48 protein-coding genes (2 of these 48 cut by a window edge) are annotated in these 57,671 nt (G+C 65.5%); 24 read left to right on the forward strand and 24 right to left on the reverse strand.

The features are described 5' to 3' along the window. Window positions 1-503: the 3' portion of a cobalt-precorrin-6A reductase gene (locus tag DSM43276_RS09580; protein ID WP_136629158.1), read on the forward strand. It extends 226 nt beyond the left edge of the window; the window shows 503 of its 729 coding nt (coding positions 227-729); the start codon falls outside the window, past its left edge; it ends in the stop codon at window positions 501-503. Here the strand turns inward: DSM43276_RS09580 and DSM43276_RS09585 are convergent. Genes DSM43276_RS09585 through cobG form a run of 3 tightly spaced genes read right to left on the reverse strand, consistent with a single transcriptional unit; the run spans window position 475 to window position 3,755 of the window. Beyond that, window positions 475-1,962 carry a precorrin-2 C(20)-methyltransferase gene (locus DSM43276_RS09585; protein WP_078329097.1) on the reverse strand — a complete coding sequence of 496 codons (1,488 nt, stop codon included), beginning with the start codon at window positions 1,960-1,962 and terminating at the stop codon, window positions 475-477. The genes DSM43276_RS09580 and DSM43276_RS09585 overlap by 29 nt on opposite strands. After that, on the reverse strand, window positions 1,959-2,585 hold the full coding sequence (locus DSM43276_RS09590) for a precorrin-8X methylmutase (RefSeq protein WP_078329096.1): 627 nt from the start codon (window positions 2,583-2,585) through the stop codon (window positions 1,959-1,961). The genes DSM43276_RS09585 and DSM43276_RS09590 overlap by 4 nt, the downstream gene beginning before the upstream one ends. Window positions 2,586-2,594: 9 nt before the next feature. Beyond that, on the reverse strand, window positions 2,595-3,755 hold the full coding sequence (cobG, locus tag DSM43276_RS09595) for a precorrin-3B synthase (RefSeq protein ID WP_078329095.1): 1,161 nt from the start codon (window positions 3,753-3,755) through the stop codon (window positions 2,595-2,597). A 33-nt stretch (window positions 3,756-3,788) separates the two neighbouring features. Between cobG and cobN the strand changes: the two genes are divergently transcribed. From cobN to DSM43276_RS09630, 7 genes are all read left to right on the forward strand, one after another. Next, window positions 3,789-7,406 (forward strand): cobaltochelatase subunit CobN, encoded by a 3,618-nt coding sequence (cobN, locus tag DSM43276_RS09600; protein ID WP_136629024.1) that lies wholly within the window; start codon window positions 3,789-3,791, stop codon window positions 7,404-7,406. 9 nt (window positions 7,407-7,415) lie between these two features. Continuing rightward, window positions 7,416-7,820: a PPOX class F420-dependent oxidoreductase gene (locus tag DSM43276_RS09605; protein ID WP_078329091.1), complete on the forward strand. Its 405-nt coding sequence runs from the start codon at window positions 7,416-7,418 to the stop codon at window positions 7,818-7,820. Window positions 7,821-7,830: 10 nt separating this feature from the next. Next, the gene (locus tag DSM43276_RS09610; RefSeq protein ID WP_078329090.1) at window positions 7,831-8,232 is read left to right on the forward strand and encodes a PPOX class F420-dependent oxidoreductase; all 402 of its coding nucleotides are present in this window, start codon (window positions 7,831-7,833) and stop codon (window positions 8,230-8,232) included. A 51-nt stretch (window positions 8,233-8,283) separates the two neighbouring features. Further along, window positions 8,284-8,796: an FxsA family protein gene (locus tag DSM43276_RS09615; RefSeq protein ID WP_078329089.1), complete on the forward strand. Its 513-nt coding sequence runs from the start codon at window positions 8,284-8,286 to the stop codon at window positions 8,794-8,796. A gap of 92 nt (window positions 8,797-8,888) precedes the next feature. Beyond that, the gene (locus DSM43276_RS09620) at window positions 8,889-10,424 is read left to right on the forward strand and encodes an amidohydrolase (RefSeq protein ID WP_078329094.1); all 1,536 of its coding nucleotides are present in this window, start codon (window positions 8,889-8,891) and stop codon (window positions 10,422-10,424) included. Next, a complete protein-coding gene (gene lnt, locus DSM43276_RS09625; RefSeq protein WP_078329088.1) occupies window positions 10,417-12,222 on the forward strand; it encodes an apolipoprotein N-acyltransferase in 1,806 nt (601 codons plus the stop codon). Before DSM43276_RS09620 ends, lnt begins: the two co-directional genes overlap by 8 nt. A 5-nt stretch (window positions 12,223-12,227) precedes the next feature. Beyond that, window positions 12,228-12,989, forward strand: coding sequence for a polyprenol monophosphomannose synthase (locus DSM43276_RS09630; RefSeq protein ID WP_078329087.1), 762 nt, complete (start codon window positions 12,228-12,230; stop codon window positions 12,987-12,989). A gap of 12 nt (window positions 12,990-13,001) precedes the next feature. Here DSM43276_RS09630 and DSM43276_RS09635 read toward each other — a convergent pair whose 3' ends face one another. The 5 genes from DSM43276_RS09635 to DSM43276_RS09655 all read right to left on the reverse strand — a co-directional run bounded on the left by DSM43276_RS09635 (window position 13,002) and on the right by DSM43276_RS09655 (window position 18,698). Then, window positions 13,002-13,763 (reverse strand): SDR family NAD(P)-dependent oxidoreductase, encoded by a 762-nt coding sequence (locus tag DSM43276_RS09635; RefSeq protein ID WP_078329086.1) that lies wholly within the window; start codon window positions 13,761-13,763, stop codon window positions 13,002-13,004. A 24-nt stretch (window positions 13,764-13,787) separates the two neighbouring features. Next, on the reverse strand, window positions 13,788-14,123 hold the full coding sequence (locus DSM43276_RS09640; RefSeq protein WP_043079148.1) for an RNA polymerase-binding protein RbpA: 336 nt from the start codon (window positions 14,121-14,123) through the stop codon (window positions 13,788-13,790). A 202-nt stretch (window positions 14,124-14,325) separates the two neighbouring features. Further along, the gene (locus DSM43276_RS09645) at window positions 14,326-15,222 is read right to left on the reverse strand and encodes a class I SAM-dependent methyltransferase (protein WP_078329085.1); all 897 of its coding nucleotides are present in this window, start codon (window positions 15,220-15,222) and stop codon (window positions 14,326-14,328) included. Between the two features lie 45 nt (window positions 15,223-15,267). Further along, window positions 15,268-18,303 (reverse strand): MMPL/RND family transporter, encoded by a 3,036-nt coding sequence (locus DSM43276_RS09650; protein WP_078329084.1) that lies wholly within the window; start codon window positions 18,301-18,303, stop codon window positions 15,268-15,270. Next, window positions 18,300-18,698 carry an MmpS family transport accessory protein gene (locus DSM43276_RS09655; protein WP_078329083.1) on the reverse strand — a complete coding sequence of 133 codons (399 nt, stop codon included), beginning with the start codon at window positions 18,696-18,698 and terminating at the stop codon, window positions 18,300-18,302. Before DSM43276_RS09655 ends, DSM43276_RS09650 begins: the two co-directional genes overlap by 4 nt. Window positions 18,699-18,923: 225 nt before the next feature. On the opposite strand from DSM43276_RS09655, the gene DSM43276_RS09660 reads away from it, so the two are divergent. Both DSM43276_RS09660 and DSM43276_RS09665 read left to right on the forward strand, forming a co-directional pair. Continuing rightward, a complete protein-coding gene (locus DSM43276_RS09660; protein WP_078329082.1) occupies window positions 18,924-25,325 on the forward strand; it encodes a type I polyketide synthase in 6,402 nt (2,133 codons plus the stop codon). Window positions 25,326-25,400: 75 nt separating this feature from the next. Further along, a complete protein-coding gene (locus tag DSM43276_RS09665) occupies window positions 25,401-26,120 on the forward strand; it encodes a thioesterase II family protein (protein ID WP_078329081.1) in 720 nt (239 codons plus the stop codon). A 20-nt stretch (window positions 26,121-26,140) separates the two neighbouring features. Here the strand turns inward: DSM43276_RS09665 and DSM43276_RS09670 are convergent, their stop codons facing one another. After that, entirely contained in the window at window positions 26,141-26,506 is a 366-nt protein-coding gene (locus DSM43276_RS09670) for a hypothetical protein (RefSeq protein ID WP_078292113.1), read from the reverse strand. 275 nt (window positions 26,507-26,781) lie between these two features. On the opposite strand from DSM43276_RS09670, the gene DSM43276_RS09675 reads away from it, so the two are divergent. The 5 genes from DSM43276_RS09675 (at window position 26,782) to DSM43276_RS09695 (ending at window position 30,993) form a co-directional block, all read left to right on the forward strand. After that, the gene (locus DSM43276_RS09675) at window positions 26,782-27,111 is read left to right on the forward strand and encodes a hypothetical protein (protein ID WP_078326307.1); all 330 of its coding nucleotides are present in this window, start codon (window positions 26,782-26,784) and stop codon (window positions 27,109-27,111) included. 147 nt (window positions 27,112-27,258) lie between these two features. Next, window positions 27,259-28,092: an ABC transporter permease gene (locus DSM43276_RS09680; protein WP_078329093.1), complete on the forward strand. Its 834-nt coding sequence runs from the start codon at window positions 27,259-27,261 to the stop codon at window positions 28,090-28,092. 10 nt (window positions 28,093-28,102) lie between these two features. Beyond that, on the forward strand, window positions 28,103-28,852 hold the full coding sequence (locus DSM43276_RS09685) for an ABC transporter ATP-binding protein (RefSeq protein WP_078329080.1): 750 nt from the start codon (window positions 28,103-28,105) through the stop codon (window positions 28,850-28,852). Further along, window positions 28,833-29,858 (forward strand): ABC transporter substrate-binding protein, encoded by a 1,026-nt coding sequence (locus tag DSM43276_RS09690; RefSeq protein ID WP_078329079.1) that lies wholly within the window; start codon window positions 28,833-28,835, stop codon window positions 29,856-29,858. The genes DSM43276_RS09685 and DSM43276_RS09690 overlap by 20 nt, the downstream gene beginning before the upstream one ends. 37 nt (window positions 29,859-29,895) lie before the next feature. Next, entirely contained in the window at window positions 29,896-30,993 is a 1,098-nt protein-coding gene (locus DSM43276_RS09695; protein WP_078326304.1) for an LLM class flavin-dependent oxidoreductase, read from the forward strand. Here DSM43276_RS09695 and DSM43276_RS09700 read toward each other — a convergent pair. After that, a complete protein-coding gene (locus DSM43276_RS09700) occupies window positions 30,990-31,877 on the reverse strand; it encodes an SCO6745 family protein (RefSeq protein WP_078329078.1) in 888 nt (295 codons plus the stop codon). The genes DSM43276_RS09695 and DSM43276_RS09700 overlap by 4 nt on opposite strands. A gap of 78 nt (window positions 31,878-31,955) precedes the next feature. Between DSM43276_RS09700 and DSM43276_RS09705 the strand changes: the two genes are divergently transcribed. Further along, window positions 31,956-32,390 (forward strand): pyridoxamine 5'-phosphate oxidase family protein, encoded by a 435-nt coding sequence (locus tag DSM43276_RS09705; RefSeq protein WP_078329077.1) that lies wholly within the window; start codon window positions 31,956-31,958, stop codon window positions 32,388-32,390. Between the two features lie 13 nt (window positions 32,391-32,403). Here DSM43276_RS09705 and DSM43276_RS09710 read toward each other — a convergent pair whose 3' ends face one another. From DSM43276_RS09710 to eccA, 12 genes are all read right to left on the reverse strand, one after another. Continuing rightward, window positions 32,404-34,290, reverse strand: a complete 1,887-nt coding sequence (locus DSM43276_RS09710; RefSeq protein WP_078329076.1) for a CocE/NonD family hydrolase — start codon at window positions 34,288-34,290, stop codon at window positions 32,404-32,406. A 70-nt stretch (window positions 34,291-34,360) separates the two neighbouring features. Further along, the gene (eccE, locus tag DSM43276_RS09715; RefSeq protein WP_078329092.1) at window positions 34,361-35,314 is read right to left on the reverse strand and encodes a type VII secretion protein EccE; all 954 of its coding nucleotides are present in this window, start codon (window positions 35,312-35,314) and stop codon (window positions 34,361-34,363) included. A gap of 25 nt (window positions 35,315-35,339) precedes the next feature. Then, window positions 35,340-36,698: a type VII secretion-associated serine protease mycosin gene (mycP, locus tag DSM43276_RS09720; RefSeq protein ID WP_136629025.1), complete on the reverse strand. Its 1,359-nt coding sequence runs from the start codon at window positions 36,696-36,698 to the stop codon at window positions 35,340-35,342. Then, on the reverse strand, window positions 36,695-38,080 hold the full coding sequence (gene eccD / locus DSM43276_RS09725; protein WP_078331621.1) for a type VII secretion integral membrane protein EccD: 1,386 nt from the start codon (window positions 38,078-38,080) through the stop codon (window positions 36,695-36,697). Before eccD ends, mycP begins: the two co-directional genes overlap by 4 nt. 65 nt (window positions 38,081-38,145) lie before the next feature. Continuing rightward, on the reverse strand, window positions 38,146-39,009 hold the full coding sequence (locus tag DSM43276_RS09730) for an ESX secretion-associated protein EspG (protein ID WP_078331622.1): 864 nt from the start codon (window positions 39,007-39,009) through the stop codon (window positions 38,146-38,148). 32 nt (window positions 39,010-39,041) lie between these two features. Further along, complete coding sequence (locus DSM43276_RS09735; protein ID WP_078291808.1) at window positions 39,042-39,332, reverse strand: WXG100 family type VII secretion target; 291 nt, start codon at window positions 39,330-39,332, stop codon at window positions 39,042-39,044. A 21-nt stretch (window positions 39,333-39,353) separates the two neighbouring features. After that, the gene (locus DSM43276_RS09740) at window positions 39,354-39,647 is read right to left on the reverse strand and encodes a type VII secretion protein EsxS (protein WP_078324150.1); all 294 of its coding nucleotides are present in this window, start codon (window positions 39,645-39,647) and stop codon (window positions 39,354-39,356) included. Window positions 39,648-39,693: 46 nt separating this feature from the next. Next, entirely contained in the window at window positions 39,694-41,241 is a 1,548-nt protein-coding gene (locus DSM43276_RS09745; protein WP_136629027.1) for a PPE domain-containing protein, read from the reverse strand. A 4-nt stretch (window positions 41,242-41,245) separates the two neighbouring features. After that, window positions 41,246-41,554, reverse strand: coding sequence for a PE family protein (locus tag DSM43276_RS09750; protein ID WP_078330576.1), 309 nt, complete (start codon window positions 41,552-41,554; stop codon window positions 41,246-41,248). Further along, window positions 41,551-45,582, reverse strand: a complete 4,032-nt coding sequence (eccCa, locus tag DSM43276_RS09755) for a type VII secretion protein EccCa (protein WP_078330577.1) — start codon at window positions 45,580-45,582, stop codon at window positions 41,551-41,553. Before eccCa ends, DSM43276_RS09750 begins: the two co-directional genes overlap by 4 nt. After that, complete coding sequence (gene eccB, locus DSM43276_RS09760) at window positions 45,579-47,123, reverse strand: type VII secretion protein EccB (RefSeq protein ID WP_078330578.1); 1,545 nt, start codon at window positions 47,121-47,123, stop codon at window positions 45,579-45,581. Before eccB ends, eccCa begins: the two co-directional genes overlap by 4 nt. Next, complete coding sequence (gene eccA / locus DSM43276_RS09765; protein ID WP_078330579.1) at window positions 47,120-48,982, reverse strand: type VII secretion AAA-ATPase EccA; 1,863 nt, start codon at window positions 48,980-48,982, stop codon at window positions 47,120-47,122. Before eccA ends, eccB begins: the two co-directional genes overlap by 4 nt. Window positions 48,983-49,384: 402 nt before the next feature. Here eccA and DSM43276_RS09770 point away from each other — a divergent pair, with 402 nt between their 5' ends. Continuing rightward, entirely contained in the window at window positions 49,385-50,098 is a 714-nt protein-coding gene (locus DSM43276_RS09770) for a siderophore-interacting protein (protein ID WP_078330580.1), read from the forward strand. Window positions 50,099-50,144: 46 nt separating this feature from the next. Here the strand turns inward: DSM43276_RS09770 and DSM43276_RS09775 are convergent, their stop codons facing one another. Together DSM43276_RS09775 and DSM43276_RS09780 are read right to left on the reverse strand one after the other, a co-directional pair. After that, a complete protein-coding gene (locus DSM43276_RS09775) occupies window positions 50,145-50,471 on the reverse strand; it encodes an SDR family NAD(P)-dependent oxidoreductase (protein WP_078330581.1) in 327 nt (108 codons plus the stop codon). A gap of 100 nt (window positions 50,472-50,571) precedes the next feature. After that, window positions 50,572-51,729, reverse strand: coding sequence for an FAD-dependent monooxygenase (locus tag DSM43276_RS09780; protein WP_078330582.1), 1,158 nt, complete (start codon window positions 51,727-51,729; stop codon window positions 50,572-50,574). A 59-nt stretch (window positions 51,730-51,788) separates the two neighbouring features. Between DSM43276_RS09780 and DSM43276_RS09785 the strand changes: the two genes are divergently transcribed. From DSM43276_RS09785 to DSM43276_RS09815, 7 genes are all read left to right on the forward strand, one after another. Beyond that, window positions 51,789-52,658, forward strand: coding sequence for a LysR substrate-binding domain-containing protein (locus tag DSM43276_RS09785; protein ID WP_078330583.1), 870 nt, complete (start codon window positions 51,789-51,791; stop codon window positions 52,656-52,658). Between the two features lie 204 nt (window positions 52,659-52,862). Continuing rightward, a complete protein-coding gene (locus DSM43276_RS09790; protein ID WP_078330584.1) occupies window positions 52,863-53,606 on the forward strand; it encodes a GntR family transcriptional regulator in 744 nt (247 codons plus the stop codon). 8 nt (window positions 53,607-53,614) lie between these two features. Then, on the forward strand, window positions 53,615-53,842 hold the full coding sequence (locus DSM43276_RS09795; protein ID WP_005058882.1) for a 4Fe-4S dicluster domain-containing protein: 228 nt from the start codon (window positions 53,615-53,617) through the stop codon (window positions 53,840-53,842). Window positions 53,843-53,855: 13 nt separating this feature from the next. Beyond that, window positions 53,856-55,253, forward strand: coding sequence for an ABC transporter substrate-binding protein (locus tag DSM43276_RS09800; RefSeq protein ID WP_078330585.1), 1,398 nt, complete (start codon window positions 53,856-53,858; stop codon window positions 55,251-55,253). A gap of 14 nt (window positions 55,254-55,267) precedes the next feature. Further along, window positions 55,268-56,128, forward strand: coding sequence for an ABC transporter permease (locus DSM43276_RS09805; RefSeq protein ID WP_412458687.1), 861 nt, complete (start codon window positions 55,268-55,270; stop codon window positions 56,126-56,128). After that, window positions 56,125-56,868 carry an ABC transporter ATP-binding protein gene (locus DSM43276_RS09810; RefSeq protein WP_078330586.1) on the forward strand — a complete coding sequence of 248 codons (744 nt, stop codon included), beginning with the start codon at window positions 56,125-56,127 and terminating at the stop codon, window positions 56,866-56,868. Before DSM43276_RS09805 ends, DSM43276_RS09810 begins: the two co-directional genes overlap by 4 nt. Beyond that, a protein-coding gene (locus DSM43276_RS09815) for a fumarate reductase/succinate dehydrogenase flavoprotein subunit (RefSeq protein WP_078330587.1) crosses the window boundary here: on the forward strand, window positions 56,868-57,671 show its start. 1,908 nt of this gene lie beyond the right edge of the window; the window shows 804 of its 2,712 coding nt (coding positions 1-804); its start codon is at window positions 56,868-56,870; its stop codon lies off the right edge, out of view. Before DSM43276_RS09810 ends, DSM43276_RS09815 begins: the two co-directional genes overlap by 1 nt.

Raw genomic sequence — 57,671 nt, forward strand, 5'->3', positions numbered from 1 at the left:
AGAACGCCGCCGCGGCCTGCGGGCGGCTGGGCATCCCACACCTCATCCTGCGCCGCCCGCCCTGGCCGGCAGGCGATGCGGCGGTGGTTTCTTCGGCGGCCGAGGCCAAGGATGCGGTAGTGGCGCAGGGTTTTTCGCGGGTGTTCCTTACCTCGGGGCGTTCGAGTATCGGGGCGTTCCTGTTCTCGGACGCCTGGTTCCTGATTCGTGTGGTGGAGCCGGTGCCCGCCGACGAGCTACCCGAGCGGCACCATGTGTTGTTGTCGCGCGGACCGTACTCGCTCGAGGAGGAAACCGAGCTCATGCGCCAGTATGAGATCGAGGTTCTGGTCACCAAGAACAGCGGGGGAACGATGACCTCGGCCAAGTTGGAAGCCGCTGCGGCGCTGGGCATTCCCGTCGTGATGATCGACAGACCGGCGTTACCGGATAACGTGCGCACGGTGACCACCGTGGACGCGGCGCAGCAATGGGTTACTGAGCGGGATACCGCCGAGGCGTGAACACCTGAGGCCCGGAATCGGTGTCCTGCCACTGCGTCTGCGAGGACCCGACGATCAGCAGGGTGCGCATGTCGACCTCTGACGGGTCGAGCTCACCCAGCGTCGTCACCCGCACGGATTCCCCCGCGCCGCCGACATCGCGTCCCAACACGACCGGCGTCACCGGGTCGCGGTGTTCCAGCAGCACATCACGCATGGATGCCACTTGCCATGTCCGCGACTTCGAGGCCGGGTTGTACACGGCGAGCACGAGATCGGCCGCCGCCGCCGCACGGAGGCGGGATTCGATGATCTCCCATGGTTTGAGACGATCGGACAGCGAGATCACCGCATAGTCATGGCCCAGGGGAGCCCCCACCCGGCTGGCCACGGCCTGCGCCGCCGTCATCGCCGGGAGCACCCGCACCGTGACATCGGGCCATGCGCGAGCCTCTTCCATCACCGCCGCGGCCATCGCGAACACGCCAGGGTCCCCGGAGGACACGACGGCGACCCGGCGGCCGCCTGCCGCGAGCTTGAAGGCCAGTTCGGCGCGTGCGGGTTCGTCGCGGTTATCGCTGGCATGACGAACCTGGCCGTCTCGCGCGGCGATGCGATCCAGGTAGGGGCCGTAGCCGATGATGTCGGTGGCGCGCGCCAGTTCCTGACGCACCTCGGTGGTGGTCCAGTCGTGGTGGCCCGGGCCCAAACCCACCACCGTCACCAATCCGTCGAGCCTGGTGTCGGCGGTGGGTTGCGCTCCGGGAATCAGGACCAGTGAGAAGTACGGCACTGAGGACGGATCGACATCGGCGGCGGGCAGTACCCGTTGTGCCGCGGTGCTGGCCCGTTCCACGTAGTACGCGCGGTCCAACATCCCGGAGGTGTCCAAAGCCTGCCGGACGGCGCCGTATGAGCGGCCCAGCTTCATGATGACCGCGGCGCCTCGATATTTGAGATCGGCGAGCCTGCTTGCGATCTCGTCGGCAGGCAAAGTGCCGGGAATGACGGTGAGTATCTCGTCGCCCTCTACCAGGGGCGTCCCCGTCGCCGCGGAGGCGGCGCTGACCGACGTCACACCGGGGATGATGACCGCATCGAACCTATCGGTCAGGCGACGGTGCATGTGCATGTACGAGCTGTAGAACAGCGGATCGCCCTCGGCCAGCAACGCTACGTTGCGGCCGGAATCTAAATGGGCGGCAATCCGATTCGCGGACTCTTCGTAGAAATCATCGATGGCGCCGCGGTATCCGCCCGGATGCTCCGTCGTCTCGGTGGTCACCGGGTAGACAAGATGCTCCTCGATCTGGCCCGGCCGTAGATACGGCTGCGCGATCGAGCGGGCGATGCTGCGGCCATGCCGGGCGCTGTGGAACGCCACCACATCGGCCTCACCGATGAGTCGGGCCGCCTTGACGGTCACCAGCTCCGGATCACCGGGGCCCAGGCCCACACCCCACAGGGTTCCTCTACTCATTCTTGATCGCTCGCCATCGCGTTGACCGCGGCGGCCGCCATCGCGCTGCCGCCCCGTCGTCCCCGCACCACGAGGTAGTCCATGCCACGCGGACGGTCGATCAGCTCTTGTTTGGACTGTGCCGAGCCGACGAAACCGACCGGGCCGCCGAGGACGGCCACCGGGGGAGCAACCCCTTCGTCGACGAGTTCGAGGATGCGGAACAGGGCAGTGGGGGCATTCCCGATCGCGGCGACCGATCCCGGCAGCCGATCGGCCCAGAGGTCCACGGCGGCAGCCGATCTTGTGGTTCCGGTGCGCTGCGCCAAATCCGCGGCGCGCGGATCGGCCACCAGGGACACCACCTCGTTGTCGGCGGGTAGGCGCAAGCGGGTGATCCCGGCCGCGACCATCGACGAATCACACAGGATGGGGGCACCGGCGTCCAGGGCCGCCCGGGTGCGCGTCACCACGTCGGGGGAGAAGGCGATTTCGTCGGGCAGATCCACTTGCCCGCAGGTGTGAATGAGCCGGACCACCACGCGCGCGACATCGTCGGGGAATGCCGAAAGATCGGCCTCGGCCCTGATGGTCGCGAACGATTGCCGATAGATCTCGGCTCCGTCTCGCACGTAGTCCAGCACGCGCTAACCCTACGGGTGCCGCTGCAGCGGTCGATAACCCAGCTCCGTCGCCACTAGCACCTGGCCCGTGGCGGGGGAGCCGCAGGCCCGGGGACAGCCAACCCAGTGCCGATGCACCGGGGAATGGATACCGCTGGCGATTTCCTCGGCCACTTCGAGCCGTACGTCCGCATGCACATCGGCCCGCGAACGCCCACATCCCGGTAGCCCGGTGCACGAACTTGCGTTGAGCCACGGGGAGCGCTCATCGAACACCAGGCCCAGAGGCGCGAGCACCCGCAGCACCACGTCGGCGTCTTCGTGGGGCAGATCGCACAGCAGCACAGATCGCCACGGGGTGATCACGACAGGTTTCTCGGCGGCCGCCAACAGTGCGGCCACTCTCGCCGAGAGCTGACCCAACGGAACCGCGGCGCCCAGCGTCACCAAGGCGTTGGAGGAGTCGCCCGAGGAAGGCTGTTCGATCCATCCCACGGGTGCACGCACTGCGGCCGTGGGACGGTGTGGTTCTTCGATCAGTGTTGCCGCGATCGCCTCGGCAAGGGTCGCGGCGGCGTCCGGAAGTTCCGCCACCCGCCATGCGTTGCCCCGGATCTGCACGAAGGTCCGCGCGACCGCGAGCACGCGTGCCACGGCGGCATCCGGATCCTCGACGCATACCGACGTGGCGCGACCGTCGAGGATCAGTCGCCACCCATCCGGGTCGTGCCGCAGTCCGATATCGGCACCCATGGCCGCCATATCGCCGCGCCCGTCGTCGAGACTGAACAAAAAACGACCCGGCAGGTCAGCGAGAACGGGAGAAGAGATCAGCCCGCGGTCCAGCGCGAGGACCAGCGCACGCACATCGGGGAAGCTGCCGGCCCGCCCCGACAGCGGGGATGCCACGATGTTGCGCACCCGTTCATGGCTCGGCGACGGCAGCAGCCCGGCCTCGGATAAGAGGCTGCCCACCGCGTCCGCATCACGGATCGATCGAAGCTGAATGTTGCCACGGGAGGTCAGCTCCAACACCGGCGCGCCGTAGTCGCCTGCGGCCTGCGCCAACGCGGCCAACTGCGCGGACGTGACCATTCCGCCGGGCAGCCGGACGCGTGCCAGCGCTCCATCGGCAGCCTCGTGCAGGCGCAGCGCACCGGGGCACGCGTCGTCGGGGCTGGAGCGGGTCACCTACTCACCGTAGGACTACGGTACGAATGTCCTGTGAGCAATGCCCCGATTCTGATTCTGTCGACATCCGACACTGACCTGCTGAGTGCGCGTGCCAGTGGTGTGAACTATCGATGGGCCAACCCTTCTCGTATCCACGTCGACGACCTGCCGGACCTGCTCGACGGGATGGGTGCGGTGGTTGTTCGGCTTCTCGGTGGTCGTCGCGGTTGGGAGGAGGGCATCGACGCCGTCATCGCCTCCGGTGTGCCGGCCGTCGTGGTCTCCGGTGAACAGGCCCCCGATGCCGAGCTCATGGAATGCTCGACCGTCCCGGGCGGCGTCGCGCTGCAGGTCCACCGCTACCTGGCCGAGGGCGGGACGGCGAATCTGCGGCAGCTGCACGCCTTCGTGTCCGACACCGTCCTGATGACAGGGATCGGCTTCGAACCACCGGCGACAAACCCGGCCTGGGGGGTGCTACAGCGTGCTGCCCGGAATGCCGATGGTCCCACCATCGCGGTGCTGTACTACCGCGCCCAACAGCTGGCCGGAAACACCGCGTACATCGAGGCTCTCTGTACCGCCATCGAAAACCTTGGAGGACGGGCACTTCCGGTGTACTGCGCGTCGCTGCGTACCGCGCCGGCGGAGCTTCTGGAGACGCTGGCGGCCGCCGACGCCATGGTGGTTACCGTCCTGGCCGCCGGTGGTGCGACCCCGGCGGCCGTGGGAGCCGGAGGAGCCGACGACGAGTGGAATGTCGGCCACCTTGCGGCCCTGGATATCCCGATACTGCAGGGGCTGTGCCTGACCAGCCCCCGCGATGATTGGGACGCCAACGACGACGGTATGAGTCCGTTGGACGTCGCCACCCAGGTCGCGGTTCCCGAATTCGACGGTCGCATTATCACCGTGCCCTTCTCGTTCAAGGAGATCGACAGCGACGGCCTCATCACCTACGTTCCCGACCTGGAGCGCTGCGCGCGGGTGGCGGGTATCGCGTTGCGGCATGGAAAACTTCGATCCATCCCCGCCGGTGAGCGTCGGATAGCGCTGGTGTTCTCCGCGTATCCCACCAAGCACGCCAGGATCGGCAACGCGGTGGGGCTGGACACTCCGGCGAGTGCGGTGGCACTGCTGACCGCCATGCGTGCGGCGGGCTATGACGTGGGCGCCGACGGTGACATTCCCGGACTGCCCGCCACCGGTCGTCCCGCCACGGACGGCGACGGGGACGCACTGATTCACGCGCTCATCGAGCGGGGTGGCCAAGATCCAGACTGGCTGACCGCGGAACAGCTGGCGGGCAATCCCATTCGTGTTCCGGCGCGACAGTACCGGGAATGGTTCTCCCGATTGGCGCCTGGGCTCGCCGAGCAGGTGGTCAAGCACTGGGGCCCGCCACCGGGCGAGCTGTTCGTCGACACCAGCGTCAACCCCGACGGCGATATTGTGATTGCTGCGTTACAGGCAGGAAATGTCCTGCTCCTGGTGCAGCCGCCCCGCGGATTCGGGGAGAATCCGGTAGCCATCTACCACGACCCCGACCTGCCACCCAGTCACCATTACCTCGCCGCGTACCGCTGGCTGTCGGCCGCGCGCGAGGAGGGCGGGTTCGGCGCGGATGCTTTGGTGCACCTGGGCAAGCACGGCAATCTGGAGTGGTTGCCCGGGAAAACTGTTGGGCTGTCAGCAGATTGCGCTACCGACGCCGCGATCGGTGATCTGCCGCTTATCTACCCCTTCCTGGTCAACGATCCGGGCGAGGGCACTCAGGCCAAACGGCGCGCACACGCAACCCTGGTCGACCACCTCATACCGCCTATGGCACGCGCTGAAACCTATGGGGACATAGCGCGTTTGGAGCAGCTGCTCGATGAGCACGCGAACATCTCGGCGCTGGATCCGGCCAAACTACCGGCCATCCGCCAGCAGATCTGGACGCTGATGCGCGCGGCGAAGATGGACCACGACCTGGGGCTTCAGGATCGCCCTGACGAGGATGTCTTCGACGACATGCTGCTGCATGTCGACGGATGGCTCTGTGAGATCAAAGATGTGCAGATCCGCGATGGCCTGCACATTCTGGGCAGCGCGCCCGTCGGGGGAGCTCAGGTTGATCTGGTGCTGTCGATCCTGCGCGCCCGCCAGATGTGGGCCGGTGAACAATCGGTACCTGGATTGCGTCAGGCACTCGGGCTGGCCGAGGACGGCACCGATGACCGTGTGCGCGTGGATGAAATTGACCAGCAGGCACATTCGCTGCTGACCGCGTTGCAGGGCACGGGCTGGAACCCCGATGCGGTGGGCGATCTCAGCGATGACCCTCAGGTCGCGCAGATCCTGCGGTTCGCGGCGACCGAGGTGGTGCCCAGGCTGGATGGCACCAACGGCGAGATCGACGCGATCCTGCGTGCCCTCGATGGCCGGTTCATCGAGGCCGGACCCTCTGGCTCGCCGCTGCGGGGACTCGTGAACGTGCTGCCGACCGGGCGCAACTTCTATTCGGTGGACCCCAAGGCGGTTCCGTCGAAGCTGGCCTGGGAGACCGGGCAGGCCATGGCGGACTCGCTGTTGGAGCGATACCGCACCGACTACGGACATTGGCCACGGTCGGTGGGACTTTCGATCTGGGGAACCTCGGCGATGCGAACCTCCGGTGACGATATCGCCGAAGTTCTTGCGCTCCTGGGTGTTCGCCCGGTGTGGGACGAGGCCTCCCGGCGCGTGGTGAGCCTGGAGGCGATCTCCCTGGCAGAACTCGGGCGCCCACGGATAGATGTCACGGTGCGCATCTCCGGATTCTTCCGGGATGCCTTCCCACACGTGGTCACCATGCTCGATGATGCGGTCGCGCTGGCGGCGGGTCTCGATGAATCGGCGGAGCAGAACTATCTGCGGGCGCACGCCGAAGCGGATCGCGCCGAGCACGGGGATTGGCGGCGCGCCACCATGCGCATCTTCGGCTCCAAGCCCGGCACCTATGGTGCAGGACTACTTCAGCTGATCGATAGTCAAAACTGGCGTAACGACTCGGATTTGGAGCAGGTTTACACCGCGTGGGGCGGATTTGCCTATGGCCGTGGACTAGATGGTGCCGCCGCGAATGAGGATATGCGTCACCAGTATCGCCGAATCGCGGTCGCGGCGAAGAACACCGACACCCGCGAACACGATATTGCCGATTCGGACGACTACTTCCAGTACCACGGCGGCATGGTCGCGGCGGTACGGGCGCTCACCGGTAAGGCTCCCGCGGCGTACATCGGTGATAACACCCGACCGGATGCGGTGCATACTCGCACGTTATCCGAAGAAACCACAAGGGTTTTCCGTGCGCGTGTGGTCAACCCGCGGTGGCTGGAGGCAATGCGCCGGCACGGCTACAAGGGTGCGTTCGAAATGGCTGCCACCGTCGACTACCTGTTCGGATACGACGCCACCGCGAACGTGATGGCGGACTGGATGTACGAGCAGCTCACCAACAGCTATGTGCTCGATGAGCAGAACCGCAAGTTCATGCAGCAGTCCAATCCGTGGGCACTTCATGGTATTGCGGAGAGGTTGCTGGAGGCCGCCAGCCGGGGGCTCTGGGAGAAGCCCGATCAGCAAGTTTTGAATGATTTGCGGTCGGTGTTCCTGGAGACCGAGGGCGAGCTGGAGTCGTAGCATCGGAACATGGCCCGGAAACACGGCTTGGACATCGGCACGGTGGCGGTAGGCCGCTACATCCTGTTGACCACCTTCACCAAAGACGGTGTGCCCAAGCCGACTCCGATGGGCTTCGTCGTCGAGGGCGATGAGCTCCTGCTGACCACGAGTGCGAACACGTGGAAGGTGCGAAGGATCCGGCGAGACCGGAAGGTGAGGGTGGCCGTCTGTACGCAGCGTGGCCGGGTGATCAGTCCGGCCGCCGACGCCACCGCGGTGATCGTCGAAGATCCGGCCTCCGTGGCGCGTATCCGGGCGGCGGTGGTCACACGGTACGGATTGCCCAGCCGGATCGTGACGGCGTGGTTAGACCGGCGCAACGGCGCCAGGGTCGGTATTTCGGTGACGCTCGGCGCGCCGGAGACGCTCTGACGTTCCTAGACTGATCGGCATGGGTGCGAACCTCCCGGTGCCGACATTCGATGACGTCTGTGCCGCCAAATATGTCCTGTTGACCACCTACACCAAGGACGGTCGCGCCAAACCGGCCGCGGTGTGGGCGGCGCCCGAGGCCGGTGAACTTCTGGTGTGGACCGAAACCACATCCTGGAAAGTGCGCCGGATTCGCAACACCCCGCGCGTGACGCTGGCCGTCTGCGATGTACGCGGCAAGGTCCGCAGCGGTGAGATCGAGGGCACCGCGCGAGTCCTGGACCCCGAGGGCACCGAGCGGGCACGCGCGGCCATCACCCGTAAGTACGGCCTGCTGGGGTGGGTGCTGGTCAAGGCCAGTGTGCTGCGTCGCGGCAGCAGCGGCACCATCGGGCTGGCCGTGACCGCCTGACCCGGAACGCCGAATCGGGAACCCGGCGACGGGCCGGTGCGTTGTCCGGGTATGTGGCCAGGCCTGTTTCTGCTGTATGTGATCGTCGAGGTGTCCGCCCTGGTGGCGTTGACCTCCGCGGTGGGCATCGGCTGGACCATCGTCGCTGTCGCTGCGGCCTTTGTCGTGGGTCTGATACTTGCGGGCTCGCAGGCCCGGCGCGCCATTGATCAGCTGCGGCGGGGAGTGCGATCCCCCGGAGGAGCCGTCGCGGACGGTGCGCTCATCGCGCTCGGAACGGTCGCGGTCGTGATCCCGGGGCTGGTGTCCTCGGCCATGGGGCTGCTCATGCTGCTGCCGCCGACCCGTGCCGTGCTGCGGCCGGTGCTGACCCTCGTCGCGGCACGGCAGCTGAGTCGGCGCGCGCCTCTCATCACCGTCATTCCCGCCGGATACGGCGCGTTTCAGGCCGGCCGAACGCGGGCGAGCACCGTCGACTACATCGACGGTGAGGTCATCGACGTGAATGACGAGCAGCCTGGACCGTCCGCGCGTTACCGTCCCGGCCACGACCTGCCTGCGTAGACGTCGTCCGAACCCGGCAGAATTACCGAGTGCAGACTCAACTGCTCGTCAACGCGCGCGTGCATAGCCCGTCGCATCCGGCGGCGACCGCCATGGCCGTGACCGGTGATGTCATCAGCTGGATCGGCGAGGACGACCTTGGTCGCGCGGAGTTCCCCGGCGCCGACATCGTCGACCTGCAGGGTGCCTTCGTCGCACCCGCGTTCGTCGACGCCCATGTCCACCTCACCGCACTCGGGCTCTCCATCATCGGACTCGACTTGTCCGACATGACCTCGCGCGAACAATGCCTGGCCCGACTGGCCGCGTACGCCGGTGAGCACGCCGATGAGGTGATCTGGGGACACGGCTGGGACGAATCGCGATGGTCGGATCGGGAGCCGTTGAGCACCACAGAACTGGACGCGACGGCACCGGGCCGGGCCGTCTACCTCACCCGTATCGATGTGCACTCGGCCGCGGCGTCGACCGCGCTGCGCCGGCAGGTGCCGGGGCTCTGCGATGCCACGGGATTTCACCCCGAGCGTCCGCTGGCCGGGGCGGCTCACCATCTGTTGCGGGCACACGCGCGCGGTGCGCTCTCCGTCAAGGGGCGGGCGAGGGCACGGCGCGCGGCGCTCGACAGCGCGGCATCGCTCGGCCTGGTGTCGGTGCACGAATGCGGCGGGCCCGAGATCAGTGGGCTGGATGATTTCCGCGAGCTGTTGGCCACCGAGCATGGCGTGCAGGTCACCGGGTACTGGGGTGAGCCCGCGCGCGACCCCGATCATGCGCGCGAGCTCGTCGCCTCAACGGGGGCTGCCGGCCTGGCCGGTGACCTCTTCGTCGACGGCGCGCTGGGATCGCACACCGCCTGGCTGCAGGAGCCGTATCACGATGCGCCGCACACCTGCGGCACGATGCATCTGGATGCCGAAACGGTTGAGACGCATCTGGACTCGTGCACTCAGGCCGGTATCGCCGCGGGATTCCACGTGATCGGCGACGCCGCCGTCACTCAGGTGATCGACGCACTCGACCGTGTCGCGGACAGATATGGCGTGCCGGCCGTGGCGCGGTGCGGACATCGCCTGGAGCACCTCGAAATGGTCTCGGCGGCACAGGCCGGGCAACTCGGTCGTCTCGGGGTGATCGCCAGCGTGCAACCGGCCTTTGACGCCCTCTGGGGTGGCCCAGAGGGCATGTATGCGGAACGACTCGGCCCACGCCGAGGTACTCAGCTAAACCCGCTGGCGCTGTTAGCATCCCAAGGCGTGCCTCTCGCGTTCGGTTCTGATGCCCCTGTCGCGCCCATGGATCCGTGGGTGGCGGTGCGGGCGGCTGTCCATCACCGCACCGCGAGCAGTTCGGTTTCGGTGCGCGCGGCGTTCGGCGCCGCGACCCGGGGCGGCTGGCGCGCACAGGGAGTTCATGACGGTGTGACCGGCACGTTGACCCCGGGAGCTCTCGCCAGCTATGCGATCTGGGAGACGGGGGACTTGACCATCAACACCAGCCAACCGGGAGTGCAGCGGTGGTCCACGGACCCGCGCTCACGGGTCCCGGCCCTGCCGGACTTATCGGACGCCGCGGCTGTGCTCCCCACATGTCTACGGACCGTGCACCGCGGCAAGGTCATCCATGGCTGACGAAACTGTCGACGAATCCGTCGACGAGATTGTTGATGAGGACGTGACGGGTCGCCATGCGCAGGCCAACGTTCCGATAGACGAGGAGCTGCAGGCTCCGGGCGAGACAGGCCCGTCACGCGGTGCGGCCTTCGCGGGGGCCCTGCGCGCTCGCGGTATCGCGTTCGTTCAGGCCTGGCTGCGCGCGGCGAGCCGCCAGGGCGCGGCGTTGATCGGAGGCCTCGCATTGTGTGCGAGCTTCCCGCCTTGGGGTTTCTGGTGGGCCGCGTTCCCGGCCCTGTCGATTCTGGGATGGGTGCTCTGGTCTCCGAAGACCAGGCTGCGCGGTGGGCTCGGGTATGGGCTGCTGTTCGGTCTCGCGTTTTACATCCCGCTGCTGCCCTGGACGGGTCAGCTGGTGGGCGCCGTCCCATGGCTGGCACTGTCCTTGCTCTGCGCGACCTGGATGGCCCTGTTCGGTGTGGTGGCGGTCGCCGTGCGGAACCTGCCGGGTTGGCCGCTGTGGTTCGCCGCCGCGTGGTCGGCTGCCGAATGGGGTAAGGCAAGCGTTCCGTTTGGCGGGTTCCCTTGGGGGCGTATCGCTTTCGGACAAGGCGACGGTCCCGTACTGAGCCTGGCGCGATATGGGGGAGCGCCGTTGGTGTCCTTCACGGTGGCCCTGGGTGCCTTCGCGGTGACCGCACTCGGCATCGAGATGTATCGCTGGTGGCGCAGCCCGTCCCTAGGCCCGGATGGTGCCCGGCCGGTGCCCTCGGTGCTACTGCCCGGGGCCTGCGTGTGTCTTGTGCTGTTCGCCATGGCGGTGAGCTGGCAGCAGGTTCGGCACGCCAGCCACGGTGCCACGGATGGGCGGACCGTCACCGTCGCCGCAGTGCAGGGGAACGTTCCGCGTTTGGGGCTCGATTTCAACGCCCAACGGCGCGCTGTACTCGACTACCACGTGAAGGAAACTCTCCTGTTGGCCCAGGACGTGAAGGCGGGTAAGGCTCCGGCACCGCAGTTCGTCGTGTGGCCGGAGAACTCCTCGGATATCGATCCGATCCGCAACGCCGACGCGGCCGAGGCCATCACCGAAGCAGCACAGGCCATCGGCGTACCCATCCTGGTCGGCGGCGTGCTGCGGCACCCAGATTCCACCCCCGAACAGCCCAAATCGATCAATTCGATCATCGTGTGGGATCCCAACAGCGGCCCGGGTGAACGTCATGACAAGCAGATCGTGCAACCGTTCGGTGAGTACCTGCCGTGGCGGAGTTTCTTCGCGAACTTCTCGGAGTACGCAGACCGCGCCGGATACTTCGTCCCGGGGGATGGCAACGGTGTCGTCACCGCCGGTGGAGTGAAGATCGGTGTGACGACGTGCTGGGAGGTCCTGTTCGACAGGGCGGCGCGGCTGTCCACTCTCAACGGTGCCGAAATTCTCGCGGTGCCGAGCAACAACGCCCTGTTCGGTACTGCGATGAGTGAACAGCAGCTGGCCATTTCCAAGGTTCGGGCCGTCGAACACGACCGGGAGGTCATCGTCGTCGGCACCACCGGGATCAGCGCATTTATCTCTCCCGACGGCGTCGATGCGGGCCGCACCAAGTTTTTCGAACCGGCGTACATCGACATGCAAGTGCGACTGCACGACGACCTGACACCCGCCACCCAATGGGGTCCCTGGATCGAATGGGCTCTTGCTGTGATCGCGGGACTTGCCGTCCTGGCCTCGGCTGGCCTGGCGATACTGCACAATGGAGGGCTGAAGAGGCCGGAACGTGAGGTAGAGCCGTCCTCACCGATTAAGGAGACCTGACCGGAGTGGATCCCGTGACCGAACGTCCGAGCGCCCGGACCCTGGTGATCATTCCGACGTACAACGAGCGGGAGAATCTCCCGCTGATCCTTGGTCGGCTGCACAAGGCGCAACCCGATGTCCATGTGCTGATCGTCGATGACGGCAGCCCCGACGGCACCGGCGAACTCGCCGATGAGGCCGCGCTTGCCGATCCGGATCGCGTGCACGTCATGCATCGCAAGGAAAAGGGTGGCCTGGGCGCCGCCTACATTGCCGGCTTCGGTTGGGGCCTGGCACGTCAGTACTCGGTACTGGTGGAGATGGACGCCGACGGTAGTCACGCCCCCGAACAGCTGTCTCGGCTGCTCGATGCCGTGGACGCCGGAGCCGACCTGGCGATCGGTTCTCGCTACGTTCCAGGGGGCACCGTCGTCAACTGGCCGTGGCGGCGGTTGGTGCTGTCCCGTAGCGCGAACGTCTATGCCCGGTTGGTACTGGGCGTCAAGCCGCACGACATCACCGCGGGATACCGCGCGTACCGGCGTGAGGTGCTCGAAAAGCTGGATTTGGCAGCCGTCGAATCACACGGCTATTGCTTCCAGATCGACCTCACCCTGCGCACCATCGCGCACGGTTTCGAGGTTGCCGAGGTGCCGATCACCTTCACCGAACGCGCGATCGGCGAATCCAAGATGAGTGGGTCGATCATCAACGAAGCCCTGGTCAAGGTGACCAAATGGGGTATCAGAAACCGCCTGGATCGGGCGCGCGGCATCAATCGCTGAGGTAGTCAGCCCTCACGCATTGCGGGCCATCAGGCCGCCGTCGACGGGGATGACGGTGCCGGTGAGATAGGACGCCGCCGGTAGGCACACGCTCAATGTCATGTGCGCGACTTCTTCGGCGCGACCATAGCGACGCAGCGCGGTGCGCCGACGGGCATAAGTGTCCTTGTCCTCGGCGGAGATCGCCGCCGTCATCGCGGTGTCGATGGGCCCCGGACAGATGCAGTTCACCGTGATCCCGTCTCGTCCCAGGTCGACAGCCAAACTCCTGGTCAGACCGGCCAGGCCGGACTTGGCCGCGACATATGGACTGTCATACGGGGTGGCACCGAGAGCCTCCGTGGAGGCGATGTTGACCACGCGCGGGGCAGGGGAGTTACGCAGGAACGGAAGCGCCGCACGGACAATCCGTTGGGGTGCGGTCAGATGGACGGCAAGGGAGCGAGCCCAGGTGTCGCCGTAGTCCGGGTCATCGAGCGACCTGAACGCGGCAAAACCGGCGTTGTTCACCACAATGTCCAGTCGGCCGAATCGTTCGGCGACGGCCGCGACCACCTCGGTGATCTGCCCATCATCGGTGACGTCCAGCGCCCAGGGGGCTGCCGAATCACCGATCTCAGCGGCGACTGCTTGTGCGTCCTCCAACCGAAGATCGGTCACCGCGACAAAGGCGCCATCCTCGGCGAAAACCCGGGCAGTGGCCTTCCCCATGCCGCTGGCGGCACCGGTGATCAGAACGGCCGAACCCGCGACAGACCTGCCGGAGGCACTCATCAGGGCGAGTTACGCTGCCGCGCCCTAGCCCCTGCGACGGCCCTTGATCAGTTCCAGACGCTCCTTGAGTAGCTCGTCGAGCTCCTCAACGCTGCGGCGCTCCAGGAGCATGTCCCAGTGCGTACGCGGGGGCTTCACCTTCTTGGGCTCGGGCACATCGCCGTCGAGGAGGGTGCCTTCCAAACCATTGCGGCATGCCCAGTTGGCCGGGATCTCGGCATCGTGGGCGAAGGGAACGTCGAACTCCTCACCGTTATCGGTGCGGTAGCGAGCCATACGGCGGGGCGCCAGGTCGTGGTCACGATCGGTTTCGTAGCTGACGGCGCCGAGTCGGCTGCCCCGTAGAACACGATCTGCCATGTGTACTTCTCCTCTTCACTGCGGGTCTCTGCGGATCGGATCCCGCGCTCGAATTGCTGGTGGCTGTCTATCTCAACGCCGTACCCGCGCCGTTAGTTCCCTGTTCGCGCAGGTTGTGGCCCCCATTATAGCTGGTGAACGCCGTTGTGACGCTCACCGCTGTGCGTCTGCGACGCGTGGCGGGGTATCACGATTACCCGAGTCAGCCGCGCTGTGCCGTGGTGATAGCTGCCCGGCCGTCGGCGGGCGATCGGCTGGCATAGGTCGGTGCGTACCGCTGCAGCAGTTCGCGTGTGGTCAGGTGCTTGCGGCACTGGAACCCGTGCGCGGCCAGCAGTGCGTCGGCATCATCCGCGGTGAGTCCCGTCAGGTACGGCTCGCCAAACCGAGCGGCCGCCTCGGTCCATAGCCTGGCGCGTACCGACGTGCTGTCTCCTCCGGTGACGACACTGGTATCGAGGTAGTCGAAAACCAGCAGGCTCCCTGGCGCGCATACCGTCGCGAGGTCGGCAAGTGTCGCGTCGAGCGCGTCCTGGGTGAGGTAGGCGGTCACGCCGAGCCAGATGAACAGGCTCGGCCGGGTGGGATCAAACCCGTTGGCGAGGAGTCTTTCGCGTAATACATCGTGTTCGAAATCGCAGGGCACCCACACGATCTGATTGTTGTCTTCGGGTGATCGGAGCCGTTCCATGACGGCACGTTTGTCCGCTTGCGTGGTAGGCGCGTCGACCTCGAAGATCCTGACGGAGCCGTGTGCCGCCCGGCGCAACGTGGTGGTGTCGAATCCGGCACCCAGCAGTACAACCTGATCGACGCCATCCTTGATGGCGGCATCGAGGACGTCATCGGTGTAGCGCACCCGTAAGACCAGGAAGAAGTGACCCGCGGCGCCGAACACGGATTTCAGCGCTCCGATAAAGCCGCGCGCCACCAAAGGATGAATCAAACAGGCCCGTAGCAGGGGACTGCGGATGAAATGCCGCGAGTACGGATCGTCGAGCAGGCGCCGCCGTGGCGGCTGCAACGTTTCCGCCGCGCGTTGGGCCGCGCAGGATTGCGCCGTAAAACTCGCCCGACGATCAAGACGACGACTACTCACACCGGTCTCCGCATCTGGTGGCCAACATATTCCCTACATCCACGTCTAGGCCCGGTGTCCGCCGGACGTCGAGCCGACCAATGCCGGGTCCGACTCCCGCAGCGCGCGGCACGGCACGCGCATTGGCCACCAGAACCACCGGCCCAGGAGGGTCGCGATGGAGGGGATGACGAGCGAGCGGACGATGAGCGTGTCGAGTAAGAGTCCGACACCAACGGTCGTGCCGATCTGCGCGAGCGTGCTGGAATAGCCCGCGATCAACGCGAACATCGTGAAACCGAAGATCAGTCCCGCGGTGGTGACCACACTGCCGGTCCCCACCATGGCGCGGATGATCCCGGTTTTGATTCCGGCGCGGAGCTCTTCCTTGAACCGGGCGACGAGCAGCAGGTTGTAATCGGCGCCGACCGCGACAAGGAAGATGAAGGAACACGGTGCGACAGCCCAGTGCAGGGGCAGACCGATGCCGTACTGCCAAATGGCGACACTGAGCCCCCACGCGGAAAGAAAGGACAGTCCCACGGTGCCGACGACGGCGACCGCGGCGACGAAGCTGCGCAACAACAGCAGCACGACGCAGAACACGAAGGCGAATGCCGCGACCGCACTGGTGAGGAAGTCCTCCTTGGCGAAGGCGGCGATGTTGAGCAGCGTGCCCCCGGCTCCGCCGATGCTCACCGTGCTCCCGCCGAGTGACGTGCCCTTGAGCGCGGCCTTGGCCGCGGGGACGATCTTTGCGCTGTAGTCCATGCTCTCGCGGCTGAACGAATTCACATCGCCCATCACGAGCATCCGGGTGATCTTGCCGTCGGGAGAGAAGAAGACAGAGAGCGCGGATTGGAACAACGGGGATTCGAAGGCCTGGCTCGGAAGGAAGAAGTACCCGCTCGGGTCTCCCTTCATATACGTGTCTGCGATCTCTCGCAGGAATTGGGTGACCTCGTTCATCTGTACGAGCAGCGAGTCCGCCATGCCGCGGATCGGTGTCAGCGTGCGTTGCGAGTCGGCGAGAAAACGGTCGAGCATCCGCACCTGGGCCACCAAGTTGGGCAATGATTCCGAGGCGACGCGGGAGGCGTCCACAATGTCCTCGAACTTGCGTCCTCCCGTCTGGTTGAGTCCGTCGAGAACAGCGAGACCGGTGAGCGCGGTGTTGCACGGGAGAAGCTGCTTGCAGTCGGGAACCATGTCGACGAGCTGGCCTGCCGCGTCGATGCCGTCCGCAACGAGCGGCTGCATTTGGTTATGGATGCCCTTCGCCATCTTCAACAGCTCGATGAGACGTTGCCGGGTGGCCGCGCCGGTGCCGCCGGGCAGCTCGACCGCGCGCTGGGTCACCTCAAGGTCTTTGAGGACCACCTTGACCCCTACGGACAGCTGATCGATCTGACCGGTGATTCTGGCGATGCCGTTGAGCTGCGTGCTCACCATCTCGGCTATCTGCGACATCCGTTCGCCGATGTACCCGCCCTGATAGGTCAGGGTGCCTTGGGGAAGAGGAGTGATAAGTGGGCGGGTGATGCCTTGCACCGCTTGGACGCCGTCCACCGAGTACACGGCGTTTGTCAGCTTCGCGAGTGCGATCAGGTCGGCGGAGTTGCGCATGTCGTGATCGGACTCGACGAACAGGAGATTCGGGTTCAGCATATTGGGCGGCAAGTGCCGATCCGCGGCATCCAGACCCAGGTTCGCCTCGGTGTTGGCCGGTTGGGCCGCACGCTCGTTGTAACTGATGACATAGGTCGGCAGCACAAGAATCGCGAGTGCCAGCACGGCGAGGCTGCCGGCGAGCACCGGACCCGGCCAGCGCACCACGTGGGTGGCGATGCGCCGCCAGCGCCGGACGGCGCGCTCTCCGCGCGGTTCGTACAGTCCGAGCCTGCATCCGATCGCCAGCAGTGCGGGGCCGAGGGTCAACGCCGCGGCAAGAGCGGTGAGGATGCCGATGGTGCATGGCAGACCGGAGGTAGAGAAGGCGGCGAGTCTGGTGAGCGTCATGCATGCGGTCGCGCCCGCCACGGTCAGCCCCGAGGCGAAGATGATGCGCTGCACGCTCGACAGTGCGGTGTAGTACGCCGTGGTCGGATCCTGGCCGGCTCGTCGTGCCTCTTGATATCTGCCGAGCAGGAAGATGCCGTAATCGGTCCCCGCGCCAAGGACGATTCCGGCCAGCAAGCTTGACGCGAAAATGGAAATGCCGATGATCTCGTGCTGGCCGAGAAGAGCGACGATCGGCCGGGCCGTGACCAAAGCGACGGCCACCACGAGCAGTGGCATCGCGGCCGTGAATAGCGAGCGGTAGGTCAACGACATGATGATGGTGATGCAGATGGCGCACGCGAAGATGATCGGCAGGATCGATCGGTTGATGGCGAGCAGCTCGTCGTTCACGACCGCGGACGGACCGGTCACGTAGATCTTGACTCCCGACGGGGGCGGATACGCCTTGACGATGTCGCGCACGGCCTGAGTGGACTCCATGGCCAGCGCGGTGCCCATGTTGCCACCCAGGTTGAGGTAGCTGAAGGAAGCCTTCCGATCCTGGCTTTCGAACGCCGGAGCAAACGATGGGTCGGACCATAGGTCGATCGTCGTGATGACGTGTTTCTTGTCCGCCTTGAACTTCTCCATCAGGTTGGCGTAGTACTGGTGCATCTCCGCGCCGAACGGTTGGTCGCCCTCGGCGAGCACCGCGACGAAGTTGTTCGTACCGCCGTTGCCAAAATACTTGCCCATGTTCGACAGCGCCTGTACCGATGAGGCCTGATCGGGCAAGAAGGACAGGGCGTGTCCCTCAATCACCTTCTCCAACTGAGGGCCTGCGGCGTTGAGCCCGCACGCGAGTAATACCCATAGGACAACAATGGGTATGGAGAGTCCATACAGCAGTCGGGCGTACAGGGGTCGGTGCTGCTCGGTGCCCGCGTAGGTCTCACGACGGAACGGCACAGAGAATTCCCCGCGCACTCGGCGACCGAATGCGCGCGATCGGGCGGCGAACCCATCAGCTGCGGCAGACGCCGCAGGTGTGCCGGGAGCGGGTATCGGGCCGGTATCCGCTTCGGCCTCGTTCCCGGTCATGCGACTTGCACCTTGCAACTGGCGATACCGCCGGTGGCCGTCGCGACTTGTTCGTCGCGGACCTGTCCGTTGACAGTGATCCGGCATCCGACCCCAGCGGCATTGGATTGCACGACCATGCTGGTCACAAGGGAGGGCTCGACGGTGCGCAGCGCCTCCTGCCATGGCAGGACCGCGCCGACATTCTGGTTGTGGCCGTTGTCATCAAGATAGGACACCGTCGCCACCGTCCCGGCGGGCCCGATGGCTTCGTACTGGATGGTCCGCTCGGAGAGGCTGCCGAGTACGGGGAGGCGGCTCACGGTTCCCACCGCCTCATCGGGGATCTCGCTCGACCGCAACTTCAGAATGAACACGGCCGCGACCGTAAGGACCGCCAGCACAACAAGATACACCCAGGCGCTTCTCATCAAGCGACCTTTGGAGGAAGCGGCAAATCCATTGTGAAACACCCTTCGTGTTGCCAATCAGGCGCGTACAGTGCGAATTCCACAGGATGACACGGCAGGCAAAGCTTCTTCGATGATGACGATGATTGCAGATGAGTTAAGAGCGTCCCGCTGTTTCGGCAAAAGTTCCATTGTTTCCGGACGGTCCAATAACTAGGAGAGGGCAGAGCATTGGTCGCGGTGGCCATTATTGGCATTGGATGCAGGTTCCCCGGGGGCATTGAAGACGCGGATTCCTTCTGGGAGTTCGTATTGCGCAGAGGCGACGCCGTGGCCGACATCCCGAAGGATCGGTGGGACGCGGACAAGTACTACGACCCCGATCCCGACACCCCGGGCCGGATGTACACCCGGCGAGGCAGCTTCCTCACCCAAGGATTCCGGCGGTTCGACGCGGACTTCTTCGGGATCTCGCATCGCGAGGCCGCCGTCCTGGACCCACAGCAGCGGCTCCTTCTCGAAACCTCCTGGGAGGCACTCGACGACGCGGGCATCGCCGGAAAAGCTTTGGGCGGCAAAGTGGGAACGTTCATTGGCGGCTTTATGAACGACAACATGGTCAGCCGGGCGCTCGCCCGCAACCTCGAAAAGATCAACAACTTCGCCGCGTTCAGCGCGTCCCAGACTTTGCTGTCGAACCGCATCGCCCATGCGCTGGACCTGTGGGGGCCCAGCATGACCGTGGACACGGCGTGCTCTTCCTCCCTGGTGACAACGCACCTCGCGGTGCGGGCGGTCGCGGGTGGTGAGTGCGATGTGGCGCTCGCGGGTGGCGTGAACGCCATGTTCCAGCCGGAAACCTTCATCACGATGTGTAAGGGCAGGTTTCTCGCCGCGGACGGCCGTTGCAAGTCATTCGATGCGGCCGCCGATGGCTACGGTCGTGGTGAGGGCGTCGGTGTTGTCGTGCTCAAAAACCTCGAACAGGCGCAGCGCGACGGCGACCGCATCTACGCGGTGATCCGGGGCAGCGGGGTCAATCAGGACGGCAGGACGATAGCGTTGCCCGTGCCGAATCCGGTGTCGCAGCAGCGGCTTGCCGAGCAGGTGCTCGAGGAGGCGGGCGTCGACCCCGCCCTCGTCGGATACATCGAGGCCCATGGCACGGGCACGAGTGTCGGCGACCCGCTGGAGGCGGAGGCGTTGGGCCATTCGTACGGTCAGGCGGCCGGCCGCACGCAGCCTCTGCTGATCGGATCGGTGAAGAACAACTTCGGGCACACCGAGGCCGCCGCGGGCGTCGCGGGTCTGATCAAGGCCGCGCTCACCGTGCAGCGCAGGACCGTTTTGCCGCAGGTCGTCCTCGACAAGCTCAACCCCGCAATCCCCTTCGACGAGCTCGGGATTCGGATTCCGACCGAGGTTCAGGCCTACCCCGATCTGGGTGCCCCGGCGTACGCCGCGGTGAACAGCTTTGGCTATGGCGGGACCAACGCACACGTCCTTGTGGAGGAGCCGCCGGCGCCGGTCGCCGTGGCGCCGGTCAGGGACAGCATCCGGATCTTCCCGGTCTCCGCCCGCAGTGGTGCCGCGCTCCACGAGGTCGCCGGCCGGTACGCCGAACTCCTCAAGTCCGAGGGGGGTGCAGCGGGCACAGAAGGCACAGTCTCCGACGAGACCGCACAACGCCTGAAGACCGCGGTCACCGGGCGCCGGGCGCAGCATTACCTCCGGAAGGGTTTCCTCTACAGCGGCGCGGATGACCTTCTCGCACAGCTAAATTCGTATGCCCAGAGTGACGAGGCGGCGCCCGCGCGTGCGCTGGTCGAGGGGATCTCCGATCCCGTGTTCGTCTTCAGCGGCATGGGTCCGCAGTGGTGGGGGATGGCGCGCGGCCTGTTGGAGCGCCCTGGCGCCTTCCGCGATGCGGCCGCCGAGATCGATGCGGTGTTCCGGGAGGTGTCGGGTTGGTCGGTGATCGCCGAGTTGCTGCGAACCGAGGGGAACTCCCGTGTCAGTCGTACGGAGATCGCGCAGCCGGCGAACTTCCTTGTGCAGGCGGCACTTGCGAAGCACCTCCAACAGTTCGGGATCCGGCCCACGGCGGTGGTGGGACACAGTGTCGGGGAGGTCGCCGCGGCGTATGTGAGCGGCGCACTGTCCCTACGGGACGCCGCCACCGTCTCGTATCACCGTTCCCGCCTGCAGGCCAAGACGGCGGGGTCCGGCGGCATGCTCGCCGTGGGTCTGGATGCGGGGGAGGCCCAGCGCCGGATCGCGCGCTTCGGATCGGCGGTGTGTGTCGCGGCGATCAACAGCGCCGCGGCAACCACGCTGTCCGGTGATTCGAAAGCCCTGCGGGTACTGCACGATGAGCTCGCCGACGATGGCGTCTTTGCCCGGATGCTGCATGTGGAGGTTCCGTATCACAGTCAGCTCATGGACCCCATCCTTGGTGAGCTCGCGGCGGCGCTGGCCGGACTTGCCCCCCGTCGGGCGGACGTGCCGCTGTATTCGACGGTCACCGGCGAAAAGGCCGATGGTGAGGCATTCGCCGACCCGGACTATTGGTGCAAGAACGTGCGCGAAAGCGTGCTGTTCGCGAAGGCCATCGACACGCTCATCGATGACCGGTACCGGGTGTTCCTGGAGCTTGGGCCGCACCCGGTGCTCCTCGGGAACATTCGTGAAAGCTTTGTGCGCCATAGTGTTTCGGGCGCCGCCGTCCCGACACTGCACCGTGAGCAGGATGACGAGCAATCAGTGCTGCAGGCCGTCACCGACTTGTACGCGGTGGGTGCGATCGATACTCCCGGTGAGGCCGATCTCTACACGAACGGCTCGATCCCGCATATGGATCTACCGAAGTACCCGTGGTCGCAAGAGGAATTGTGGGAGGAAGACCCCCTCACGCTGCGCGCGCGCTACGGAGACGCCGATCGCTTTGCTCTTCTCGGCGATAGGGCAGAAGCGCTGACACCGCAATGGGAGGTGACCCTGGCTCCCGCGAACCTGCCCTGGTTGCCCGACCACACGGTCCTCGGTTCGGTCGTGCTGCCAGGAACCGCGTATCTCGACGCCGCGCTGTCCGCCGTGCGTCAACGCTCTGGCCGTGGGCAGGCCGGACTGGACTCGGTGGTCTTCGCGGTGCCGCTGGTCGTCGCCGAACACGACGCGCCGATCACCCGTCTGACCGTGGACGAGCCCACCAAACGGTTCACCGTCAATGGCCGTTCCGCGCAGACCCAGCTGTGGACGGCACATGCCAACGGCAGACTGGTTGAGGCGAATCTGGGGTCGTTGCGGATTGATGTCCCGCAGTCCGAGCACGACAGGGTCTTCGAGGGCGAAGACGTCTACAAGGGTTTGGCCGCGGTCGGACTGTCCTACGGTCCCGCGTTTCAGCGCATCCAGAATGTGCGTATCGGCTCGGCGGGCTGCGTCGCGCAGCTGGCGAGTCCGGAAGCGGTACCCGAGCCGGGGACCACACCCAAGCACGCCGTCCACCCCGCACTCGCCGACGCGGCCCTGCAGTGCATCGCGGTCCTCTTGGCGGCGCGTCCGGAGCTGGACATACCTCCGACGGCGCATATCCCGGCCTCGGTGGACCGGGTGCGCCTGTACCACGAGCTGCCCGAGGACCCGATCGCGGTCGTCGAGATCACGAGCACGCAGCCGCTGCGCGCGAACGCCTATCTCGCTTCGCCGGACGGCGATGTCGCGCTGGCCATGATCGGAGTGACGCTGCGACCCGTGGGGTCGGCATCGGACCCGCTATCCGAACTTGACCAGTACTTCTACGAGCCTCGTTGGGAGCCGTTCGACGAGGAGCCGGAAGGGCAAGAGGGACAACGCGCCCCGGCGCCTGTTACCACTGTTCACACGGCGAACGCGATCGTCGAGATCGGGGATGTGGCCGCCGCTGTCTCCGAAGGTGCCCGCCGCGCGGCAGGCGCCGGTGTAGCGATCCTGCGCGCCGAAGCTCAGCTGGCAGATCTCGCCGAGACATTCGGCGAAGCGTTGCACGCCGACACGTTCTTGCGTGTGTTGGTGACCGTCGGCTCCGGGAAATCCTCGGTAGAGAACCTCCATCAGCTCGTCATGGTCGCGCAGGCATTGCGGACGGTTCTGGAGGCCGAGACCGAGCGCGGTGTCGTGAACCCGGACGTGCAGGTCGTCGTCGTGAGCACGCACGCCTTCCTCGCACCGGGCGATCGCGACCTCGTCCTGGACCAGGCCGCGCTCGTGGGGGCACGCCGGGTGTTGGCGAACGAGCAGCATCCCGCCAAATGGTCTCTGGTGGACTTGTCCGATTCGGTCACCGCGGACGAGGCGGCCGCAGAGATCAACGCGATGAATCGAGCGGAGGAAGTCGCGGTACGCGCGGGTGTGCGGTGGACCCAGCGGATGCGTCGGTCGCTGTCCGAACTCGTCGCGCCGTGGGAAGAGACGTTCGAGCCCACGGACCCGGACGTGGCCTATGAGGTACAGATCCCGGATACGCGGACGCTCAAGGACATTGCGCTTCGTGCGTGTGATCGCGTCGAGCCGGGACCCCGGCAAGTGGAGGTCCGCGTCGAGACCCTGGGACTCAATTACAAGGACCCGCTGAAGGTCCTCGGAATCCTGACAGAGCGTGAGCTCGGTGAGACCTACTTCAAGCTGGAGCCCGGCATGGAGGGCTTCGGCGTTGTCACGCGCGTTGGCTCCGCGGTCAACGAGCTCCGGGTCGGCGAGAGCATCGCGGTCGCGGAGCGGGGACTGCTGCGCCGCTACCTGACCTTCGACCTCGACGGTGGCGCCGCCTGGGAGCGGATAGAAGAAGAGCATCTCCAGCGTGAGGACTTCGATCCGCTCGCGGTGGGTTCCGGTGTTCCGTTCTTCACGGCGGGCTATGCCTTCTACAAGCTTGCCGATCTGCAGCCCGGCGAGACGGTCCTTATCCACGGCGCGGCGGGCGGCATGGGCATGGGCGCGGTGCAGATCGCGGTCAACATGGGCGCGGTCGTGTATGCGACCGCCGGTAGTGAGGAGCGCCGGCGTGCGGCACTGGAGCTCGGCGCTACCGCGGCCTTCGATTCGCGGTCGGTCGGGTTCGTCGACGACATACTGCGGATCACCGAAGGGCGCGGAGTAGATGTCATCTACAACTCGCTGCCCGGCGAGATGATCGCCCAGAACTTCGCGGTCGCCGGGGAGTTCTGCCGGATCATCGAAATCGGGAAGGCGGACATCTACTTCGGCGGAGCGATGGATCTCAAGCCGTTCAGTGGCAACTTGTCGTTCCACGCGATCGACATGGACCGCATGCTGCGGCTGCGTCCGGAAACATTTCGCGAGCTGCGGCGCGAGTGCACCGAGATGCTCACCTCGGGCAAGCTCACCCCGCTCCCGTTCACGCGGTTCCCGATCGACCAGGTCGTCGGGGCGTTCGAGGCGGTGTTCCGGGCAGCGCACATGGGACGGATCGTGCTGGATTTGCGCGATCAGACACCCAAGCTGCTGCCGCGCAAGCCAGATCCGGCGCCGGTGCGTCCCGGCTGCTCCTACCTCATCAGCGGTGGATTCGGCGGCTTCGGGTTGGCCACCGCACGCTCGTTGGCCAGGTCCGGGGCGACCCATCTGATCCTCGCGGGTCGCAGCGGCGCCACGACGGAGGTTGCGCGGGCGCAGATCGAGGCGCTCAGGGCTGCCGATGTCGACGTGTGGGAAGAACGGATCGACATCAGCGACTACGACCAGGTCGCGGATCTGGTCGCGAAGGTGGAGGCCTCGGGCCATCCGCTGCGCGGCGTCTTCCATGCCGCGGCGGTGGCCCATGACGAGGTACTCGCGGACATCAGTGCGGAGTCGTTGTACAAGGTGTTCGGGCCCAAGGTCGAGGGTGCGCTGAACCTTGACAAGGCCACCCGCGAGCACGATGTGCCACTTGACCACTTCGTGCTGTACTCCTCGATCAGTGGCCTCATCGGCATTGTTCCGCAGCTGACCTACGCGGCGGCGAACAGCACACTGGACGGCCTCGCTCAGGCGCGGCACGCGGCCGGGCTGCCCGCCCTGTCGGTGAGCTGGGGTGCGATGAGTGGCGGTGGCATGGCCGAGGTAGAGGCCATCGTGAAGTTTCTTGATTCGGTCGGGCTGCGCCGCCTCAACATGGATCTCGGAGCGGCGCTCATGCACGAGTGCTCCCGATTCACGCTTCCGCATGTCGCCATCGCGGGCGTCGACTGGGGGGTCTTGCGCACGCCGCTGCCCTCGACGGCCAAGAGCACGCGCTTCGCGCATCTGTCCGCAGAGGCCGCCGCGGTGTCGAACGAACAGGCTGCCTTCCGTGCGGCGGTGTTGGCCCTGCCGGAGGAAGAACGCGGCCCGATGGTCACCAAGGAACTGGCCAAGGAGCTCGCCAACGTGCTCAAGGTTGACGTGGACAGCATCGACCCCACCGGGCCGATCGCCGACCTGGGGATCGACTCCCTCATGGCGGTGGAGTTCGCCGCCCGTGCCGGCAAGCAGTTGAACATCCAGATCAGTGCGTTCCAGTTCACCCCCGACCTCACCCTCGAGGCTGTCGGTGCCCGCGTCGCACTACTCATTGCGCAAGGGGTCGGCGATCCCGAGCACGACGCGATATAGGGGATCCGTGTGACCGTTGCGACTCCGCGTGAATGTTGGTGGTGGCCCAGGGCTTATCAACCGTCCCTGCCCACCGTGCTGTTCTTTCCGGGCGCCGGGGCCAATCACGCCGGTGAGCAGCACCTGGTTCCGCATCTGGCGGGGGTGAACTTCGGGGTGTGGCGGATGCCGGGGCGCAGCACCCGATCGACCGAGCCATCGCCGGAGAGTCTGCGCGCGCTGTCGGCGGACTGCGCGTCGGCGATCATCGGGCTCGGCTGCCGTCGACCGGTCCTCGCGGGAAAGAGTTTCGGCGGGCTATTCGGTTACACGGTGTGTCAGGCGTTGGAGTCGCGGGACTTCGCGGTGGGCCGGTTCGTCCCGGTGGTGAGCGGGCATCCGTCTTTGTGGCGAATGGATGCTCTCTACGCCAAGACGCGGGGCCATAACCCGAAACAACACGCGCTCTGGCGGCTTACCAATGACGAGCAGCGCGGGGCGTGGCCGCCGAAGAAGATAGCGGATGAGTCGCTGCTGGAGCAGGCGCGGCTGCATGCGGTAATCGATTTCAGTCTTGGCCTGCAATCGATTTCACGGCGCCGGATCCAGACGCCGATCACCGAGGTGAGCGCAAAGGACGATGAGGTGATCCCGAAGTTTGCGCCGCCACGCCGATGGGCCCCATACACAAAGGGGGAGTTCACGAGCATCCTCGTGACAGGCGGGCACTACTTCTATTGGTCGAATCCGCAGGCCTTGGCGACAATCTTGACGCACGAGGCAGAGCTGGCCCTCGGCGGCTCGTACTCCTATTAGCCGCCGAGGCCGACGCGGTACTACGGGGTTTCGCGCTGGCAGTCCGGGCCGGTGTACTGCCAGTTCGGATTGCTTGAGTATTCGCAACCCGGACCCACGTACTTCCAGTTCGGGGCCGGGGCCGGCAGTCGCCCGCCTTCGCCCTGCCAGTTTCGGCCTGAGTACCGCCAACCCCACGCGTCGAACCAGCTGTCGGGGTTGACACAGCCTTCGACGTTTCCTGGTCCCCACGGAGGCGGGGGTGAGGGATACGGTCCGTTAAAGCACACATCCGTGGGGGCGGGAGTCGGCTGCGCCGACGCCGGGCCCGCGCTCAGCAGAGCGATCGGGGCGGCGATGACGCCTGCTGCTAACACGGCCTGCCCGACCATGATGATCTTGTTCATCGCACAACCTCCGACGTTGGATGCCGCTGTGATTCCGCAAGATTAGCGCACTGTTGCGCGTTTTCTCGGTAATTGTGGTAATTGCGCTCGTTGGCGTATCACCATCCGAAACGAGGTCTATCGCGCGTGCGCTACCAGCCGTATTGCCCGTCTGAACGGTGTCGATATCTCGGCCGCGGCGGCGGCCGATCGGTTCGCTGATCCAGGCCGCGCCCACGCGGCGGAGAGCTCACCGCGCAGCGGCGCGAACCGGGTCACCGCTACGCTGCTGAGACGTGGCACGTCGCAAACATGCTCAGCCCTGCAAGTGGTGCGGGCGCGAAGTCGATGACGCAGAGCTGGGCCGCCGGCGCCAATACTGTCGCCAATCCTGCCGCCAGCGCGCGTATGAACAGCGCGCGGCGGTCAAGGGCACTTCGGTGCCCGCAGATGCCGTCGTGCTGACCGCTGACGAAGCGACGGACCTGGCCGATCGGGTGTACCAGGCGCGGTGCGCGGCCGAGGATGTCGCGACTGCCGTCGAGGAGGGCGCGACCCACGACGAGCTGCGCCAGTTGTGCGAGGAACTGCTGCGTGCCACCAAGGCCGCCGACGGCTGGCGCTAGCTTCTGCCGTTCGCTCAGGTGAGGGATACCCGTCGAATCAGCGCGATATTAACTCTTCACGGAATCCAAACGCGCCCATAGTTTGTCAACACCTGTCGATACCTTGTCGATGCTAGCCGCCGACCCGTGAGGATTCCCGAGCTTTTCATGACCACCCGCAATACGTTGGTGGCCGCCGCGGCGACTGACACAGATGCCCCGATATCCACCCCGCCCCGGCGGGAGTGGATCCTCGACCGGCGCTGGGAGATCATCCGATTTCTTTCGCCGTTCGTGGTGCTGCTTGTCTGGCAAGCGGGAAGTGCCTGGGGGCTGATCGATCCGGACATTCTGCCGGCGCCGTCGACGATCGCGCACGCCGGAATCGAGTTGATCGGCAACGGCCAGCTCGCCGAGGCGCTACGCGTCTCCGGAATCCGTGCCGCCGAAGGACTGCTGCTGGGTGGCTTGGTAGGTGTGGTGCTGGGCGCGGCGGTGGGGTTGTCGCGGCTTGTCGATGCCGTGGTGGACCCGACCATGCAGATGATTCGGGCGCTGCCGCACCTCGGGCTCATCCCGCTGTTCATCCTGTGGTTCGGAATCGGCGAGCTTCCCAAGGTGCTGATGGTGGCCCTCGGCGCGGCCTTCCCGCTGTACCTCAACACCACCTCGGCGATTCGGCAGGTGGACCCCAAACTGTTCGAAACCGCACAGGTACTTGGGTTTTCGTTTTGGCAGCGGTTGCGGGTCATCGTCATCCCCAGTGCGACTCCGCAGGTGCTTGTCGGGCTGCGTCAATCCCTGGCGCTGTCGTGGCTGACGCTCATCGTCGCCGAGCAGATCAACGCCGATGCCGGGGTGGGTTTCCTTATCAATAATGCGCGCGATTTCCTGCGTATCGACGTCATCATCTTCGGGCTCGTGGTCTACGCACTGTTGGGCATTGTCACGGACGCCATTGTGCGCGTGCTGGAACGGCGTGCGCTGCGGTACCGATCATGAAAGGCACATCATGACAGCGGTTTTCGAGGTAACCGAATTGTCGCGGCAAGCCGCTGTACCGGCGGCCGAGCTCACGTCGGTCACCAAATGGTACGGACGTAACCGCGTTCTCGACGACGTCTCACTGCGGGTCGGTAGTGGCGAGATCGTCGCGCTGGTGGGCCGCAGTGGCTCGGGCAAGTCGACGGTGCTCAGGGTGCTGTCGGGGTTGGCCGGCGACTATGAGGGCGAACGGGAGGTGCTGGGCGCTCCTGCGGTGGCCTTCCAGGAGCCGCGACTGTTCCCGTGGCGCTCGGTGCGCGACAACGTGCTGTACGGACTCACCCGCACCAAGTTGTCCAAGGCGGAAGCGCTTTCCCGCGTCGACCGGGCCCTTGATGAGGTGAGGCTTGCGGACAAAGCACAAGCCTGGCCGCTGACGCTCTCGGGCGGGCAGGCGCAACGCGTGTCTCTGGCGCGTGCGCTGGTCGCGGAGCCGCGGCTGCTGTTACTCGACGAGCCCTTCGGCGCACTCGACGCGCTCACGCGGCTCTCGATGCACCGACTCTTGTTGAACCTGTGGCGGGAGCACCAGTTCGGCGTATTGCTGGTTACCCACGATGTGGACGAGGCGATATCGCTGGCCGACACCATCCTGGTGCTGGATGAGGGTCGACTGGTGCACACGTTGCGCATCGGCAATCCCCGTAAACCTCACGGCAAGCACGACGCCGAAACCGAGAACTACCGAGGAGAGCTCCTTGCGCAGCTTGGTGTTTAAGTCAATCGTCAGCGCGACCGCGATCCTGCTGTCGTTGACGGCCTGCAGCTCCGGTCGCGACGATAAGGGCGATTCTGCGGTGCCGCAGCTCGTCCCGCTGTCCGAGCTGTCGAATCTCACGCTGCGCGTGGGCGATCAGAAGGGTGGCACCGAGTCGCTGTTGCGGGCGGCGGGGGAACTGGACAACGCACCGTACAAGGTCGAATTCTCCACCTTCACCTTTGGCCCCCCGCAGATTGAGGCGCTGACCGCGGGCAAGATCGACTTCGCCGTCACCGGCAACACACCGCCGATTTTCGGCGCCGCGTCCAAGGCGAGAATCAAAGTGGTGTCCGGGTATACGAATGACGCCTCCGGTGACCAGATCCTGGTTGCCGACACCTCACCAATCCATTCCGTGGCGGATCTGCGGGGTAAGAAGGTGGCTGTCGGTAAGGGGAGTTCGGCGAACGGTCATCTGCTGCTTCAGCTGCAGAAGGCCAATCTCACCATCAAGGACATCCAGCCGGTGTTTCTGCAGCCGGCCGATGCGTTCACCGCACTGAGTCAGGGACAGGCCGACGCGTGGGCGATCTGGGATCCCTACACGGCGCTGGCCGACAAACAGCTGAAGGTTCGCACCCTGGTGACCGCGACCGGCGTCGCGAACGGGTACGGATTCGGTGTCGCATCGCAGGTGGCGCTGCGTGATGCTCAACGCAATACCGCACTGTCCGACCTGGTGCAGCGCGTCGCGCGTGCCAGCGCATGGGCCCAGGCCCATCCACAGGAGTGGTACGCAAAGTATGCCGCTGCAATCGGAATCGACCCTGCGGCAGCAGAGTTGGCGCAGTCGCGCAGCCTGCGGCAACCGATACCGCTCGACGGAGAGGTGACGGGCTCGGAGCAGAAGCTGGCCGACCTGTTCGCGCAGTCGGGCCAGATTCAGGGCAAGCCCACGTTCTCCGATTTCGTCGACAACCGCTTCAACGACGTCCTCACGCAGTACTTCGCCAAGTCTCAATAGACCGCACATCCCATCCCACACAAGGAGAGCAATTCCCGTGGCCGCCAAGTTCTTCTGGTTCCTGCCCACCAATGGTGACAGCCGTTCCATCGTGGGCGCCTCGCATGCGTCATCGCATCACACCATCCCGGTGGGGTACCGCGAGCCGAGCCTGCGTTATCTCGGCGAGATAGCCCGCGCCGCGGACCGATTGGGCTTCGAGGGTGTGCTGACTCCCACCGGCACGTGGTGTGAGGACGCATGGCTCACGGCTTCGGCGCTGCTGGAGCAGACCGAACGCCTGAAGTTCCTCGTGGCCTTCCGGCCGGGATTGGTGCCGCCGACACTGGCCGCGCAGCAGGCGGCTACATTTCAGCGGTTCTCGGATGGGCGGCTGCTGCTGAACGTCGTCAGCGGCGGTGACGATACCGAGCAGCGCCGCTTCGGTGATTGGCTCACCCACGACGAGCGCTATGAGCGCACCGGCGAGTTTCTGCAGATTGTTCGGGATATCTGGAAGGGCGAACCCGTCGACTATTCGGGAAAGCACTACACGGTGACCGATGCGCGAGTATCGGAGCCGCCAACACCGTTGCCGCAGTTGTATTTCGGCGGATCGTCTCCCGCGGCACTGCCTATCGCCGCAGAGCACGTCGACGTGTACCTGACCTGGGGTGAGCCGCCGGCGGCCGCAGCCGCGAAGATCGAGACGGTGCGCGCGTTGGCCAAGGAGCGTGGGCGCAACCTGCGATTCGGTATCCGCCTGCACACGATTAGCCGCGACACGTCCGAGGCGGCGTGGGCCGTCGCGAACTCGCTGGTGGGGGAGCTGACTCCTGATCAGATCGCCGCGGCGACTGCGCTGCATTCCACATCCGAATCCGAGGGGCAGCGGCGCATGACGGCGCTGCACGGCGGTCGCCTGGACAAACTGGAGATCTATCCGAACCTGTGGGCGGGCGTCGGGTTGGTGCGTGGCGGTGCGGGTACGGCATTGGTGGGCAGCCATGAAGAGGTCGCCAACCTGATTTCCGAATACCACGAGCTCGGGTTCGACGAGTTCATCCTGTCCGGATACCCGCACCTGGAAGAGGCGTACTGGTTCGCCGAGGGTGTGCTTCCGCTGCTCAAGAAGCGGGGAGCACTGGCCGCCTAGCGCAGGCCCGCGCTGTCGTTGTCGAGATCGTTGCGCTGCAACCCCATGGGTGTTGACGACGGCAGATCGCCACCCGCGATGACCTGCCGCGTGATCGGGGTGAGCGCATGAAAGAGGCCCTCCACCTCGGCGTCGGTCAGGGCGTCGAGTACCGGCAGTGACACCCGGTCGGTTCGGCTCTCGATATCGTTCTTTAATGCGCGGCCTTCTGGCGTCAGCGCACCGCCGTCGCCGAGCAGGCCGCGCCGAGTCAGGTTCTGTTCGATGGTCGCCCACTCGCCGTCGTCATAGTCGCGGCTGCGCATGATGCCGTCCTTGGTGGCCCGTCCCGCCGCGACCTGAAACACGTTCGATTCACGGCCGTCAATGCCCGCGGCGACCAGTGCGGCGACATGGGCGTCGCCGCGCTGCTCGCGGAGCAGGGTGGCGGCATGCCACAGCGCCGCGACGGGTTCATCGGGCCACGGAACGGCGGTGAGCGCCGCGTACAAGGGGCGCCCGGCCGGCGAGGCATTGCGGGCCACTCGGCCGAGTAATTCTGCTGCGGTACGCAGGTTTTGGTCATCGGTGAGGCCGTAGCGCCGCAACGCCGCGACGGCGCCGCTCTGCCGCGCGGCCAGTGCCTGCTCGGGGCCGACGGTTTCCCAGGCGCCATCGAGTGACCTGGCGACCCGGAATGAGGCGAAGTTGTAGAAGACGGCTTCGACGACTCTGGGTGCGACCCTGCCCAGGGGCGCGGATCGGGTAGCGAAGTATCCGCGCCAGAATCCGCGGTAGCCGAGCTCGTCGGCGGCGGCGCGCGCTTCGGGGGCGAAGTAGGTAATGCCGTGTACCGGCTCGAAACGTTCGAAGAGACGCCGGGCGAGGACGTGTGGACGTGCCATCGATCCAGTCAACCACGGGGCCCCGCGCGGATTGTCGAGTCCGGTGCGGTTGTCGGTGCGGGCTCGTAGGGTGGACTCATGGGATTGAGTTTGGAAGAACGACAGGCATTTCTGGCCGAGCCCCACGTGGCGGCAATCTCGGTGAGTGCCGGGGTGGACCGCGCTCCGCTGACCGTGCCGATCTGGTACTTCTACACCCCGGGCGGTGACCTCTGGATTCCGACGGGCAAGGGATCGCGCAAGCACCAGCTGATCGAGGCCGCGGGTCGGCTGACGCTCATGGTCGACCGTGAGCAGCCGACGGTGCGGTACGTGAGCGTAGAGGGACCGGTGACCAAGGTCGTACCTCTCGAGCACGACCAGCATCGGCAGGTGGCCGCCCGGTACATCCCGGAAGAGCTGCTCGACGGGTATCTCAAATATTCGGAAGGGTACGGCGAGCAGATCGCCGTTTATGTCTCCCCGGAGCACTGGCTCTCGGCGGACCTCGGCGGCCCGGAGAACTGGGGTTAGCGTTCCCGGTTGATCACTGGGGCATCGGGAACTGTTCGGTTCCCGGATCCCCTGCGGGTATGACGGGCAGTGTGAGTGTGGACGGGTGCGCCGCATCGTGCAGGATCGTCTGCGTGGCGGTGTGCAGCTCGGAGTTCTGTCCGAATGGTGCGCCCGTGTTGGGGTTGGGCGCGTACTGCGGGAAGTCGCTGCTGGAAATCTCCAGTCGAATGCGCTCACCGGCGCGGAACTGATAGCTCACCGGCCATACGTCGATGCGGTACCTGTGCGGCTGGGCCGCCGCGAGGGGGCGCAGCTCGGATAGTGATTGCGCCAGCGAGGTGCGGACAACTCCATTGTTGAGATTCACGGCGGCACCATCGGATTGCACGACAACGAGTTTCGCGGTGAAGTCGGTGTCCGGGGCCGAGGACGAGGCCCATAGATCGACGCTGATCGGTCCGGTGACCTCGGTGTCGGAGGTGAGCGGCTCGCTGGTGTAGGTCAGCACATCGGGGCGCTGTTCCACGGTGCTCTGGTCGTAACGTCCTTCCGGGGCCGAATCCGCGGCACAGCAGGAGTGTCCGCCCGCGCTTGGTACCGGATGGGCAGGGTCGTAGAGGTAGGTGTCGGGCGGATCGTGGAGTGAGCTCGAGTTGCTGAGCCTCCCATCGTGCTTCGCGCCGGGACCGCCCAAGTGATACACGGTCCAATTCGTCTGCGGTAGTGGCCAGGAAGGGGCGCTCTTCCATCGGTTGGCGCCCATCAGGTAGTAGTCGACGCGGGGCGACTCGGCGGCGACACCATTGTCGGTACCCTTGAGGAAGTGGTCGAACCATGCCAGTTGCAGCTCGTTCACGGGGCTGCTGGCGCCGGCCCCCAGGCCCTTCAACAGTGGTGAAGGACTTGATGTTTCACGGCCCCAGGCGAGATGGTCCCAGGGGCCGATGACAATGCGCTGGTGCCGACGCGCCTCCGGCGACCCGCCGCGCGTGGACATGCCGGCGAAGTTCTCTAGGCCGCCGCGCAGGAAGGCGTCGTACCAGCCCTCGAAGTGCAGCACCGGCACCTTCACGTTCTCGTACCGATCCCGGATGCTCCATCGCTTCCAATAGTCATCGCGGGTCGCATGCCGGATCCACTCGAAATACCACGGCGCGACGTGGGGATTTCCCGGCTGCATCGGTGGAAGATCCTGGTAAGGAAGGAAATTGAGCCAGCGATCGCGTTCCTTGTCGGCCGCCTCCAATTGTTCGACGGTCGTGTCATCGCCCCGGTTCTTCGCTGCGGTGGTGGCAATCGTCTCGATCGCCCACGGCAGCACGAAGCCGAGCCGGAATGCGCCGCCCTCGTAGGTCCACCCGTCGTAGTAGTCGGAGGCGGTGTTGGACGGCACGATGGTGGTCAGGTGCGGGGGAGCTGTGGTAGCGGCGAGCCATTGTGTGGCACCGACATACGAAGACCCGTACATCCCGACCTTGCCGGTGGAACCGGGCAGTCTGGCGGCCCACTCGACGGTGTCATAACCGTCGTTACCGTCATTGCCGAACTCGGTGAATATCCCATCCGAGGCGCCTTGACCCCGAACATCCTGTACCACCACGAGATAGCAGTGTGAGGCGAACCAGTCAGGAGTCCGGAACCGCGAGGGCTTGACCTGCGCGCTGCTCTTGCCGTACTGGGTGCGCATCAGAATGACCGGCACGGGGTCCTTGAGCTTGGGACGGTAGACATCGGCGCGCAGGATCGTGCCGTCGCGCATGGTCGCCGAAACGTCGGTCTTCTTGGCGACCGCACAGGGGCCGCGGCGGTCGGCCGGCGGCCAGGAGGTGGGATCAGGACTCTCGTGGCCGCACGCCGTGATTATCAGGCCCACAATGGCGGCGAAAACTCCCAGACGTCTGGCCGAACCTGCGATCACCCCGAAAGGGTACCGAGGGCCGCTGTGGACGACGGCGGGCTAGCGCACCCGCGTGCGCTAGCCCTCGTGTTCAGACCAGTGCCGGCGCCTCGTCCTGCTGTGTGAGGCTGTCGAGGAATTCTTCGGTGACCGCGGTGCCGGTTCCACGGAAGGTGTCGGACGACAGTGGGTTCATCGCCTCCAGGACGAGCAGGTGCTCGCCCCAGCACGGTGTCAGCCCGGCCCACGGTGCGCGGGACTCCGGCTTCTCCTGCGTACGTAATGCGCACACCACGGTCAGCTGGGGAGCGTCGGTGGTGCCGGTGAGCTCAAGAGCGGTCCAGCGCTCCGGCAGTGGCGCATTCCAGATGTTCCCGAGGGTATCCGGCAGATCGCCGTTCACCGTGGCGCGGTAGGCGGCCAGGTAGCCGCGATCGTCGGAGACCGCCCGTGATCCCTCTTTGACCTCCGCGGGCAGCGGAGCATCGGGGACATCGACGGCGCTGACCTGCCAGCCCAGCTCGCGCAGATGATCGGAGAGTCGGCGCCCCACGATATCGGCACTCTCGCGCAAAGGGATTCGCGGAGAGCGTGCCTGCAGTGCGGCGAGATTGTCCGCGGCGCTCAGGGTCAGGCTTACCCAGGTCTTGCCCTCGGCGCCGACGATATCGGCGGTGGTGACGCGGATCGAGGAGCAGCGCATGCCGTAACGGTCCAGGTACCCGGCGAGAAGCCCGACCGGTACCTCCTCACCGGATGCAGGCGCTTTGAGCTCGAGTGCCACCGTGGAACGCGCGTCGACTCCCGCCGCGACAATCTGCGCGGTGTTCGCGGGGGACCGCCGAGAGATCCTGCGGGTCAGCATCTTCGTGAAGCGTCCGAGAATGTCGGTCAGGAAGGTGCCACGCCACCACACCAGCAGCACCAGCGCCAGCACCCCAGCGGTGATCGCGATCCAGCGGTCGGCGGGGTCTCGACGGTAGAGCGCGAACGCGCCCGCGGCAACCAACGTCGCCACCAGGGTTAGCCGCAACGTGCACGGCACCGGGGGGCGATACAGCTTCACGTTCTTACTCACTCGTGCTCTCCTGTCTGCGACGTGCACTGAGCCCGGCGACGACGATCACCGCGATCAGACATATACCGGCGCCAAGGAAGGCGAGTCGCCGGGGAAGGGGGTTTTCGGGGGTGGGGAGGGGCGGCGGAACGACGGCGCGGGCACTGGGGCCTGCCGGCGCGCTTCCATCCGCGGGGACCTCCCAGGTGAGCGCGGCCACCGGGTCGACCGTTCCGGTACCCACAAGATTTGACGGAGACCTGCCCGCATCACGAGCGGTCCTTTGCAGCCGCGAAACAACCTGGTGTGCGCTCAGATCGGGGAATCGGCTGCGTACCAGCGCGGCGACCCCAGACACGTAGGCGGTCGCGTAACTGGTTCCAAAGAGGGGATGCGGCTTGCCATCCTGGCCGACCATTCCGTTGGCCAGCCCGCCCGTTTCGTCGTTGGACAGCGATGTCACGTTCTCGCCATTTGCCGCGATGCCTACCCACGGGCCGGACATCGTGAACTTCGAGGGCGTGCCATCGGCGGACACTGATCCCACCGATAGCACGTACGGCTGCCACCATGAGGGAACCGAAACGGATTCCACTCCAGTCCAATTCCTCGGGTCGGCGCCGGAACCGCTGAGTGGGTTCGGTTGACAGTTGGCGCCACCACCGCTGCTGTTGCCGGCTGCCGCGACCACCACGGCGTCCTTCTCCTCGACGGCATACCGCAGGGCGGCACCCAGGGCGGCCTGATCGATGGGCTTGGCCGCCGGAACGCACACGACCGACGAGATATTGATCACGCGCGCACCGAGATTCGCGGCGTGCACGATGGATCGGGCCAGTGTGTTGACAAAGTGGGTAGCGCCGTTGGTGGTCGGATCGCCACCGGTGATTCGCGGGGAGAACTTCGAAGACTCCTGGCGAATCGAGATCAGCTTGGACGCAGGTGCGATGCCGGAGAATCCGTCAGGGCCGGGCTGGGCACCGATGATTCCCGCGACCATGGTCCCGTGCCCGTCGCAGTCGGTGAGTCCGTTGGTGGACTGTACGTAGTCGCCCCCGCCTTCGACATGCAGCCGTGAACTCGGCTGCACGCCGGTGTCGATGATGGCCACGCTTTGACCCTCACCGCGAGAGAAGCGCCATGCCTCCTCGAACTCCGGGGACGGTTTTCCGCTTGTGCCCGTACCGGGCATCAACACGGTGGTGCTGCACGCGGCGGACTGCATGCCAGCCGTAGCGCTGGGGGCCGAATCCCGTGGCAGCGCAGCGGGGTCAGCGTCTGGACGGGTCACCGCATACGCGGCCGGAGCTGTCATCGGAGACAGCGCCAGCAGCATCGCGGCGACGGCGCCCACAGACATGAATCGGATCATCGGTTGAGGATCCAGGTGAATAGCCCGGTGAGGTATGCGATGACCGGCAACAGCGAGGCGTCGATCCCCGAGGCGAGGAATCCCAGGAGCCGACGGCTGGGCAGCGAGTAGGTTTCTGCCTCACCGATCTTCGGGTTGAAGACCACGACAGCCAGTGCGGCGACCAAGAATGCCAGCACTGCGAGTGCTACCAGCGCGCCGGCGTAACGCCCCGCGAAGGCAAAGATCACCAGCAGTGTGGACGTCACGACGAACGGCACCGCCAACAGCCAGGCCTTGCATACCGCCGAATCCCATACGCGGGCACGCAGTGCCGCTCCCGCGCTCACCGCGACCACCAGGTACCAGGCCCAGGGGCTTGCCGGTGTCGAGCCACCAACGAGGGCCAGTGATCCCAGGATGGCCAGAAGTGAAGCGCCCGCAATGAATCCGCTTTGGTGCGAGTCGCTCAGCTGGACGCGTCGCGGGAGGTCCTTGAGAACCGACATCGCCGGCGCGGAAGGCGTCGGGTCACCCGGCGCGGGAATGGTCGGCAGCGGGAAGCGCGCGGCGAAGGCCGACAGCTGCGCGGCACGCACTGTGACCAGCAGCGCCACCACGATCAGTCCGGAACCCACGGCCAGTAGGGATGGGTGCCAGAGGATCTGGGCACCCGCGGCACCGGCGATGCCAAGGGACAGCACCGTGGTAGCCGTGAAGAACGCGGTCTGCTGGCGCGCCACGATCAGGTAGATCAGCGACCACGCCGCGACTCCAGCGGCGCCCAGGAGCGCGCGGGGGGCCAGTCCATCTCCGGGTATGGCAAGGGCGAGCGCACCGGCAATGGGAGCCAGGGCGGTGATCGCCAGCTCTGCGCCCAGACGCGGTGAGCGCACGTGCGCCACCAGCGCCCCGATCGAGGCGGCGACCGCCACCACGGCCAGGCCGGCAAGGCTCAGCGCCGATCCGGTGCGCACGTTGTGCACGATGGCCAGAACCGTTGCCGCCACGATCAATCCGAGGACACCCAGGCGGGTGACGCGCGCGATGTGCTCGGCACCCCACGGGCGCTTGCGTGATTCGGAGAAGATGACGGCGGCATCCGCGATGTCCTCGACGATGCCGGGCGCGGCGGGTCCCACGGGAGTCGGACGCAATGTGAGCAGGTCTCCGTCGACGACGCCCACGGTGTCCAGGGTCGCATCGGCACTGAACGGTGCACCGTTGATCGGGGCCAGGCTCAGCCGCTGAGGTGTGGCCTCAGTGGCATCGGGGGCCACCATCCGGTGTACCGCAGGAATGATGTCGCGCATCGGTAGCTGAGTCGGCAAAGCGACCTCGGTCAGCTTTTCTTCACCGAGCACGGCTACCCGGACGATGGGCATCACGGCGTTGTCAGACATGGTGTTTCGTTTGACTCTCTCGATAGGGGGGTGGAGCACAGTGGGGAACTATTAGAGGGACGGCATCAGTCGAAGTCTCGGGTCAATCGGGCATCCGGGAACCAGTGCCCGTCCGGGAGCGTGGCCATCAACTGCTCGACGGCCACCGCGATCGCGAATGGAGCTCCGGGGGCAAAGGTCGACAGCCAGGTGCCGTCCCCTGCGCGGCGTGGGCTGACGAGGATGCGCCCAGCGCTGGTGTCCACCACGCTGATCCCCACCTCGGAGGTCTGTTGAGTTGCGTTATTACGTTGCCCAGCAACCACTTCCACATAATTGCGGTTGCCGATGAATGCCGATTCCACCACGGCCTGCGCGGCGGGTGGGACACCCAGGTACCCCACGACATCGGCCAGCGAGGCGCCGGAACGCAGCTGCTCGTCGGCCTTTGCCCCCACATGGGTGGGCAGGGTGAACTCGGGGAACTGTGCAGGTGCGCGCCATCGCAGTCCCGCGACCACACTGGGCACAAGTGCCGAAGGGTCGTCGGCGTCGACCGCGGTGAAGGTGATCAGGTGAGCATTACGCAGTGACACCACGGTCTGCGGGCGACCCTGCAATTGCCTGTGGGCGATGATGCCGCGCATCACGTCCGGATTCTCCGAACCCGCCGCGACGTATCGCAGTTCGAGCCAACGTTCTGGGCGGCACACGGTACGGATCCATTCCGCCACAGCGGGATCCACCGCGCCTTCGGCGTTAAGGACGCCGACCCGGGTGAGTTCCTGGACGCGCTGAGCATTGAATCCCGCGCGCTGCGTCTCATCCCGGAAGGGGACCGTGATCGCCAGCACCCAGGGAAAGGTGCCGGCGCTCAACGTGTCTGCGAGGAACCAGGCCTGGTCGACCGTCAGCTCGACGGCATCCGGCGACCGGGTGGCCTGGTTCATCGCACGATCAGATGCAGGAGCACCAAGGGCGTTTATGCGCCCCATTTGGCTCCTTCGGCCATGTCGCGGGCGTTCATGGACAGGGTGTTGGTTTCGTGGGTGGTGCCCATGGCGCGGTAGGCGCGGATGAGTTCTTCCATGGCGGTGTTCCATTGGGCCTGCCAGGCGGCTTGGCTCATGGAGGTATCGCCGTGCCAGACGGCCTGCAGGGAGGCCTGCTGGGCGGCCAGGTCGGCGCCCAGGGCGGTCAGTACACCGGAGTAGGTGTTCATCTCGCCGGCGTGGGCGAGCATCGCGGGGTAGTTGAACGTGATCTGCGACATTTTTGTGTTTCTCCCTTGGTCTTAGACGCCGATGTAGCGGCTGGCGGCGGCGGCGTCCTCGGCCACGTAGGTGGCGGCGGCATCACCGAGGTTGATCTGGGCGATATCGAGCAGCGCGTTGACCTTGGCGGCCACTTCCACGAACCGGGCGTGCGCGGCCTGGAAAGCCACCGAGGACTCACCGACATGGAAGGCCTGCGCCGACATCGCGGCCTGCTCGGCCTGCGAAATCGTCGAACGCATCAACGCGGTCTTGGCACCGAAAGTGCCCTCAGCGGCCACCAAAGCCGGAATATGTGCATCAAGCAAACTCATTATTCATCTCCTCAATCGTGTTGTGTTGTCGGTGATTTCTGGTTGTCTATGGCCGATCAGGTGCTGGCCCCCCTTCAGCGCTGTCCTCGGGGTCCAGGTTTGCATCGGTGCCCCAGGTAGTAGGCAGCATCGGTGTGGTGCGGGTGCCGTCCACGGCACCGGCGGCTGCTTCGCGTTCGATCAGTCCGGCCGCCGTGGTCGTGGAGGTGGTCCTGGGCACTGTCCCGGCGAAACCGAGCCTGCCTGACCCGCGCGCCGAAGCTCCGACGGCTGCGCTCTGTCGTGCGGCCGGCCCGGAAAAGTCCGGATCCACCGTCGAATTCATGTCCATGAACTGCGGGGCCGGATCCTTGATCCGAGCCCCACGCTTACGGCGCGCCCGCGAACGCGCCGAGGCCGCCGCGGCGGCCGCCGCCGAAATCCCCGCCGCCGGCGCCTTCGCGCCGGCACCCTCATTCAACGTCGGCCCAAACCGCACCGGAGGCGGATCCTCACGCACCGCGTACACCATGTACGCCGGAGTCGCAGCCGCCGCAGCGGACGAGGCCGGTGTGGCAGGCGCCGACGGTGCTCCCGAACCACTTGTGATTGCGGTACCGCCGCTCCCCGGCATTCCGCCCATCGCAAACGGTTGCTGCTGAGGCGAGTTACGCGCGATCTGCGCCGCTTGCGGTGCGGGCTCCTCTGCGGGCACGTCGGCGTCGACCGGAACCGGGTTGATCAGCTGAGCCAGTCCGACCAGCAGCAGCGGGAGCCACAGTGGTGCGGACAGCATGATGCCCCAGGCGGTGAACCCGAAGGGGATGAAGAACGCCTCGTAGGCGATGAAGAACAGCAGCGGGCCCCAGGCCACGAGTGCCTCAAGGGGATTGCGCAGGAAGTCATTCAGTATGTTTTGGATTGTCTTCAGGGGATTCGTGAAGAACTCCTGAATCTGTCGCATCAGCTTCTCGAAGAAGCTCTCGCTATCGTCCAGCGCGGTACCGGATTCGGCCGCCTGCGCCTGTGCCGCCATGCCGGACATATCGGCGGCCATCCGGGACATCTCGCCGCCCGGCGCCATGATCATCGGCGAGGGCTGCGTCGGCGGGACCGACATCACGGCGGCGGTGGAGACACCCTGGTAGACGCCCATGATGGTGGCGGCCTGGACCCACATCCGGATGTAATCGGCCTCATTCAACGCGATCGGAATCATGTTGATACCAAAGAAATTGGTGGCCAGCAGCACGCCGTGAATCATGTGGTTGGCGGCCAGCTCGGCCAGCGTGGGCATGGCGGCCAGTGCCGTGGTGTAGGCGGCGGCGCTGGTTTCATGCAGCACGGCATTGGTGGCGCTCATCGCGCTCTGCTGAGTCAGCCAGGCCAGGTAAGGAGTGTGGCTGACGACATACTGGATGGCGCTGGGCCCCTGCCATGATCCGGCGCCGGTGGCGGCCAGTAGCTGCGTCAACTCCGTTGCCGCAGTGGTGTATTGCACCGAGAGCGCCTGCCACTGGGTGGCAGCAGCCAACAGTGCTCCCGGCCCGGGTCCGGCGCTCAACAGCGCCGAGTGGACCTCGGGGGGGAATGCCATCCAGATGGGGGCGCTCACAGAGTTAGCCTCGCGCGATCATGTACGTGGCGGCGCCCTGCATGTCTCCGGTGGTGTAACTGGCCGCGGACTCCGAGACGCCCAGCCCGGCCCGCCCCAGTTCTTCGACGGCCTGGGCTGCCACACCGGTGTGCTCAATTCCGCGGGCACTGAAACCGGCCGCGGTCTCCAACGACACCGGGTCGGCGGCGGGCGGAACCACGGCACCGATCACCGGCGCTGCCGCGGCATGTGCGGCAGCCAGCCGTGCGGTGAGTGCCTCCACGGCCGCACTCGTGGCGGTCAGACCTTCCGGAACGACGTTGAGATTCATCGCGGGTACTCCCTTCCTTGAGCAGCATGCTCATTGACGAGTGGATTGACGGTCTGTACATATGTCGGAACATCACTATCTGACAACAGGACTCCGCGGCCCGCCGGCAGACGCTCGAAACGATGTCCGCGGATGCGGCCCCCATCCTGTGGGCTACCGCTGAGCATCAGGGTGTTGGCCTGCAGTTCGTGGAAGCGACGCAACATGGGGTTGGTCATCAGTATGTGACCCGAACCGGTGGCCCGCGCGGTGATGATCACCCGGAGTCCGAGCTCACGCGCCTCGGCGAGCAGACCCGAGATCGGATTCCAGGGTCGCTGCCCGATGTACGGACCGCTGACGGCCGGCGCATCGGGAATCTGATCGACATCATCGATGATGAGGTAATGCCGCTGTGCTGTCACTCCGCGTGACACCCAGTTGTGCAGTTCCTCGGAAGACAAGCCGGCGGGTGGCCGACGCTTTTCCAGAAGCGCGCCGAGGCCCAGCATCGCCGGGGTGATCCGATCGATATTGGGGGTGTACTCGTTGTCCGGGAACAGTGGTTCGTCGACGAGATGTAGACGCCGATCCAGAACCGTGAACGCCACCTCCTCGGGTGTCGAGTGTTCCCGGACGGTGCGGATGATGTGTCGCAGCAGCGTCGTCTTGCCAGACCCGGTATCGCCCAACACCATCAGCAGTGGGTTGTGGGCGAAGTCCAGCGCCACCGGTGCCAGATCTTGCTCGCGCTGTCCGATGACCACCTGTTCGCGTCCCGGGTACAGCGGGCCGATGGCGTTCGGTGCCAGGTCGGCCGGCAGCAGGCGAACTGCGGGCGCCTTCGTACCGGGGTACTCGGCGTTGACAGACTCCACTGTCTTGGCATCGGAGGCTGCGAACAGGAAGTGCTCTGCTTGCATGGTCAGGCCGCGGCCCGGCTGATCGTGCGGCACACTCTCGGCGGGGCGGCGCAGCGCGCCGGGTACCCGCACATTGCTGTCCGCCGAGTCATGCAGCTTGAGTTCGAGGCGCAGCCCGAGAGCATCGCGCATCGCCAGCGGCACCTCGATCCAGTTCGGTGTCGTGATCACGACGTGGATGCCGTACGACAGTCCGGCGTTGGCCAGCTCGGTAAGCCTGGCCAGCAACGGGTTTCGGGTGTTGAACTGGTCGGTGTTGTCGCGACTGAACGCGTACAGGTTGTCCACGAGCAGGAACGTCTCGCCATAGCCGTCGTCCAGCGACCGATCACTGTCGCGCAGCGCGCGCAGTTGACTCACTGAGGCGATGCCGCGGTCACGGAACAGACGCTGGCGATAGGCCAGGAGCTGCTCGAGCTCACCGAAGGTGCGGCGGATGCGCTCGGGCTCCAACGCGCTGGCCACGCTGCCGACGTGCGCCAACCCTTCGAGCGCGTGCAGTTGACCGCCGCCGTAGTCGATGCAGTAGAACGTGACATCGCGCGGGGAGTGCAACGCGGCGGCCGACAGCATGAAGGTCTGCAGAGCTGTCGACTTCCCGGACTTCGGGCCACCGTGAATGATCGCGTTTCCGGCTGCCGATGTCGCATCGAAGATCAGCGGATCGCGGCGCATCTGGAACGGCTTGTCGATCTCGCCGAGCGGCCAGCGCAGCTGGCGTGCCGGGATCCCGGTCTGGCTCAGCACATCCGCCAACGGGATCGCCGTGTCCAGCGGCGGCAGCCATAGCTGCGGTGCACGCGGACCCACCTTGGCGAGCTGGTCGCCGACGGTCGAGACCAGCTTGCGCGCCGGCTGCCGCGGCCGGTCGGATCCACCCTTGACGATCACCGTGGTGGGATCGGAGGCCACCGGCAGCGCGGTGAACTGCCTGGGCTGTGGTGTGGCGTGGATCTCCACGGTGGTTGTTGTTGACGGCGGCTCGTAGACACCGTCGACATAGGTGCTGCGGAACTTGATGGGCACAGCACCGGGTGCGGGCACCAGGAACCCAACGCCCTTGTGGTCCTTGCCCGATTCGATGTGATAGGCGTCCTCGGTCCCGATGATCTGCCGAGATGAGCTGGGACTGGCCACCTTCAGACCGATGCGGTACGAGGTGTTCTTGTCGATGTCCTTGATCCTGCCGACGTCGAGGGTCTGTGACGCGAACAGGATGTGGATGCGGAACGAGCGGCCCTTGCGTGCCACGTAGTCGAACAGTTCGGCGTACTCCGGGTGGTCCTGGAGCATCAAGGTGAACTCGTCGGCCACCACGAACAACGTGGGGATAGGCGGCAGGTCGTGACCGGCGGCGATCGCTTCCTCATACTCGCGGACCGAGTTGAAGGCGCTGCCCTGCACATCGCGACCAGCTTGCTTCAGCAGGTTCTCGCGCCGGGCCACCTCGCCACGCAAAGTATCGGCAAAACGATCTGCCAAGGAACGTTTTTCGGCCATGTTCGAGATCACGGCGACAACCTGCGGGAAGTCGCGGAAGATATCGGCCCCCGCCTCACCCTTGAAGTCCGCGTAGATCACGATCAGGCGATCAGCGGAATGGGTCGTCAAGAGCGACAACAGAATCGACATCAGGCTCTGAGACTTGCCGGAGCCGGTCATACCGATCATCAGGCCGTGCGGCCCCATACCGCCCTCGGCCTCGTCCTTGAGATCGAACATCAGCGGCTCGCCGGAGGCGGTCACGCCGATCGGCACGCGCAGCTCCTCATCACGCGAACGCGGCGACCATAGGGCCGGAACGTCCAACTGGGAAGCATCCTCGATACCGAGCAGCGAGGTGAAGGTCGCACCACCGGTTGCGGCCGACCGCAGCCCCGGATGCGTCGGGTTTGAGTCCCAACGGGAGAGCCGACGCGAGACGTGCGAGGCGGTTCCGACCGTGAGCTGATCGGCCTCGTCGATATACGGCTGCCAATCGTTGCCATTCCACCGGGCGATGCGTGCGCTCACACCGTTCCGATTGACCTGCAACACAGGACGTTCTGGGTTCAGGTACTCCGGAAGCTTGGAGGAAACGTCGGTTCCGTCGAGCCGCTGGATAACGGTGACGCCGTCCAATCCGGTCGCCGGGATAGGCGAATTCACGCCGCCCAGGTCGTATGTCGGGTCATCGAGAATGATCAGCAGGTGCTTGTGCGCACCGGATTCGGCCCCGAACAGCGCACGCTCGGAGAGCACGGGCTTCAATGCCTCGAAGAGCTCGGCACCTGTGCGGCGCAGGTAACGTGCCGGGCCGACACCGTCGACCTCGCCGCTGATGTCCACGTGGGGAAGCCATTTGAGCCAGGACCACTCGGCGTCTTCGACACTGGGGCCGGCCATCGCCACGGTCAGCAGCGTCGGATCGTGGAACGTGACAGCTTGAGTCACCCACGACCGGATGGAGGCGCGGACAATATCGTCATCACCGAGCACTGTGATGCGTGAAACCTTGTTCAGGTCGATGCCCAATGGTGCGCTGCGCACTGTGCGCTGGGTGTCCAGTAGCCCACGCAAAGCGCTGTGGCTCACCGGTTCCAGATCGATCTCGTCGGCGATGTCCTTGACCCGTACGGCACTGACCAGCGGAACATCATGACGTCCGGCGCGTACCACCAGGTAGTCGTCATCACCTGGATCCCGCTCCCACTGGCGGCGCGTGCCGGGAAGGGTGGTCAGCTCCTCGGGATCCGGGTGCGACCATTCCAGGGCCTTGCGCTGCTGCGAGGCGTGGGTGCGCAAATTTTCGCGGACCACCGACAGATACCGCAGATAGTCGGCCCGTTCGGCGTCGACCTCCTCGGTGCGGACCTTATCGCCATTTCCGCGATACAGCGCGGTAGCGGCCAGCAGCAGCACAAAGGGGAAGAAGAGCGTCTGCGGGGAGATGAGGCGGATGCCCGAGGCGACCAGTGCAACCACCATGCCGACGATCAGGATGACGATCACGACCGGCATAGCGCGCCGTAGGAACGACGGCGGCACCACGCGGGGCAACTGCGGAGGCGCCTCGACGGTCACCGTGGCATCGGGTATCGCCGGAGGCGCTACACGCCGATGGGGTTCGAAGATGAGACGGCTCAACGGGACTCCTGTGCCTGAGCAGATGGGTTATCGGTCTGGATGCGCGCGGCCTGGCGATCGCTCGGGGCCAGGCTGTCGTGCGCCAGCAGGGCGTCGGAGCGCGAGAGTGACGGCCCGGACGCGAACAGATCCAGAATCGACGAAGGGATGGTGAGTGCGGGCTTGTGCAGGCCGAGTGCCTCAAGGGTCTTGTCACCCTCGGCCTCGGTGTCGATGCCGTAACGCACACCGGTATCAGATATCCACTGATATCCGCCGCGGCCGCCCGGTTGCACCAGGTAGCCGATGCCTGGGGTGATGGCGACCCGGGTCGCGGCAGGGGAGATCAGCTGCACGGCGTGCACCGAATCAGAAAGGGGCAGTATCGAACCCGCGAGCAGCGACCACGAATCCGAGGCAGCGTCGGCCGTCTTGGTGAACCGTGTGCACAGCACCGGATCCTCATTGGCTGCCAGCGGCTTGATGGCGGCGCTGGGGAACACTCTGGTGTCGATCGCAGACGATGTCGGCAAGTGCGCGACCTGATCGGCCGTCAGTCGCGGCGGTTGTTCCAGACCGTACGAGTTCGCGTTGCGCAGCGCCGAGGCGATCACGGGTGAAACCTGTTGCACGCCATCGGTCAGCACCGCGTAGTACACCGGAGTGTTGTCGGTGGAGGAGCTCACCAGCACCGAGCCGATGGGCGCTGCCACGGGCAACGGATAGGCGGTAGGCGTCCCAGCTCCCTGGATGGAGGGAACCACGAGTGCCGGAGTCTCGGGAATGGCGTTGAGCAGGCTGGTCGTCACGGGCCGCACGGCAGGCGGCGCAGTGAGGCCCAGGGCGCTCGTGACGGCGATATCTCCGAGGTCGAGCGCGCTGCGGTGCCCGTCCCAGAGCAGCCAGGTGCCTGAGTCGGAGGACACCACGACAGCGCGGTCACGGGTGAGTTCGGTGGCCTTGTCACCGCTGGTGTCCAGGGCCCCGGCGATCACGGTCACGGTACGGGTATCGGCGGACTCACACACCGCCCAAGCGGCGTCGGTGCTTTTGGCCTGCACCATGCGCTCCGGTGCACCCGGAATGCCGATCAGGTTTCCGCGCGGAAACTGGTCAAGTTGAGTGCTTTTCACCATCGTCGGATCCACAGCCTTGCCGGCGATGAGACGGGCCGACGTGAGGTTGAGCACCGGGTGCAGGTTGTCACCCACCCGCACGTAGAGCGCGGCGGTCGACCGGTCGGCGAGCACCGGATCGGTTCCGGCGATACCGGACGGCCGCAGCAGGCTGAAGACGAAGCACCCGATCAGGCCGGTGACGACGATGACGGCACCCATGCTGAATGCCCGGGATTGGCTGCGCAGCGGATCCACCAGCATCCGGGCGTCGTGCAGTGCCACGCCGGATGCGATGCGACGCATGACAAATCGCCATCCGGTGACCTGGTGCCCGGTGACAAATCCACGGCGGTACTTCAGCGGTTCGGAATTCTCGCTGGCCGGGGTGCGTGACGTGAAGGCCCGGCGCTCGGAGTTTGCGTTGTTCTCTCGGTTATCGCTCATTTCTTGACCGACACCCCGGGAGCCGACAGTCCGAGGCCGGCGACGATGGCCTCGACTGATGCCTGGACGTCTTCGACGGTGACGGTCATGAGGTCGTCATCGCTGAACTCTTCGGCGCCTGAGTTATCAAGGCGGTGTTCACGTTCCTCCTCGGAGCGTTCGACGACGTTACGGACGAAGCGACCGTTACCGGCGACGTCGATGCTGCGGCGTGCGATACCACGAGTATCGGGAGCCTCTGCCGCACACATCGCCGAGAAGGCGGTGAGCAGCTCGCGGGCGGCACCCTCGTCGAACTTGCTGTCGCGCACGGATGCCATTGCCGCCGCAATCTCGACGAGTTCGGGCGGTGCGTACGAAGGGAATTCGATGGATCGAGTGAAACGGGAGCGCAGACCCTCGTTGGTGTCGAGGAACTGGTCCAGCTCGGCGCGGTACCCGGCGACAATCACGACCAAACGGTCACGGTCGTTCTCCATCCGGGCCAGCAGCGTGTCGATGGCAACCAGGCCGAAGTCGTTCTTGGCGCCGGTGGACACCAGCGCGTAGGCCTCGTCGAGGAACAGGACGCCGTCGAGTGCGCTGTCGATGACGGCGTTGGTCTTGGCCTCGGTCTCACCGATGTGCTGACCGATGAGGTCGGCACGGTGCACCTCGCGGACATTCTCGCGCTTGAGAAGTCCCAACCCGCAATAGATTTTGGCGACGACACGGGCGATGGTGGTCTTACCGGTGCCGGGAGGGCCCGCGAACACCAGGTGGTGAGTGCGGTGGCCGACGGCGAGTCCCCGGTCCTGGCGCCGCAATGCCATGGCCACGGAGCTCTTGAGCCGTGAGACCTGGTCTTTCACCTGCTCTAGGCCGATGAACTCGCTGAGCTGCTGCTCGGCCTCGGCCAGCAGGATCGCCTTGCGCTCGTGAGCCTCAGGATCGATGAAATCCTCTTCGGTGGGCTCGGTTTCGGGATCCCAGGGATCGGTGCGGGCGGCGATGCGCGCGGAGGTCGTGGTGTGCAGACCAACGCTCGGATCGGTCAGCGCGTGCTCGATCTCGCTGTTCTCTGGATTGCCCGCGTACAGATCCTGGAGCACCTCGGTCGCGGTCTCTTCGTCACCATGGTGACGAAGGTTCAGCGCCTTGGCGAGTGCGCCGTCGGTGGTGGCCACTTCGATTGGCCCACTGGGGTCTTCGAGGTAGGACAGGGCGGGATTGACCATGCCGAGCTTGGCGAGCGCGATGCCCAGGGTGATCCGCACGGCGTGAGATGTGGTGGCCTCCAGTGAGGCGTCGGTGACCACGGGGGTCAGCAGCGAGACGACATCGGCCCAGCGCTCGGCCCGGTTCTGCATGGCGACAGCGGCCCAGCGGGCGTTGAACCATCCGGGGCGTCGCTCGGTCACGTCGGCGATCAGCTCGGCGGCCTTGACGTAGTCACCCTTGTCCACGAGGGCCGCCGCGTAGGCGAGGTGATAGTCATCGGGTCCACTGGCGCGAAACTCAAGGTAGAGCCCGGAGTCGTAGGCGAAGGTGAGATCACCCGGGTGCAGGTTCACCGCGTGCTGAAGGTGCCCGGCGGTGGCCGAAGTCTCCGAAATGGCTTCCAGGACGTCGATGGTGGCGCCCCCTGAGGCTGCCAGACCGACCCAGACATCACAGTGATCCTGGGCGGTTCGGCACAGCGAAGTGAAGCCGTAACGCGCCGCTGGCAAATCAGCGGGCCGTCGCCTGTCATTGACGGAGAGACCAAGGGCCCGGCAACAGGTTGCGAATCGGCTCTCTAATTCAGGATCTATGCGCGGCGCCGGAGCTGTTGCCGTGGCCACACGCTCTAGCTGGCCCACTCGTTCACGAATATCCACTTACAGTTACAGCCCTTCGCCCGATCGGTATGCTCGCTGATTGGAGTAGTCGGCTCGCGAACGTGATTGGTTCCTGACGATGCTCTGTTGCCAGCCCGGCGAATCTGTCATAGGTCGCCCGCATCGCCTCGGACGTTCCCCAATCCAGAGGGCATGGCTAGACCGGCGTGACGGTCAACGGCACGGCGTCGTGGTGTGACCGCCGACACAACCGGGCGTTCGAGTTGATCAACTCGTTCGCGAGTACTCATCTACCGCCTTTATTCCTGGCACCGTTGCTTGCTCGGCAAGAGATTAGCATTCCCTTACCTAAGTGTCGATAGCTAACCCTAGCCTTATGAAGCTCAGGATAGTTAGGGTAGCCTACGCTAAAAGTGAGGTCAGCGAATCGAGGAGGGTGTAATGCCGAACACAGTGACGCAACCGACACGTGGATGGCAGGGCGCGGTTCTCAAATTGTTCCGGGCCGGCGACCACCAGCTAACTTTGACCGGTCGGCGCGAGCTGACCGATCACTATCTGAGGCTCAGCTTCTCGGCGGGCGGCCTGCTGCAGGGCCGTGACGTACATCCGACCATGTGGATCCGGTTGTGGTTCGCGGAGGGGGAGAAGTTGCACCAGCGCGGATACACGCTGGTCAACCCCGATCCGCAGGCCGATACCGTCGATATCGAGTTCGCGCTGCACGACGGGCTCGCAGCTCGTTGGGCACAGTCCGCCCAGGTGGGCGACACCATCGAGGCAACGGTGCTGGGCAGTCACTTCGAGCTGCCCGATCCGGCTCCCCGTGGATACGTCATCGTCGGTGATACCGCATCCCTGCCCGCGATCAACTCCCTGCTGGCGGCGATCGGGGACAGCCCGGCCACGGTGTTTTTGGAGGCCGCGCACGAGAGCGACACGACACTGCCGGTCAGTGCGGGTGTGGTCTGGGTAAATCGCCATGGCGAACGTTCACTCGCCGATGTCGTACGTGAGGCAGCCTTCGATGCTCCCGAGTTCTTCGGGTGGGTGGCATGCGATACCCGGACCACGCGCGAGGTCTCGCGCATCCTTAAGGATCACTACGGCATCCCGCGCAGGTCGATCAAGGCCCAGGCCTACTGGATGGCCTAACGGAGACGGCCCCGGGGAAACGGCCTGACGGAATGGTCGATTCCTGCTACGAGGCGAGCCGCAGTCGCGGCATCTGCCTACCCGCAGCGTCCAGAATGGTGGTGACGGTGCCGAACCGGTCCGTGGCACGTCGGCAGAGTTCACGTAGCTGACGCGGGTCGCTGGTATCGGCGGCGATCGCCATGACCTGATCTGCCCCGTAGCCATGGAGCATCCTCGTCAGATCGGTGGCGTGTCTGCCGCAGACGACGACCCGATGTCCGTTGCGCACCAGAATCCGGACGATCTCACGTCCGCTGGGGTCGTCGGCATTGAGGACGACGATAACGTCGGGTGCCGAGTCGTCGGTGCCGGAGGCTGGGTTGTGGTGCATGTACCTATTGAGCCAGCGATTCCTGGGGCCCGGATGTGAGCGCCATGTGGATTGCTTGGATGACCTCTACTGTTGGTTCCATTCACGCCGAGTCGGCGGGTCAGGCTCTTGTGCGCTGCCGATATGACCGCGCCGCCTCTTTCAGGCCCTCCGCAGACTCCTCGCCCCAGGACCGCAGCATCGCGCGGTTGGCCAGCACCACATCGCGTGTCGCCTGGATCCGCCGGGCCTCATAGGAGGCCAACCCGCGTGCGAGATCGTCGGCGGATTCCGACAGCGCGTGCGCCAACACCCGGGCGTCGAGGACGGACTGTGAACCACCGTTGGCTCCCAGTGGATACATGGGATGTGCGGCATCGCCCAGCAGGGTGACGCGGCCCCGGCCCCACGCGGGCAGCGGGTCGCGGTCCACCATCGGGTACTCGACGATGCGTGCGGTGCTGCGCACCATGGTGTCGATATCCAGCCACCCGAAGTCCCAGCCGGGGAAGTGGTCCAGCACCTCATCGGCGGTGACGGAGTCATTCCACCGTGCGCCGGCGGGGAGTTCCCCGGCGGGATTGGTGCGTGCGAGCGCCACCCAGTTCACGGTGTGCGCGCTGATCGGGTAGGCGATGAGTTCGTGATCGGTGTCGTCGTGCGCGGCGACCATGGTCTTGCCCGTGAGGAAACGGCCGATATCGGCTGTGCCGCGCCACATTCGCACGCCCGACCAGCGCAATGGATCCACCGGATGCAATTGTGCGCGTATCGCTGATTTCACGCCGTCGGCGCCCACCAGAACGGTGGCCGCAAAATCGCTGTCAGCTGTGCGTACGCGGACACCAGCCTCGTTGCTCTCGAACCCGAGAACCCGGCAGGCTGTCCGAATCGCTTGTGGACCAACGCGTTCCCTGACCGCATCGAGCAGCATGAGTTGTAGACGACCGCGATGCACCGAGATCTGTGGGTGTGGGTAGTCGCCCACGAGTCCCCGCGGCTCGGTGTACAGGACGGTGCCGTGCTTATCGCAGAATCGGATCTCTGTGGTGGCTATGCCCATACTGGCCAGCTCGTCGCCCAGTCCGAGTTCGGTGAGGACGCCCACGGCATGCGGAAGCATGTTGATGCCGACGCCCAGCGGTCTGACCTCGTGTGCGCTCTCCAGCACCGTGACGTCGAAGCCGGCGGCATGCAGTGTCAGGGCTGTGGTGAGCCCGCCGATACCGGCCCCGGCAATCGCTATGGGTGTCGTGTTCTCGCTCATGGCATTCAGCATCGGCCGATGGCGTTCAGAAGTCCAAGATCTATCCATTCACAGTTCTATAATCGACGCTTATGGAGATGCATCAGCTCCGATACCTGCTGGCGGTGGCGGATGCGGCGAGTTTCACCAGGGCGGCCGCCTTCCTCCATGTCGCGCAACCGGGGGTGAGTGCCCAAATCCGCCTTCTGGAACGAGAGCTGGGGCAAGAACTGTTCGACCGGTCGGGCCGCCAAGTCCGGCTTACCGATGCGGGCAAAGCGGTAATTCCCTATGCGCGAGCCGCTCTCGCCGCGGTTGACGGAATCCGTGAGGCGGCGGACGAGATCGGGGGACTGCTGCGCGGACATATCGCATTCGGCACCGTCACCTCCCACGGCGCCGATCTGCCCGCGCTCCTCTCGGCATTCCATCGCGACCACCCCGCGATCAGCATCACCCTTGCCGAAGCCAGATCGGACGAGCTCATCACCGCGCTGCGGGAGGGTCGACTGGACGGCGCCATCGTCGCGCTGGGGGCGGGGGAACCGGAGGGGGTGGGGCTGCGCATCATCGACGATCAACCTCTGGTGGCCGCGGTTGCGGCCGCTGATCCGCTGGCGAAACGGCGCACGGTGACGCTGGAGATGCTCTGTGAGCGCATCCTGATCTGCCTGCCGACGGGCAGCGGTATCAGGGCGATTCTGGAAACCGCGTGCCAGGCGGCGGGGCTCACTCCGAATGTGGCGTTCGAAGCAAGCTCGCCGCGGTCGCTACTGGTCCTTGTCGAACAGGGGCTTGGTGTGGCGGTCGTGCCCGCTCCATACCTACGGACCCGGCCGGGCGTGGTGGCGGTGGATATCCAACCGGCGTTACGGGGCCGACTCGCGCTGGCGTGGCGCCTCGGTGGCCCGGCGGGTCCGGCGGCACGCACCTTCCTGGACCGGGCCCGGGCCGTTCTCTGACGGCCGTTCCGATCACCTTGAATCCAATCCCGGTCGTCGCGCGGCGGTGGCGCAATGGCAGACATCCGACGGTGCGTAGCAGGTAGGAGTGGGGTGGGGACCGGCGTAATGAAGCAGACCTGACAGATATCGATTTCATTCTCCGGACGGCCGCTGAGCTGGCCTTTAGCGTGTGGGCGAGGTTGTCTCACGTCAGGAGAGCTTGTGGCCGCTGCCGAGCCCACACCATTACGCCGTCCGCGCGCCGACCAGGCGCGGCTGGTCGCCGACGTGCTGCGCCACCAAATCCACGCCGGGGGCTACAGCGACGGCGGCCTGCCGAGCGAACAGGAGTTGGCCGCGGAGTTCTTTGTGTCCCGCAATACGGTCCGGGAGGCGCTGACGACGCTGAAGGACGAAGGCCTCATCGAGCGTGGACCTCGTACCGGTACTCACGTGGCGTTGCGCAAGTACGAGCACGGATTGGACGCGCTGCTCGGGCTCAAGGAGACCTTCAAGGGATACGGCGAGGTCTGGAATGAGGTCCGCGTCATCCAGGAGGTGAACGCGCCCCCCGCCGTCGCGCACAGGTTGCGGCTCGAACCCGGCGCACGCGTCATCTTCATCGAGCGGCTGCGCTACCTCGGCGATCTGCCGCTGAGCCTGGACAAGACCTATCTCACCGCCGATGTGGGGGAGGCGGTCATCGAGCACCAACTCGAGACCAATGATGTGTTCGCCCTGATCGAACGGGTGACTGGACGCAGGTTGGGGTCGGCCAATCTGGCGCTGGAAGCTGTTGCGGCGGACTCGCATTCGGCTGCGACATTGCAAGTACCCGACAGCGCGCCGCTGCTGCTGCTGGAGCGACTGACCCACCTCGATGACGGGACCCCCGTCGACCTCGAGTACATCCGGATGCGCGGTGATCGAATCACATTGCGCAGCAATCTATTAAGGGACATCTGAGGACTCTCATGACATTGGTCAACAACCGTATCGACGTTCCGGTCACCATCGACGAATCGCTGTGTATCGACGGCTGCACGCTGTGTGTGGACATCTGCCCACTGGATTCGCTGGCGATCAATCCAGAAAACGGCAAGGCGTTCATGCACGTCGACGAGTGCTGGTACTGCGGGCCCTGCGCGGCCCGCTGTCCCACCGGTGCCGTCACCGTCAACATGCCCTATCTCCTCCGTTAAGTCAGGACACCCCATGAAGAGAACAGCCCTTCTCTCCGCTTTGCTCCTCGCCCTCGTCACCAGCTGCTCCCTGGACTCCGGGTCCGGCTCGGCCAACGAAGTGACCGTCGTTGTCGGATATCAGTCGAAGACCATCAACACGGTGACCGCCGGCACGCTGCTGCGCGCCCAGGGGTATCTGGAGAAGCGGCTCGCCGAGGCCGGTTCGCGCACCGGAAACAAGTACACCGTGCAGTGGCAGGACTACGACACCGGAGCGCCGATCACCGCACAGATGCTCGCCGAGAAGATCGACATCGGCTCGATGGGCGATTACCCGCTGCTGATCAATGGATCCAAGACCCAGGCCAATGAGAAGGCACGCACCGAGCTGGTGTCGATCACCGGGTACAACGCCAAGGGTGCGCTCAACATGGTTGTGGTGCCGCCGAATTCGCCGATCACCACGCTTCCCGAGCTGAAAGACAAGAAGGTGTCCGCGAGTGTCGGCTCGGCGGGGCATGGCACGCTGGTGCGCGCGCTGCACAACGACGGTCTGGACCCGGCCAAGGATGTCGAGGTGCTGAACCAGCAGCCACAGGTTGGTGCCTCAGCGCTGGAATCCGGTCAGGTGCAGGCGCTGTCGCAGTTCGTGGCCTGGCCGGGCCTGCTGGTCTTTCAGAAGAAGGCCAAGCTCCTCTATGACGGTGCCGAGCTCAATGTTCCGACCTTCCACGGTGTGGTGGTGCGCCGCGACTATGCCAAGCAGCATCCGGAGGTACTCGATGCCTTCTTACAGGCTCAGCTGGACGCGACCGATTTCATCCACGAAAAGTCTCTCGAGGCGGCTCGCATCGTGGCCGAGGGCAGCGGCTTACCCCAGGAAGTGGTGTACCTCTACAACGGGCCGGGTGGCACGTCATTCGACACCACCCTCAAGCCCTCACTCATCGAGGCATTCAAGAGCGATGTGCCCTATCTGAAATCGATCGGGGACTTCGCAGATCTCAACATCGACGAGTTTGTGCAGGACGGTCCGCTGCGTCAGGCCTACACGACGCATGCGAAGAATTACGAGACCGAATTGGCCGCCAAGTCCAACCCGCTGGTGCTGCACCCCGCCGACGGGGCAGACCCGGTCCGCGCCGCCGAGATCTGGTTCGACGGTCAGGATTCCACGCAGGTGTATACCACCCCGCAAGAGCTGTTGAAAGCCGTCAATGCAGCCAAAGCTGCCGGTCAGAAGGTCCGCGCCGCCTACGTCGCCGACGCCGAACTGGGCACTCGGTGGTTCGCCGACCACGCCTGGTGGGTCCGGGATTCGGCCGGGTTGCATCCGTTCACCACGAGCGCGGGCGCCAGCCGATACATCTCCACCCACCCGGGTGCAACTTCCCTGGATTACACGCAGGCACTGGCGGCGGCATCGTGAGTAGCCTACCGATCCTGGAGGCCAGACCGCGAACTGTCGCGGCTGCCCCCGCCGAGGAGCAGACCGATGTGGCCGCGAATCCCCGGCGACAGGGTTCGAGATATCTCGCCTGGGGCATCCGCGCCGCGTCCGTGGCTACCGCCGTGCTGCTCTGGCAGCTCTTGACGGCCAACAAGGTGCGGTTCGGGCTGCGATTCGACACCCTGCCCACGGTCACCGAGATCGTCTCCGCGCTCGCCAAGCGCATTGGTACCGAACAATATTGGCTAGACCTTGGCCAGTCCACCGTCCGGATCCTCACCGGGTTCGGCCTCGCCGCGGTGCTCGGCGTCATCACAGGTATCTGGCTGGGACGCTCCCCGCTATTCGCGAATATCTTTGGCCCGCTTACCGAATTGGCCCGCCCGATTCCCGCGATCGCGATCGTGCCGGTGGCCATCCTGTTGTTTCCCAGCGACGAGGCCGGGATCGTGTTCATCACCTTCCTGGCGGCCTATTTCCCCATCATGGTGAGTACGCGCCATGCGGTGCGTGCGCTGCCCACGCTGTGGGAGGAATCGGTCCGCACCCTCGGAGGTGGGCGCTGGGATGTGCTGTTGCGCGTGGTGTTGCCGGGTAGCCTTCCCGGCGTGTTCGGAGGGCTGTCCGTCGGCATCGGCGTTGCCTGGATATGTGTGATATCAGCCGAAATGATCTCGGGCCGTTTGGGAGTCGGATATCGGACCTGGCAGTCGTACACGGTGTTGGCCTACCCGGATGTGTTCGTCGGAATCATTACCATCGGTGTTCTCGGATTCCTGACGTCGGCTGCTGTCGAATTGGTCGGGCGTCGGGTGACGCGGTGGCTGCCCCGTGCCGAGGAGGCGCGCTCATGAGTGCTTCAACACTCGTTCTCGACGCGGTCACTCTGGGCTATGGCGGACGTACTGTGGTGGACCGCCTCAGCCTGACCGTCCGTCCCGCTGAGATCCTGGTCCTCACCGGGCCCTCCGGCTGCGGGAAGTCCACCGTGCTGCGCGCGCTGGCCGGGCTGCTCCCGCCGGATTCCGGCATCATCCGCGCCGATGGCGAAAGGGTTGTCACCACGTCACGACATCGTGCCATGGTTTTCCAGGACAATGCGTTGTTGCCCTGGCGCACTGTGCAATCGAATGTAGAGCTGGCGCTCAGGCTGGGCGGTGTGCCTCGTGCGGGGCGGCGTGCGGCGGCGCAGACCTGGATCGACGATGTGGGCCTGACCGGGTTCGAGGATTACCTGCCCAAGAGCCTCTCGGGCGGTATGCGCCAACGTGTCCAGCTGGCTCGCGGCTTGGCGGGTGCTCCGCGCGCGGTCATGATGGACGAGCCATTCGGAGCGCTCGATGCCCAGACTCGGGCCAGCATGCAGCGCCTGTTGATCGATACCTGGCGCAGCCATCCCACCACAGTGGTGTTCGTGACACACGATGTCGACGAGGCATTACTGCTCGGAGACCGAATCGCGGTCCTGGGTCGGGCCGGCCACCCGCTGCGCGCGCTACTGGACGTTCCCAGCCCTCGCGAGCCCGACAGCGATCGGAGCGCACTGCGCACCGAAATTCTTGCCGCACTGAATAATACGGAGCTTGTTGCCTGATGCAGATCCCTGAACTCGCTAGCGCCATCCGGCTGGACTGTGACGTCCTGGTGATCGGCGGCGGAACTGCCGGGACCATGGCGGCACTGACGGCGGCCGAGAATGGCGCCCAGGTGCTCCTTCTGGAGAAGGCGCATGTCCGGCACTCCGGTGCGCTGGCAATGGGTATGGACGGTGTGAACAACGCCGTCATCCCGGGCAAGGCCGAACCGGAGGACTATGTCGCGGAAATCACCCGCGCCAACGACGGGATCGTGAACCAGCGCACTGTGTATCAAACCGCGACACGCGGATTCGCGATGGTGCAGCGACTCGAACGCTACGGGGTCAAGTTCGAGAAGGACGAGCATGGCGAGTACGCGGTGCGACGTGTGCATCGATCGGGCGCCTATGTGTTACCGATGCCCGAGGGCAAGGACGTCAAGAAGGCGCTATACCGCGTGCTGCGGCAGAAGTCGATGCGCGAGAAGATTCGCATCGAAAACCGTGTCATGCCGGTGCGTGTCCTCACTGAAGACCTGGGTGTGGGAACCGACGGGATATCGAGGCGCCGGGCGATTGGTGCTGCGGGTTTCAACACCCGCACCGGTGAGTTCGTCACGGTCGGCGCGAAGGCGGTGATTCTGGCGACCGGGCCATGCGGGCGCCTGGGTCTGCCGGCGTCGGGTTATCTGTATGGCACCTATGAGAATCCGACCAACGCGGGGGATGGGTACGCGATGGCGTACCACGCCGGGGCCGAATTGTCGGGAATCGAGTGCTTTCAGATCAACCCGCTGATCAAGGATTACAACGGTCCGGCG

The organism is Mycobacteroides salmoniphilum, from assembly GCF_004924335.1.
GTDB classification, from domain to species: Bacteria; Actinomycetota; Actinomycetes; order Mycobacteriales; family Mycobacteriaceae; genus Mycobacterium; species Mycobacterium salmoniphilum.

Excerpts from the sequence above, each read along its gene's own strand:
- DSM43276_RS09585 (WP_078329097.1), bottom strand. The coding sequence starts at position 1,962 with ATGAGTAGAGGAACCCTGTGGGGTGTGGGCCTGGGCCCCGGTGATCCG.
- DSM43276_RS09605 (WP_078329091.1), top strand. The coding sequence starts at position 7,416 with ATGGCCCGGAAACACGGCTTGGACATCGGCACGGTGGCGGTAGGCCGC.
- DSM43276_RS09615 (WP_078329089.1), top strand. The coding sequence starts at position 8,284 with ATGTGGCCAGGCCTGTTTCTGCTGTATGTGATCGTCGAGGTGTCCGCC.
- DSM43276_RS09620 (WP_078329094.1), top strand. The coding sequence starts at position 8,889 with ATGGCCGTGACCGGTGATGTCATCAGCTGGATCGGCGAGGACGACCTT.
- lnt (WP_078329088.1), top strand. The coding sequence starts at position 10,417 with ATGGCTGACGAAACTGTCGACGAATCCGTCGACGAGATTGTTGATGAG.
- DSM43276_RS09635 (WP_078329086.1), bottom strand. The coding sequence starts at position 13,763 with ATGAGTGCCTCCGGCAGGTCTGTCGCGGGTTCGGCCGTTCTGATCACC.
- DSM43276_RS09640 (WP_043079148.1), bottom strand. The coding sequence starts at position 14,123 with ATGGCAGATCGTGTTCTACGGGGCAGCCGACTCGGCGCCGTCAGCTAC.
- DSM43276_RS09650 (WP_078329084.1), bottom strand. The coding sequence starts at position 18,303 with ATGACCGGGAACGAGGCCGAAGCGGATACCGGCCCGATACCCGCTCCC.
- DSM43276_RS09670 (WP_078292113.1), bottom strand. The coding sequence starts at position 26,506 with ATGAACAAGATCATCATGGTCGGGCAGGCCGTGTTAGCAGCAGGCGTC.
- DSM43276_RS09680 (WP_078329093.1), top strand. The coding sequence starts at position 27,259 with ATGACCACCCGCAATACGTTGGTGGCCGCCGCGGCGACTGACACAGAT.
- DSM43276_RS09685 (WP_078329080.1), top strand. The coding sequence starts at position 28,103 with ATGACAGCGGTTTTCGAGGTAACCGAATTGTCGCGGCAAGCCGCTGTA.
- DSM43276_RS09700 (WP_078329078.1), bottom strand. The coding sequence starts at position 31,877 with ATGGCACGTCCACACGTCCTCGCCCGGCGTCTCTTCGAACGTTTCGAG.
- DSM43276_RS09705 (WP_078329077.1), top strand. The coding sequence starts at position 31,956 with ATGGGATTGAGTTTGGAAGAACGACAGGCATTTCTGGCCGAGCCCCAC.
- mycP (WP_136629025.1), bottom strand. The coding sequence starts at position 36,698 with ATGATCCGATTCATGTCTGTGGGCGCCGTCGCCGCGATGCTGCTGGCG.
- eccD (WP_078331621.1), bottom strand. The coding sequence starts at position 38,080 with ATGTCTGACAACGCCGTGATGCCCATCGTCCGGGTAGCCGTGCTCGGT.
- DSM43276_RS09730 (WP_078331622.1), bottom strand. The coding sequence starts at position 39,009 with ATGAACCAGGCCACCCGGTCGCCGGATGCCGTCGAGCTGACGGTCGAC.
- DSM43276_RS09735 (WP_078291808.1), bottom strand. The coding sequence starts at position 39,332 with ATGTCGCAGATCACGTTCAACTACCCCGCGATGCTCGCCCACGCCGGC.
- DSM43276_RS09740 (WP_078324150.1), bottom strand. The coding sequence starts at position 39,647 with ATGAGTTTGCTTGATGCACATATTCCGGCTTTGGTGGCCGCTGAGGGC.
- DSM43276_RS09750 (WP_078330576.1), bottom strand. The coding sequence starts at position 41,554 with ATGAATCTCAACGTCGTTCCGGAAGGTCTGACCGCCACGAGTGCGGCC.
- eccB (WP_078330578.1), bottom strand. The coding sequence starts at position 47,123 with ATGAGCGATAACCGAGAGAACAACGCAAACTCCGAGCGCCGGGCCTTC.
- DSM43276_RS09770 (WP_078330580.1), top strand. The coding sequence starts at position 49,385 with ATGCCGAACACAGTGACGCAACCGACACGTGGATGGCAGGGCGCGGTT.
- DSM43276_RS09775 (WP_078330581.1), bottom strand. The coding sequence starts at position 50,471 with ATGCACCACAACCCAGCCTCCGGCACCGACGACTCGGCACCCGACGTT.
- DSM43276_RS09780 (WP_078330582.1), bottom strand. The coding sequence starts at position 51,729 with ATGCTGAATGCCATGAGCGAGAACACGACACCCATAGCGATTGCCGGG.
- DSM43276_RS09785 (WP_078330583.1), top strand. The coding sequence starts at position 51,789 with ATGGAGATGCATCAGCTCCGATACCTGCTGGCGGTGGCGGATGCGGCG.
- DSM43276_RS09795 (WP_005058882.1), top strand. The coding sequence starts at position 53,615 with ATGACATTGGTCAACAACCGTATCGACGTTCCGGTCACCATCGACGAA.
- DSM43276_RS09800 (WP_078330585.1), top strand. The coding sequence starts at position 53,856 with ATGAAGAGAACAGCCCTTCTCTCCGCTTTGCTCCTCGCCCTCGTCACC.
- DSM43276_RS09810 (WP_078330586.1), top strand. The coding sequence starts at position 56,125 with ATGAGTGCTTCAACACTCGTTCTCGACGCGGTCACTCTGGGCTATGGC.